The organism is Cellulomonas fulva, assembly GCF_018531375.1.
Taxonomy (GTDB): domain Bacteria; phylum Actinomycetota; class Actinomycetes; order Actinomycetales; family Cellulomonadaceae; genus Cellulomonas; species Cellulomonas fulva.
Genome location: NZ_JAHBOH010000002.1, coordinates 461,374 through 519,044, shown reverse-complemented (window position 1 = coordinate 519,044; position 57,671 = coordinate 461,374). Strand labels below are relative to the sequence as shown.

The 57,671-nt window shown below is 74.3% G+C and carries 53 protein-coding genes (2 of these 53 only partly in view); 7 read left to right on the top strand and 46 right to left on the bottom strand.

Features of this window, described 5'->3' with window-relative positions; all coding sequences use genetic code 11:
• Positions 1-1,786, top strand: the 3' portion of a protein-coding gene (locus KIN34_RS15875) for a S8 family serine peptidase (protein ID WP_214352908.1). Its footprint begins 1,364 nt before the window's first position; the window shows 1,786 of its 3,150 coding nt (coding positions 1,365-3,150); the start codon falls outside the window, past its left edge; it ends in the stop codon at positions 1,784-1,786.
• An 82-nt stretch (positions 1,787-1,868) separates the two neighbouring features.
• Here the strand turns inward: KIN34_RS15875 and KIN34_RS15870 are convergent, their stop codons facing one another.
• The 8 genes from KIN34_RS15870 to KIN34_RS15835 all read right to left on the bottom strand — a co-directional run bounded on the left by KIN34_RS15870 (position 1,869) and on the right by KIN34_RS15835 (position 13,935).
• Positions 1,869-3,212, bottom strand: coding sequence for a M16 family metallopeptidase (locus tag KIN34_RS15870; RefSeq protein ID WP_214352907.1), 1,344 nt, complete (start codon positions 3,210-3,212; stop codon positions 1,869-1,871).
• A gap of 1 nt (position 3,213) precedes the next feature.
• Positions 3,214-5,466, bottom strand: coding sequence for a polyribonucleotide nucleotidyltransferase (locus KIN34_RS15865; protein WP_214352906.1), 2,253 nt, complete (start codon positions 5,464-5,466; stop codon positions 3,214-3,216).
• 266 nt (positions 5,467-5,732) lie between these two features.
• The gene (gene rpsO, locus KIN34_RS15860; RefSeq protein ID WP_214352905.1) at positions 5,733-6,002 is read right to left on the bottom strand and encodes a 30S ribosomal protein S15; all 270 of its coding nucleotides are present in this window, start codon (positions 6,000-6,002) and stop codon (positions 5,733-5,735) included.
• Positions 6,003-6,143: 141 nt separating this feature from the next.
• Positions 6,144-7,235, bottom strand: a complete 1,092-nt coding sequence (locus KIN34_RS16945) for a CAP domain-containing protein (protein WP_214352904.1) — start codon at positions 7,233-7,235, stop codon at positions 6,144-6,146.
• A 167-nt stretch (positions 7,236-7,402) separates the two neighbouring features.
• Positions 7,403-8,425, bottom strand: coding sequence for a bifunctional riboflavin kinase/FAD synthetase (locus KIN34_RS15850; protein ID WP_214352902.1), 1,023 nt, complete (start codon positions 8,423-8,425; stop codon positions 7,403-7,405).
• Positions 8,426-8,553: 128 nt separating this feature from the next.
• On the bottom strand, positions 8,554-12,195 hold the full coding sequence (locus KIN34_RS15845) for a glycoside hydrolase family 9 protein (RefSeq protein WP_214352900.1): 3,642 nt from the start codon (positions 12,193-12,195) through the stop codon (positions 8,554-8,556).
• Positions 12,196-12,361: 166 nt separating this feature from the next.
• Positions 12,362-13,333, bottom strand: coding sequence for a tRNA pseudouridine(55) synthase TruB (truB, locus tag KIN34_RS15840; protein WP_214352898.1), 972 nt, complete (start codon positions 13,331-13,333; stop codon positions 12,362-12,364).
• Positions 13,330-13,935, bottom strand: coding sequence for a TetR/AcrR family transcriptional regulator (locus KIN34_RS15835; protein ID WP_237689898.1), 606 nt, complete (start codon positions 13,933-13,935; stop codon positions 13,330-13,332). The genes truB and KIN34_RS15835 overlap by 4 nt, the downstream gene beginning before the upstream one ends.
• Positions 13,936-14,022: 87 nt before the next feature.
• Between KIN34_RS15835 and KIN34_RS15830 the strand changes: the two genes are divergently transcribed.
• Positions 14,023-15,579, top strand: coding sequence for an MFS transporter (locus KIN34_RS15830; protein WP_214352896.1), 1,557 nt, complete (start codon positions 14,023-14,025; stop codon positions 15,577-15,579).
• Between the two features lie 77 nt (positions 15,580-15,656).
• On the opposite strand, the gene rbfA is transcribed toward KIN34_RS15830, so the two are convergent.
• From rbfA to rimP, 5 genes are all read right to left on the bottom strand, one after another.
• A complete protein-coding gene (rbfA, locus tag KIN34_RS15825) occupies positions 15,657-16,121 on the bottom strand; it encodes a 30S ribosome-binding factor RbfA (protein WP_214352894.1) in 465 nt (154 codons plus the stop codon).
• A gap of 171 nt (positions 16,122-16,292) precedes the next feature.
• Positions 16,293-19,154, bottom strand: coding sequence for a translation initiation factor IF-2 (infB, locus tag KIN34_RS15820; RefSeq protein WP_214352892.1), 2,862 nt, complete (start codon positions 19,152-19,154; stop codon positions 16,293-16,295).
• An 83-nt stretch (positions 19,155-19,237) separates the two neighbouring features.
• Positions 19,238-19,561, bottom strand: coding sequence for a YlxR family protein (locus KIN34_RS15815; protein WP_307858310.1), 324 nt, complete (start codon positions 19,559-19,561; stop codon positions 19,238-19,240).
• A 225-nt stretch (positions 19,562-19,786) separates the two neighbouring features.
• Positions 19,787-20,791 carry a transcription termination factor NusA gene (gene nusA, locus KIN34_RS15810; protein ID WP_214352891.1) on the bottom strand — a complete coding sequence of 335 codons (1,005 nt, stop codon included), beginning with the start codon at positions 20,789-20,791 and terminating at the stop codon, positions 19,787-19,789.
• Complete coding sequence (gene rimP / locus KIN34_RS15805; RefSeq protein WP_307858289.1) at positions 20,791-21,327, bottom strand: ribosome maturation factor RimP; 537 nt, start codon at positions 21,325-21,327, stop codon at positions 20,791-20,793. The genes nusA and rimP overlap by 1 nt, the downstream gene beginning before the upstream one ends.
• Before the next feature lie 127 nt (positions 21,328-21,454).
• Here rimP and KIN34_RS15800 point away from each other — a divergent pair, with 127 nt between their 5' ends.
• Positions 21,455-22,549 (top strand): DUF4439 domain-containing protein, encoded by a 1,095-nt coding sequence (locus tag KIN34_RS15800; protein WP_214352889.1) that lies wholly within the window; start codon positions 21,455-21,457, stop codon positions 22,547-22,549.
• A gap of 25 nt (positions 22,550-22,574) precedes the next feature.
• Here the strand turns inward: KIN34_RS15800 and KIN34_RS15795 are convergent, their stop codons facing one another.
• Positions 22,575-24,362 (bottom strand): proline--tRNA ligase, encoded by a 1,788-nt coding sequence (locus tag KIN34_RS15795; RefSeq protein ID WP_214352888.1) that lies wholly within the window; start codon positions 24,360-24,362, stop codon positions 22,575-22,577.
• 131 nt (positions 24,363-24,493) lie between these two features.
• Here KIN34_RS15795 and KIN34_RS15790 point away from each other — a divergent pair, with 131 nt between their 5' ends.
• Together KIN34_RS15790 and KIN34_RS15785 are read left to right on the top strand one after the other, a co-directional pair.
• Positions 24,494-25,384 (top strand): Fpg/Nei family DNA glycosylase, encoded by an 891-nt coding sequence (locus KIN34_RS15790; RefSeq protein WP_214352887.1) that lies wholly within the window; start codon positions 24,494-24,496, stop codon positions 25,382-25,384.
• Positions 25,381-25,935 carry a P-loop nucleotide/nucleoside kinase family protein gene (locus KIN34_RS15785; protein WP_214352886.1) on the top strand — a complete coding sequence of 185 codons (555 nt, stop codon included), beginning with the start codon at positions 25,381-25,383 and terminating at the stop codon, positions 25,933-25,935. Before KIN34_RS15790 ends, KIN34_RS15785 begins: the two co-directional genes overlap by 4 nt.
• 15 nt (positions 25,936-25,950) lie before the next feature.
• Here the strand turns inward: KIN34_RS15785 and KIN34_RS15780 are convergent, their stop codons facing one another.
• The 4 genes from KIN34_RS15780 to KIN34_RS15765 all read right to left on the bottom strand — a co-directional run bounded on the left by KIN34_RS15780 (position 25,951) and on the right by KIN34_RS15765 (position 29,983).
• Positions 25,951-26,943 carry a GNAT family N-acetyltransferase gene (locus KIN34_RS15780; protein ID WP_214352884.1) on the bottom strand — a complete coding sequence of 331 codons (993 nt, stop codon included), beginning with the start codon at positions 26,941-26,943 and terminating at the stop codon, positions 25,951-25,953.
• A 91-nt stretch (positions 26,944-27,034) separates the two neighbouring features.
• A complete protein-coding gene (gene ispG / locus KIN34_RS15775) occupies positions 27,035-28,171 on the bottom strand; it encodes a flavodoxin-dependent (E)-4-hydroxy-3-methylbut-2-enyl-diphosphate synthase (RefSeq protein ID WP_214353150.1) in 1,137 nt (378 codons plus the stop codon).
• A 127-nt stretch (positions 28,172-28,298) separates the two neighbouring features.
• Complete coding sequence (locus tag KIN34_RS15770; protein WP_214352882.1) at positions 28,299-28,643, bottom strand: iron chaperone; 345 nt, start codon at positions 28,641-28,643, stop codon at positions 28,299-28,301.
• A 20-nt stretch (positions 28,644-28,663) separates the two neighbouring features.
• Entirely contained in the window at positions 28,664-29,983 is a 1,320-nt protein-coding gene (locus KIN34_RS15765) for a M50 family metallopeptidase (RefSeq protein ID WP_214352880.1), read from the bottom strand.
• Positions 29,984-30,224: 241 nt separating this feature from the next.
• On the opposite strand from KIN34_RS15765, the gene KIN34_RS15760 reads away from it, so the two are divergent.
• On the top strand, positions 30,225-31,412 hold the full coding sequence (locus tag KIN34_RS15760) for an NAD(P)/FAD-dependent oxidoreductase (protein ID WP_214352878.1): 1,188 nt from the start codon (positions 30,225-30,227) through the stop codon (positions 31,410-31,412).
• A 108-nt stretch (positions 31,413-31,520) separates the two neighbouring features.
• On the opposite strand, the gene dxr is transcribed toward KIN34_RS15760, so the two are convergent.
• From dxr to rpsB, 8 genes are all read right to left on the bottom strand, one after another.
• On the bottom strand, positions 31,521-32,741 hold the full coding sequence (gene dxr / locus KIN34_RS15755; RefSeq protein ID WP_307858288.1) for a 1-deoxy-D-xylulose-5-phosphate reductoisomerase: 1,221 nt from the start codon (positions 32,739-32,741) through the stop codon (positions 31,521-31,523).
• The gene (locus tag KIN34_RS15750; protein ID WP_214352877.1) at positions 32,738-33,292 is read right to left on the bottom strand and encodes a DivIVA domain-containing protein; all 555 of its coding nucleotides are present in this window, start codon (positions 33,290-33,292) and stop codon (positions 32,738-32,740) included. The genes dxr and KIN34_RS15750 overlap by 4 nt, the downstream gene beginning before the upstream one ends.
• Entirely contained in the window at positions 33,289-34,416 is a 1,128-nt protein-coding gene (gene rlmN, locus KIN34_RS15745) for a dual-specificity RNA methyltransferase RlmN (protein ID WP_214352875.1), read from the bottom strand. Before rlmN ends, KIN34_RS15750 begins: the two co-directional genes overlap by 4 nt.
• Positions 34,417-34,439: 23 nt before the next feature.
• Positions 34,440-35,288 (bottom strand): phosphatidate cytidylyltransferase, encoded by an 849-nt coding sequence (locus KIN34_RS15740; RefSeq protein ID WP_214352873.1) that lies wholly within the window; start codon positions 35,286-35,288, stop codon positions 34,440-34,442.
• The gene (gene frr, locus KIN34_RS15735) at positions 35,288-35,845 is read right to left on the bottom strand and encodes a ribosome recycling factor (RefSeq protein ID WP_214352871.1); all 558 of its coding nucleotides are present in this window, start codon (positions 35,843-35,845) and stop codon (positions 35,288-35,290) included. Before frr ends, KIN34_RS15740 begins: the two co-directional genes overlap by 1 nt.
• Before the next feature lie 68 nt (positions 35,846-35,913).
• Positions 35,914-36,660 carry a UMP kinase gene (gene pyrH / locus KIN34_RS15730; RefSeq protein WP_214352869.1) on the bottom strand — a complete coding sequence of 249 codons (747 nt, stop codon included), beginning with the start codon at positions 36,658-36,660 and terminating at the stop codon, positions 35,914-35,916.
• A gap of 113 nt (positions 36,661-36,773) precedes the next feature.
• Positions 36,774-37,619: a translation elongation factor Ts gene (gene tsf, locus KIN34_RS15725; RefSeq protein WP_214352867.1), complete on the bottom strand. Its 846-nt coding sequence runs from the start codon at positions 37,617-37,619 to the stop codon at positions 36,774-36,776.
• Between the two features lie 64 nt (positions 37,620-37,683).
• Positions 37,684-38,661, bottom strand: coding sequence for a 30S ribosomal protein S2 (gene rpsB / locus KIN34_RS15720; protein WP_214352865.1), 978 nt, complete (start codon positions 38,659-38,661; stop codon positions 37,684-37,686).
• A gap of 366 nt (positions 38,662-39,027) precedes the next feature.
• Between rpsB and KIN34_RS15715 the strand changes: the two genes are divergently transcribed.
• Positions 39,028-39,651 (top strand): M23 family metallopeptidase, encoded by a 624-nt coding sequence (locus tag KIN34_RS15715; RefSeq protein WP_214352863.1) that lies wholly within the window; start codon positions 39,028-39,030, stop codon positions 39,649-39,651.
• Between the two features lie 88 nt (positions 39,652-39,739).
• On the opposite strand, the gene KIN34_RS15710 is transcribed toward KIN34_RS15715, so the two are convergent.
• The 20 genes from KIN34_RS15710 to ftsY form a co-directional block, all read right to left on the bottom strand.
• Positions 39,740-40,765 (bottom strand): FliA/WhiG family RNA polymerase sigma factor, encoded by a 1,026-nt coding sequence (locus KIN34_RS15710; RefSeq protein WP_237689897.1) that lies wholly within the window; start codon positions 40,763-40,765, stop codon positions 39,740-39,742.
• A gap of 13 nt (positions 40,766-40,778) precedes the next feature.
• Positions 40,779-41,696, bottom strand: a complete 918-nt coding sequence (locus tag KIN34_RS15705) for a tyrosine recombinase XerC (RefSeq protein ID WP_214352861.1) — start codon at positions 41,694-41,696, stop codon at positions 40,779-40,781.
• 148 nt (positions 41,697-41,844) lie between these two features.
• Complete coding sequence (gene dprA / locus KIN34_RS15700; RefSeq protein ID WP_214353145.1) at positions 41,845-43,236, bottom strand: DNA-processing protein DprA; 1,392 nt, start codon at positions 43,234-43,236, stop codon at positions 41,845-41,847.
• Positions 43,237-43,241: 5 nt separating this feature from the next.
• A complete protein-coding gene (locus tag KIN34_RS15695; RefSeq protein ID WP_214352860.1) occupies positions 43,242-44,762 on the bottom strand; it encodes a YifB family Mg chelatase-like AAA ATPase in 1,521 nt (506 codons plus the stop codon).
• A 1-nt stretch (position 44,763) separates the two neighbouring features.
• Positions 44,764-45,120, bottom strand: coding sequence for a YraN family protein (locus KIN34_RS15690; protein ID WP_214352859.1), 357 nt, complete (start codon positions 45,118-45,120; stop codon positions 44,764-44,766).
• A 139-nt stretch (positions 45,121-45,259) separates the two neighbouring features.
• Positions 45,260-45,583 carry a DUF2469 domain-containing protein gene (locus KIN34_RS15685; protein ID WP_214352858.1) on the bottom strand — a complete coding sequence of 108 codons (324 nt, stop codon included), beginning with the start codon at positions 45,581-45,583 and terminating at the stop codon, positions 45,260-45,262.
• 7 nt (positions 45,584-45,590) lie between these two features.
• A complete protein-coding gene (rnhB, locus tag KIN34_RS15680; protein WP_214352857.1) occupies positions 45,591-46,529 on the bottom strand; it encodes a ribonuclease HII in 939 nt (312 codons plus the stop codon).
• Positions 46,526-47,338 carry a signal peptidase I gene (lepB, locus tag KIN34_RS15675; protein WP_214353144.1) on the bottom strand — a complete coding sequence of 271 codons (813 nt, stop codon included), beginning with the start codon at positions 47,336-47,338 and terminating at the stop codon, positions 46,526-46,528. The genes rnhB and lepB overlap by 4 nt, the downstream gene beginning before the upstream one ends.
• Positions 47,339-47,621: 283 nt before the next feature.
• Positions 47,622-47,981 carry a 50S ribosomal protein L19 gene (rplS, locus tag KIN34_RS15670; RefSeq protein WP_214352856.1) on the bottom strand — a complete coding sequence of 120 codons (360 nt, stop codon included), beginning with the start codon at positions 47,979-47,981 and terminating at the stop codon, positions 47,622-47,624.
• Positions 47,982-48,230: 249 nt separating this feature from the next.
• Positions 48,231-48,989: a tRNA (guanosine(37)-N1)-methyltransferase TrmD gene (trmD, locus tag KIN34_RS15665; RefSeq protein ID WP_214353143.1), complete on the bottom strand. Its 759-nt coding sequence runs from the start codon at positions 48,987-48,989 to the stop codon at positions 48,231-48,233.
• Positions 48,990-48,994: 5 nt separating this feature from the next.
• On the bottom strand, positions 48,995-49,606 hold the full coding sequence (rimM, locus tag KIN34_RS15660; RefSeq protein ID WP_214352855.1) for a ribosome maturation factor RimM: 612 nt from the start codon (positions 49,604-49,606) through the stop codon (positions 48,995-48,997).
• 107 nt (positions 49,607-49,713) lie between these two features.
• Complete coding sequence (locus KIN34_RS15655; RefSeq protein ID WP_214352853.1) at positions 49,714-49,953, bottom strand: RNA-binding protein; 240 nt, start codon at positions 49,951-49,953, stop codon at positions 49,714-49,716.
• Entirely contained in the window at positions 49,953-50,390 is a 438-nt protein-coding gene (rpsP, locus tag KIN34_RS15650) for a 30S ribosomal protein S16 (protein ID WP_214352851.1), read from the bottom strand. Before rpsP ends, KIN34_RS15655 begins: the two co-directional genes overlap by 1 nt.
• Before the next feature lie 196 nt (positions 50,391-50,586).
• Positions 50,587-51,120, bottom strand: a complete 534-nt coding sequence (locus KIN34_RS15645; protein WP_214352849.1) for a hypothetical protein — start codon at positions 51,118-51,120, stop codon at positions 50,587-50,589.
• Positions 51,121-51,245: 125 nt separating this feature from the next.
• On the bottom strand, positions 51,246-52,340 hold the full coding sequence (locus KIN34_RS15640) for an amidohydrolase family protein (protein ID WP_214352848.1): 1,095 nt from the start codon (positions 52,338-52,340) through the stop codon (positions 51,246-51,248).
• Positions 52,341-52,368: 28 nt separating this feature from the next.
• Positions 52,369-53,976: a signal recognition particle protein gene (gene ffh / locus KIN34_RS15635; RefSeq protein WP_214352847.1), complete on the bottom strand. Its 1,608-nt coding sequence runs from the start codon at positions 53,974-53,976 to the stop codon at positions 52,369-52,371.
• Positions 53,977-53,999: 23 nt separating this feature from the next.
• Positions 54,000-55,805, bottom strand: a complete 1,806-nt coding sequence (locus KIN34_RS15630) for a [protein-PII] uridylyltransferase (RefSeq protein WP_214352846.1) — start codon at positions 55,803-55,805, stop codon at positions 54,000-54,002.
• 5 nt (positions 55,806-55,810) lie between these two features.
• Positions 55,811-56,152 (bottom strand): P-II family nitrogen regulator, encoded by a 342-nt coding sequence (locus tag KIN34_RS15625; protein WP_013884134.1) that lies wholly within the window; start codon positions 56,150-56,152, stop codon positions 55,811-55,813.
• Positions 56,152-57,453, bottom strand: a complete 1,302-nt coding sequence (locus tag KIN34_RS15620) for an ammonium transporter (RefSeq protein ID WP_214352845.1) — start codon at positions 57,451-57,453, stop codon at positions 56,152-56,154. Before KIN34_RS15620 ends, KIN34_RS15625 begins: the two co-directional genes overlap by 1 nt.
• 207 nt (positions 57,454-57,660) lie before the next feature.
• Positions 57,661-57,671 carry the end of a signal recognition particle-docking protein FtsY gene (gene ftsY / locus KIN34_RS15615; protein ID WP_214352844.1) on the bottom strand. Its footprint extends 1,255 nt past the window's final position, so only the last 11 of its 1,266 coding nucleotides appear in the window; its start codon lies beyond the right edge, outside the window — the gene reads right to left on this strand; its stop codon occupies positions 57,661-57,663.

Here is a 57,671-nt window from a genome sequence, read left to right as displayed (position 1 = left end):
GGCGTCCTTCACCAACTCCACCTCCGACCTGCGCTGGTGGGCCCCGGGCGTCTCGATCGACGCGCCGGTCCCGACCGGCGACAACCACGGGTTCAAGGACGGCACGTCGATGGCCGCGCCGCACGTGGCCGGGGCGTTCGCGCTCCTGCGTGAGTGCGTCGACGGCAACGGGGTGCCCATCACGAACGCGGCCGCCGCGGCGAACCTCGACGCGACCGGCGTGAACGTGACCCGGGCCGGGGTCACCCGCAAGCGGATCAACGTGCTCGACGCGGCGACCCGCACGGTCAACAACAACGACTTCGCGAGCGCCGAGGCCCTGTCCGGCAACGGTCCGTTCAACGACTTCGACTTCACCGTCTGCTCGGACACGGAGCCCGGTGAGCCGGGACCGTTCAGCCTCGACAACGGCGTGTGGTGGCGCTGGACCCCGGCGACGACGGGGACCGCGACGATCTCGACCGAGGACAACGGCACGAGCGTCACGACGTTCGACACCACGCTCGCCGTGTACACGGGCGGCTCGCTCGCCACCCTGACGCCGCTCGCCTGGGACGACGACTCCGGCACGGGCGCCCGCAGCCTGGTCACGTTCCCGGTCAACGGCGGCACGACCTACCGCATCAAGGTGGACGGGTTCGCCGCCGCGAACGGCCTGCTCAACCTGCACGTCGAGAACGGTCCGCCGCCCACCTGCCAGGGCGTCGCGGCCACGATGGTCGGGACTCCGGGCAACGACACGCTGACCGGCACCGCCGGCAACGACGTGATCGTGGCGGGCGCGGGCGACGACGTCATCCGCGGTCTGGCCGGCAACGACCGGATCTGCGGCGACGCGGGTGCGGACAGCATCCTCGGCGGCGAGGGCGACGACGTGGTATTCGGCGGCTCCGGCGCCGACACGATCGGCGGCGAGGCGGGCAACGACACGCTGCTCGGCAACCCCGGCGGCGGCTCGACGGACGACACCGGCGACTCGATCGACGGCGGCGCCGGCAACGACTGGCTCGACGGCTGGACCGGCGACGACACGCTCGTCGGCGGCACGGGCGACGACCAGATCCTGGGGGTCGACGGGACGGACACGGTGTCCTACGCGGCGTCGCTGACGGCGGTGCGGGTCAACCTCGCGACCGGCGCCGCGACCGGCGAGGGCACGGACACGCTCTCGCAGGTCGAGAACGCGGTCGGCTCGTCGAAGAGCGACACGCTGCAGGGCTCGTCGGGACCCAACGTCCTGCGGGCGGGCGCCGGCAACGACGCGGTCCTGGGCGGCGGCGGGGCGGACACCCTCACCGGTGACGACGGCAACGACACCATCGGCGGCGGTGCCGACAACGACGCGATCCAGGGCGGCGCCGGCGACGACACGCTCAACGGCGACGACGGTGCCGACACGATCCGGGGCGGCACGGGCGACGACCAGATCCGCGGCAGCCTCGGCGGCGACAAGCTGTACGGCGACGCGGGCAACGACCGGATCCTCGCCTACAACGGCAAGGACTCGGTCGACGCCGGCCCGGGTGCCGACTTCGTCGACGGCGGCGCCGACACCGACGTCGTGACGGGCGGTGCCGACAACGACACCGTGCGCGGGGGCACCGGCAACGACACCGTGCGCGGCGGCACCGGGAACGACAAGGCCTTCGGTGACGCGGGCGACGACAAGGTGTTCGGCGAGGCCGGGAACGACGCCCTCAACGGCGGCGGCGGCACCGACAGCTGCTCGGGCGGCACCGGGACCGACACGAGCACGCAGTGCGAGAGCAGGACGTCGATCCCGTGACCCGCACCCGGTGACGGGTGGGCACGCCGGAGCGCCCCGGTCCTCCTGGACCGGGGCGCTCTGCTGCGCGAGTGTGGGGTACTCAGTCCCCGAACGGGCCGACCCGGACGACCGAGCGCGGCCGCGACGCGAGCTCGGCCGCGAGCTCCTGGACGTCCTCGACGGTCACGGCGCGCACGCGCTCGAGCGACTCGTCGATGCTCAGCAGCTCGCCGTGCACCAGCTCGGCCTTGCCGAGGCGGCTCATCCGCGAGCCGGAGTCCTCCATGCCGAGCACCAGCCCGCCGGACAGCTGCCCGACGGAGCGGGCGAGCTCCGCGGACGTGATGGGGGCGTCCGCGAGGCGCTCCCACTCCGCGACCATGAGCGCGACGACCTCGTCGACCTTCGCGGGGGTGCACCCGGCGTACAGGCCGAAGACGCCCGTGTCCGAGTGCCCCGACGCGAACGAGTACGTGGAGTACGCCAGGCCGCGCTTCTCGCGCACCTCCTGGAACAGGCGCGACGACATGCCGCCGCCCAGCACCGCGTTCAGCACGGAGAGGGTGAACCGTCGGTCGTCGGTCGCGGTGAGCGACGTGCAGCCCACGACGACGTTGGCCTGCTCGGTGTGCCGGCGGACGGACCGCTCGGCCCCGACCGCGGGCAGGCCCTGCTCCCCCGCGTCGAGGCCGCGCGCCGGTGCGCGCCGTCCCCGCGGCGATCCCTCGCCGGACAGGTCCCAGCCGCCCGCGGCGAGCGCGTCGGACACCTGCGCGCAGAGCTGGTCGTGGTCGACCCCGCCCGCGGCGCTCACGACGAGCGTCTCGGGCCGGTAGTGCCAGCGGTAGTGCTCCCACACCGCGTCCCGCGGGACCGCACGGATCGTGTCCGGCGTGCCGCCGATGGGGCGGCCGAGCGGGTGCTCGCCGAGCACCGCGGTCGCGAACTGCTCGTGCACCACGTCGCTCGGGTCGTCGTCGTTCATCGCGAGCTCTTCGAGGATCACGCCGCGCTCGGTCTCGAGCTCGTCGGCGTCGAGGCGCGCGGAGGTCACCATGTCGGCGATCACGTCGACCGCCATGGGCAGGTCGGTGTCGAGCACGCGCGCGTAGTAGCACGTGTGCTCCTTGCCGGTGGCGGCGTTCGCCTCGCCCCCGACCTCGTCGAACGCCTCGGCGATGTCCATGGCGGTGCGCCGGGCGGTGCCCTTGAAGAGCAGGTGCTCGAGGAAGTGCGTGGAGCCGAAGTGGCCCGACTCCTCGTCACGCGAGCCGACGCCGACCCACGCGCCGACGGTCGCCGAGCGCAGACCGGGCATGTGCTCGGTCAGGACGCGGACCCCGCCGGGCAGGACCGAGCGACGCACGTGGGCGTCGCCGTCCTGCCCGGCGGCCTGCTCGGCGCCAGGGAGTCCCTGGCGCACGAGCGGGAGGTCGAGCGGCACGTCAGGCGTCGGCCGGAGCCGGCGCGTCGGACGAGTCGGCCGGCGCCGCCTCGCCTGCGTCGTCCACGACGGCGTGCAGCGACAGCTTGCCGCGCGGGTCGATCTCGCCGATCTCGACCTGGACCTTCTGGCCGATGGCCAGGACGTCCTCGACGTTCTCGACGCGCTTGCCGCCGACGAGCTTGCGGATCTGGCTGATGTGCAGCAGACCGTCCTTGCCCGGCGACAGCGAGACGAACGCACCGAAGGTGGTCGTCTTGACGACGGTCCCGACGAAGCGCTCGCCGACCTCGGGCATGTGCGGGTTCGCGATCGCGTTGATCGCGGCCCGCGCCGCCTCGGCCGACGGACCGTCGGTCGCGCCGATGTAGACCGTGCCGTCGTCCTCGATGGAGATGTCGGCGCCGGTCTCCTCCTGGATCTGGTTGATCATCTTGCCCTTCGGGCCGATGACCTCGCCGATCTTGTCGACCGGGACCTTCACCGTGATGACGCGCGGGGCGAACGGGCTCATCTCGTCGGGCACGTCGATCGCCTCGGCGATGACGTCGAGGATCGCGAGACGCGCCTCCTTGGCCTGCGTGAGCGCGCCACCGAGCACCGAGGCGGGGATGCCGTCGAGCTTGGTGTCGAGCTGGATCGCCGTGACGAACTCGCGCGTCCCGGCGACCTTGAAGTCCATGTCACCGAACGCGTCCTCGGCACCCAGGATGTCGGTGAGGGCGGCGTAGCGCGTCTCACCGTCCACGGTGTCGGAGACCAGGCCCATCGCGATGCCCGCGACCGGCGCGCGCAGCGGCACACCGGCGTTGAGCAGCGAGAGGGTCGAGGCGCAGACCGAGCCCATCGACGTCGAGCCGTTGGAGCCCAGCGCCTCGGAGACCTGACGGATCGCGTAGGGGAACTCCTCGCGGCTCGGCAGGACCGGCATGAGCGCCCGCTCGGCGAGCGCGCCGTGACCGATCTCGCGGCGCTTGGGCGAGCCCACGCGCCCCGTCTCACCGGTCGAGTAGGGCGGGAAGTTGTAGTTGTGCATGTAGCGCTTGCGCGTCTCCGGGGAGAGCGTGTCGAGCTGCTGCTCCATCCGGAGCATGTTCAGCGTGGTGACGCCCAGGATCTGGGTCTCGCCGCGCTCGAACAGCGCCGAGCCGTGCACGCGGGGCAGGACCTCGACCTCGGCCGAGAGCGTGCGGATGTCCCGCAGGCCACGGCCGTCGATGCGGAACCCGTCGGTGAGGATGCGCTGGCGGATGAGCTTCTTCTGCACCGAGCGGTACGCGGCGGAGAGCTCCTTCTCGCGGCCCGCGAACTGCTCGGCGAGCTCGCCGAGGACCTCGGCCTTGATCTCGTCCAGGCGGCCCTCGCGGGTCTGCTTGTCCGCGATGCTCAGCGCCTCGCCCAGACGGGCCGACGAGGCGGCCTCGACCGCGGCGTACGCGTCGTCCTGGTAGTCCGGGAACGTCGGGAAGACCTGGGTCTCCTTGGCGGCCTTCGCGGCGAGCTCGGCCTGCGCCTCGACCAGGACCTTGATGAACGGCTTCGCCGCCTCGAGGCCCTGCGCGACGATCTCCTCGGTCGGCGCCTGGCCGCCCTCGTTCTTGATGAGGTTCCACGACTTCTCGGGCGCCTCGGCCTCGATCATCGCGATCGCGACGTCGCTCTCGCCCGCGGCGTTCTCGACGACGCGGCCGGCGACGACCATGTCGAACGTCGCGCGCTCACGCTCGGAGTAGCGCGGGAACGCCACCCACTGGCCGTCGACCAGCGCGATGCGCACGCCGCCGACCGGGCCGGAGAACGGCAGGCCGGACAGCTGCGTCGAGATCGACGCGGCGTTGATGGCCAGAACGTCGTACGCGTCGTCCGGGTGGATCGCCAGGACGGTGATGACGACCTGGACCTCGTTGCGCAGGCCCTTGACGAACAGGGGGCGCAGCGGGCGGTCGACCAGGCGGCACGCCAGGATCGCCTCGGTCGAGGGGCGGCCCTCGCGACGGAAGAACGAGCCGGGGATCTTGCCCGCGGCGTACTGCCGCTCCTCGACGTCGATCGTCAGCGGGAAGAAGTCGAACTGCTCCTTGGGGTGCTTGCCGGCCGTGGTGGCCGACAGCAGCATCGTGTCGCCGTCCAGGTAGGCGGCGGCAGCGCCGGCGGCCTGCTTGGCCAGGCGGCCCGTCTCGAAGCGGACGGTGCGGGTGCCGAAGCGACCGTTGTCGATCACGGCCTCGGCGAACTGGATCTCGGGACCCTCCACGGGTGCCCTCCTTGCTCTCGAAGGCGCCGGCCGGGCCGGGCGGTCTTCGATCGAGGCTCACGGAGCGTGCTCCGGGGGCCACTACCGAGGACCGGACTGGCGGACCGACGCGGTGGATGGTGCTTCGTGGTGCTGGGGTGGTGCTGAGGTGGTGCTTGCGGCACCGGGAGGAATCCTGCCCGGTGCCGGCGGGCCGTGCACGCGACGCGCGGCCCGACAAGCGGACCAGCCCGGACCCCCGCAGGGATCCGGGCTGGTCCGGGAGGTCAGCGACGCAGACCGAGACGCTCGATCAGCGAGCGGTAGCGGTTGATGTCGATCTTCTGCAGGTAGCCGAGCAGGCGACGACGACGACCGACGAGCAGCAGCAGGCCGCGGCGGCTGTGGTGGTCGTGCTTGTGCTCCTTGAGGTGCTCGGTCAGGTCCTTGATGCGCTGCGTCAGGACAGCGATCTGGACCTCGGGGGAACCGGTGTCGCCCTCGTGGGTGGCGTACTCGGTCATGATGGCCTGCTTGGTGGCAGCGTCGAGGGACACGGCTCTCCTTGTGACTCGTTGCGCGGTGCTCCGGGGCTTGTCCACCCGGGCTCTCTGGTTCCGCGGCCGATCAGACGGCCCCACGACTCTACCAGCCCGGGCCGGGGCCCCGGTCACGGGGGTGCACGTCACAGGCGGAGGTCACGGGTGGAACAGGCGCACCGTGTAAGAGTACGACGAGGCAGCACCACCCGAGATGCCGCGCACGCTCACGCGGTAGGCCTTGACCGCCGACGCCTTCGGGATCGCCACGCGCCCGACCTGGAACACCACGGTGTTCGGGCCGTAGCCGCGGTCGTCCCGCGAGACGACCGTCACCGGGAGCTGCCGCACCAGCCGGCCCTTGCCGTCGACGAGCCGCACGCTGACCGACGCGCGTGCGAACGACACGTACCGGTTCGAGGCGGAGAGCGACCAGCGGCCGTCGGGCTCGAGCTCGGCGGGGAACCAGCCGCGCGCGGGCCACTCGAGGAACTGCGGCCGTGCCTGCGCGTCGGAGGTCCCGAGGCCGAAGACCGTCAGCGCGTTCGCGTCCTGGGTGGACCCGGTGGCCATGACGGTGGTCGTGGGGTTGAGGATCCAGCGCCGGTGCCCCGCGGCGGTGTTGTACTGCCCGGGGTCGGCCATGTAGAGCGCGATCGACCGCGCTCCGCCGATGCCGAGCGCCAGGTTGGACTGGCCGGCGGCCTTCTGGCCGTCGCTGGACCAGCAGGACATGCTCGACGACGGGCTGTGGGTCAGCGTGTCGTTCGCGCTCATGATCAGCGCCGCCTTGCGCGCCCGCACGTTCGCGTCGGCGTCGAACCGGACCGGGTCGAGCTGGACGAGCTTGCGCATCGCATTGATGGTGCGCAGCGTCGCGGCCCGCGACGCCGACGACTCCTGCCCCGCCGAGCAGGCCTGCTCGCTCCCGGTCCAGCCGACGGGCACGGCGAGCGAGGGCTCGAGCGTCTTGCGCCAGAGCGAGCTCACCCACGCCTTGCTCGGCACGCGGTCCGCCGTGCCCGCGGTGACGAGGTCGCCACCGGCCGCGGTCCCGGAGGACGTCGCCGTGCCGGGAGCCGCCGAGGCCGTCGGGGCCGTCGGTGCCGCACCCACCTGCGTGCCCGGCGCACCGGCGTCCTCCGCCTGCGCGGGGGCCTGGGCCAGCGCGACCACGGTGGCGACGGCGAGGGACGCGACGACGAGCGAGCGCACGGGACGGCGCAGCGAGGGGGCGGGACGGACGAGCACGGTCTGACCTCCGGGACGGGCGCGGACGAGCCTCTGCCGGGTTCATCGGCAGGGGGCCCCGGAGACCTGAGGGGTACGGATCGTCCGGTTTGCGGACGATCCGCGGGGCCGCCCCGGCGGGCGCGCACGGGGCGCCGCCCGAGCCGGCCGCGTCGGGACGCGGCACCCTACGCCGAGGCGGCGCCCTCGAGCACCTCGCGCACCCGCGCGACGTCCGCGTGCATCTGCGTGAGCAGCTCGTCCACCGAGTCGAAGCGCAGCGTCGGCCGCAGCCGCTCGACGAGGTCCAGCACGACCTCCTCGTCGTACAGGTCGAGGTCCGTGCGGTCGAGCACGTACGCCTCGACGCGCCGTTGCACGCCGTCGAACGTGGGGTTGGTGCCGATGGACACCGCGGCGGGCAGGACGGGGTCGTCGGTCGCGACGGGCGAGCCGTCGGCGTGCCGGGTGCGGCGCAGCCAGCCCGCGTACACGCCGTCCGCCGGGACCATGCCGGCCGCGTCCTGCGCGAGGTTCGCCGTGGGGAACCCGAGCTCCCTCCCCCGCGCGTCGCCGTGCACGACGAGACCGCGGATGCGGTGCGGGCGCCCGAGCACGCGGGCCGCCTGCCGCACGTCTCCGGCGGCGAGCGCCTCGCGCACCCACGTCGAGGACCAGCGCCGGCGCAGCGCGTCCGCCGCGGCGTCCTCCGCGCTGCCCTCGTCGGCCGTCGCCGACGGCGTGATGTCGTCGATCACCTCGACGTCGAACCCGTAGCGCTCGCCGAGCGCGACCATGGTCGACAGGTCCCCCGAGTTCTGCCACCCGAAGCGCACGTCCCGGCCGACGACGACGGTCCGCGCGTGCAGCGCCCCCACGAGGTACCGCTCGACGAACTCCTCGGGCGTCTGGCGGGCGAACTCGAGCGTGTAGGGCAGGAGCAGCACGGCGTCGAGCCCCGTGCCCTCCAGGAGGTCGAGCCGGTCGACGTCACCGGTCAGCAGCGGGGGCGCGTCGTCGGGCCGGTGCACCTGCAGGGGGTGCGGCGTGAACGTGACCGCGACCGAGGTGCACCCGGCCGCCTGCGCGTCGAGCGCCATGCGGCGCAGGACGCTCGCGTGCCCACGGTGCACGCCGTCGAAGTTGCCGATCGTGACGACCGAGGGACCGAGGTCGGGGGGCACGTCGGTGAGGTCGGACCAGCGCTGCACGGGCCTGATCATGCCACCGGGCGGCCACCGGCGTCGTGCGCGCACCCCGGGCGGACACGCCCGGGACGACGGCGGCCCGGTGCGCGCTGCGCACCGGGCCGCCGTTCACCACGTCGACGTGAGGAGCGTCACCGCACCGTCAGCGTCGCGACCTTGGACCACGCGCTCCCCGCCGAGCTGCGCGCGACCGCGCGGTACTGCGCGCCGTCGAGCGCCCGGGTCGCCGTGACCGAGAGGGTCGACCACCGGGCACCGGTGACCGCCTTCCAGCTCGCGCTGCCCTTGGTCCTGACGTACCAGGTCAACGTCGCCTTCGGGTACGCGGCGACCGTCACGGTGAACGTCGCCTTCTGACCCGCCCGGACCGTGGTGCTCGCCGGGTGGCTCGTGAACCGCGGGGCGGCCTGGGCGAGGCGCACGGTGGCTGCCCGTGACGTCGCGCTCCCCCCGCGGTTGGTGAACACCGCGCGGTACTGCGTGCCGGTGTTCGCGGTGCTCAGCCTGACCGTCAGCCAGGTCCTCGTCCCCCCGGCGACGTTCTTCCAGGACGACGAGCCCGGCTTGCGCAGCTGCCAGCGCACCGTCGGCGTCGGGTACCCGGACGCCGACGCCCGCAGCGTCACCGACCTGCCGACGGCGGCGGAGGCCGACGTGGGGTGCTTCGTGACCACCGGCCGCTGGGCCTTCACGACGAGCGTGGCGACCGAGCTCGTCGCGGTGCCGGCCGTGCTCGTGAGCACCGCGCGGTACTGCCGGCCGTCGGTGGCGGCCGACGCGACGACCGAGAGCGTCGTACCCGTCGCCCGCGGGATCGTCTGCCACGTGCCGGCACCCGTGCGCCACTGCCACGCGACCGTGGGCGTCGGCGTCCCCGTGACCTGCACCGTGAACGTCGCGGTGGCACCCAGCGCCACCGTGACGCCGTGCGGCTGCTGGGTGAACGCCGGCGCCTGCGGCGCGACGCCCTCACCCAGGTCGGCGAGGAACGAGGCGACCCAGGACAGCGGGGCGTTCCAGTTGATGGTCAGCTCGTTGACCGACCACGCCTCGATGTCGTCGACGTAGCACGCCTGGGGTGCGCACTCGTGACCCGCCGGGTAGAGCGTGTTCATGACCGGGTCCCACGTGCCCCGCCGCGAGTTGGGTCCGCCCGAGACCGTGCCGGGCATCGGCGGGACCAGCCACCGGCTGTGCTGGTGCGTCGAGTACTGCGTCCCGTAGCCCGTCACGTAGGAGTTGTTCAGGGCGTTGCGACCCAGCAGGTAGTCCATCGACTCCGCGACGGCGTCGGAGAACCGGGGGTCGTCCGTGAGGTCGTACGCCGTGGCGAGGACCACCTGGTTGTTGAGCACGCTCGAGCTCGAGCCCCACTCGTACTGGCCGTCGTCGCTGCCCGGGTAGGCGGTGCCGAACGCCTCCGCCTCCTGCCAGCCCAGGTACTTCTCCGCGCCCTCGACCACGGACGCCCGCACCTCGTCGCGGGTGGGCAGGTCGCTCGGCACGGTCGCGAGGTCGAGCCGGCCCAGCGCCGCGACGCTGCCCCAGCTGAACCCGCTGCGGCTCCAGATGTCGTCGTCGGAGTGCTCGCTGGCCAGCACGTCGGCCTCGTACTCGTCGTCGCCGGTGGTCAGGTAGAGCTCGGCGGCCGCCCAGTACATCTCGTCGGACACGTCGGTGTCGTCGTACGGACCGCCGCCGTTGCTGCCCGCGGACGCCGGTGCGTACAGGTCGGGCACGCGCTGGGCGGCGGCGTAGGCGGTCTGCGCCGCCTCGAGCAGCCGGTCGGCGAAGTCCGCGTCGTACTCGCGGAAGAGCCGCGCGCCCTGCGCCGCCGTGGCGGCGACGTTGAGCGTCGCGGCCGTCGAGGGCCGGTGCAGGCGCCGCTGCTGCGGGTCCGCCGAGGGCAGCAGCCCCAGGCCCGTCCAGCCGACGTCGTGGATCTTGTGGTGCACCAGGCCGTCGAGCGAGCGGTCGTCGTCGGCCGAGACCGTCATGCCGGAGCCCTGCGGGACCTGCATGGCGAGGAAGAACTCGAGCTCCCAGCGCGACTCGTCGAGCACGTCCGGCACGCCGTTGCCGCTCTCGTCGGCGGGCACGTCGAGCGTGCCGTCGGCGAGCGCGCCGTCGGTGGCGTGGTCGGTGTGCAGCGAGCGCTCGTACAGGCTCATGAGCTGGGCGACCGAGATGCCGCCGTTGACCACGTACTTGCCGTGGTCGCCCGCGTCGTACCAGCCGCCGACGACGTCGCGCGCGTAGCCCTCGGGGCACGTCCACGAGCCGTAGGACCACGACGCGCCGTCGTCCGCCGCGGTGAGGCACGCGACGTCCACGTCGCCCTTGTTGACCGCGCCGTCGGGGCCGTCGACGTGGCCGGCGGGACGGTCGTAGGTGTCGTCGGGCACGTCGACCGCGATGCCCGAGCGCACCGGGTAGTAGTAGTTCAGCGCGTCGTAGCGCAGCTGGTCGTACAGGTCCGCGCCGATCGCGAACGGGTCGCTGCGGTCGTCGCCGACGACGAGGGTGTAGCCCTCGCCGGGCGTCGTGAACTCGCGGAAGTCGATCGTCTGCACCGCGAGCTGGGAGGTCGGGTCGGTGCCGGCCGGCGTCGCGGTGCCCTCGGCGACCACGTGCTCGTCGGCGTCCTGCAGCTGCCAGGCCAGCGGGTCCGTCGCGTCGCTCACGACGGTCGCGCTCTTCGGCCCGTTCGTCAGGTACCCGACCTGGTTCACGCGCACCGGCCCCCGGGTGTCCGGCTCGTACGCCGGCGGCGGGGTCGCGACCTTCCGCAGCGACAGGCTCGTGATGCAGAACGTGAAGTCACCGCGGTCGCCCATCTGGAGCGCCACCTGCCCCACGCCCACCGCCGGGTCCGACGACTGCGCCGGGAACGTCACGCCCGAGGTGAACGGCAGGACGTGCTCCGTCAGCTCGGTGGACAGCTCCGTGCTGTCGACGAACGCGGTGCGCCACGGTGCGGCGTTCTCGCCCACCACGGTCCGGATCGTCGCGCCGTTGCTCGCGCTGGCGGTGTAGCGCAGCTCGTAGTTCCCGCCCTCCTCGATCGGCAGCCCGTTCAGCACCAGGCCGGAGTACGTGCCCGAGGTCCCGGGGACCTCGAAGCACAGCGGCTCGCCGTCTCCCGGCTCGGACGTGACCGTCCAGCCCTCGTTGGTCCAGCCCTCGGGCAGCACGCCGTCGAAGCTCGTGTCCGGGACCAGCTCCTGCGCCCCGCTGATCGAGAAGTCGTCGAGGCACAGCGTGTAGTCGGCGGACTTCCCGCCGAGCTGGAAGGACACGTTCCCGTCGCCGCTGAAGCCGGGCTCCCAGCTGAAGGCGAAGTCCTGCGCCACGGTCGTCACGGCGACCGTCGACGCGACGTCGTCCGGCCAGCCCGTGCCCGCGCGCAGGTTGACCGAGACGTCGGCCGTCGCGTGCGCGCGGAACGAGGCGGTGAGGTCCGTCCCGGCCTCGAACGTCAGGCCGTCGTGCTGGATCGCGATGTCCCAGGGGTTGGCGCTGCCGCCAGGGACGACCACGCAGTACTCGCCGTCGACCACCGAGGACGGGGCGGTGTCGGGGTAGCTGTACCAGCCCTGCGGGCCGTCGGAGAAGTCGTGCACCTGGTCGATCGGCGCCGCGGAGGCGAGAGGTGCCGCCAGGACGCCGACGACGAGCGCTCCCGCGGCGACGCCGCCGACGAGCACCGTGCGTGCGGGGTGAGGGCGGACGGCGCGCCCGGGGGCACGCCGATGGAGCTGGAAGGAAACCACGCTGTCTCCTCAGGAGGTGGTGCAGCACTCCCACGAGCGCGGACACGACGCCCGATCGTCGCTGCTGTGCGCAACGTAGTCGTCGTCGCGCGGGTCCGGAACCGGTTCCGAGCGACCAAAATCGTTTAAGCAATCCCTTTCGCCCCGGAGGTCGTCCGCCGCCCGGTCAGGCCGGCGCGAGCACCAGCACGGGGCGTGCCTTGCCGTCGCGGTCCTGCAGGAGGGCGACCAGCCCGCCGTCGGGCGCGATCGCCGCCACGACCTCGTCGGACGCCTCCCCGCGGATGCCGATCGCCTGCCCGTAGCCGAGCGCCCGCGCCTCGGGCTCGGTCAGCTCGCGGACCGCGAACGTGGCGCGCGCGGCGTCCGCGAGCGGGGTGACCGTCAGCGTGACGTCGTCCGGCGTCCGCCCGAGCTCCTCGAGCGTGCGCGCCCCGTCCACGCGGTACCCGCCGACCCGCGTGCGCCGCAGCGCCGTGAGGTGCCCGCCGACGCCGAGCGCGTCGCCGAGGTCGCGCGCGAGCGCGCGGACGTACGTGCCCGACGAGACGACGACGCGCAGGTCCACGTCGCGGACCGGCACGCCCTCCACCCGCGTGGTCCGGACGTCACGCACCTCGAGCTCGGCCACCGTCACGGGGCGCGCCGCGAGGGTCACGTCCTCCCCCGCCCGCACCCGGGCGTACGCCCGCCGGCCGTCCACCTTGATCGCCGAGACCGCGCTCGGCACCTGCATGAGGTCACCGGTGAGCGCCGCGGCCGCCGCGCGCAGGTCGTCGTCGGCGACGCCCGACGCGTCCGTGGTGGCGACGACCTCACCCTCCGCGTCCTCCGTGCTCGTGGCGACGCCGAGCCTGACGGTCGCGAGGTACTCCTTGTCCGCACCGACGACGTACGTGAGCAGCCTCGTGGCCCGGCCGATGCCGACGACCAGGACCCCGGTCGCCATCGGGTCCAGCGTGCCCGCGTGACCGACCTTCCGCGTCCCCGCCAGCCGGCGCATCCGCGCGACGACGTCGTGGCTCGTCAGGCCCTGGGGCTTGTCGACGACGACGAAACCGTCCGCCGCGGTGGGCCGGCGGGCCGCGGGTGCCCGGCCCTCCGCACGCGCTCCGTACGGGCCGGCCGCCGCGCTCACGCCTGGGCCTGGCGACGCGCGGTCAGGGCGACGCACTCGACGAGCCCGTCCATCCCGGCGTCCTCGCCCCGGTGCGCCTCGGCGTCCACCGCGATCAGGACGTTCAGGAGCATCCCGAACGCCACGAACTGCCGGGCCTCGTCGTCGCTCGCCCCGGTGCGCTCCACGTACAGCCGGTAGGACTCCCCCAGGCAGTGCCGCGCGACCCGCCCGACCTCGTCGTCCGCGCTCGCGATGAAGCCGTGCATCAGCAGGCGCAGCAGGTCGCGGTCCTCGATGAGCGCCAGGTAGGCCTGACCCATCGACTCCTTGGTCGCGCCCGGCACCGCGGCCGCCGCCGTCAGGGTGGAGACCACCGTGTCCGCCGCCTGGCGGTACACCTCGAGGAACAGGTCGCGCTTCGACCCGAAGAGCCGCACCACGTAGGGCTGCGAGACGTGGGCCGCGCGGGCGACCTCGTCGGTGGTCGCGGCGTAGCCACCCTCCGCGAAGACCCGGCGCGCCGCGGCGAGGATCTGCTCGCGCCGCTCGTCACCCGACATCCGGGCCGGCACGCGCCCACCCGTCGTCGTGCCCGCCGTCACCGCTGCTCCGGTCGCCATGGTTGACAGGTTATCAGCCGATGCCTACGGTCGCTGTTGTTAGTAATCACTCAATGCCAACTTGCCTCGACACCTGCAGGAGCCCTCATGACCGCGCCCCCACTCGACGCCCCACCGGCGTCCGGCCGCCGCCTGCGGCCCGTCCCGACCGCCGTCGCGCTCCTCGCGGCGTCGTTGCCGATGTTCATGGCCACGCTGGACAACCTCGTGATGACGACCGCGCTCCCGGTGCTGCACACCGAGCTCTCGGCGTCGCTGCAGGAGCTGCAGTGGATGGTCAACGCCTACACGCTGTCCTTCGCGTCGCTCATGATCGCCGCAGCCACCCTCGGCGACCGGCTCGGCCGCCGCCGCGTCTTCGTCGCCGGCATCGTGCTGTTCGCGCTCGCGTCGATCGCCTCGGCGCTGTCCACCACCCCGGAGATGCTGATCGCCGCGCGCACCGTCCAGGGCGCGGGTGCGGCGGCGATCATGCCGCTGTCGCTCACGCTGCTGGCCGCCGCCGTGCCGCCCGCACGGCGCGCCATGGCGATCGGCATCTGGGGCGCGGTCTCCGGAGTCGGCGTGGCGCTCGGACCCGTGATCGGCGGCGCCGTCGTCGAGGGGATCTCCTGGGAGGCGATCTTCTGGATCAACGTGCCCGTCGCGATCGTCGCCGTGCCGCTGGTCCTGCGCGCGCTGCCCGAGTCGTACGGCCGCCGGCAACGGATCGACGTCCCCGGGCTGCTCCTGGCGGGCGGCGGCGTGCTCGCGGTCGTGTGGGCCGTCGTCAACGGGAACGACGAGGGCTGGGGCTCGGCCCGCGTGGTCGGCGCCCTGGCGGCCGGTGTCCTGCTGCTCGTCGGCTTCCTGCGGCGCGAGTCCCGCACCGACCACCCGCTCGTCCCGCTGAAGATGTTCCGCATCCGCTCCTTCACCGTCGCCAACGGCAGCGCCTTCCTGTTCTCGGTCGGCGTGTTCGGCACGGTGTTCGTCCTGTCGCAGTACTTCCAGGTCGCCATGGGCTACAGCCCGCTCGAGGCCGGGCTGCGCACGCTGCCCTGGACCGCCGCGCCCATGCTCGTCGCGCCCGTCGCGGGCATGCTCGCCCCGCGCCTGGGCGTGCGGCCCCTGCTCACCGCCGGGCTCGCCCTGCAGGGCGCGGGTCTCGCGTGGATGGCCTCGGTCATCGGCGACGCCACGGTCTACGGCGACGTCGTGCCGGGTCTCGCCCTGGCGGGCATCGGCATGGGCCTGACCTTCGCGCCCTCCGCGACCGCCGTCCTGGCCGACGTGGTGCCCACCGACCACGGCACCGCGAGCTCGGTGAACTCCACGATCCGCGAGGTCGGCGGCGCGATCGGCGTGGCCGTCATCGTGGCCGTGTTCCAGGCCGCGGACGGCACGCTCACGCCCGACGGGTACGCCCAGGGCCTGCGGCCGGCGGCGTTCGTCGGAGCCGCGGTCGTCGGCCTCGGCGCGGTCGTGGCGGCCTTCATGCCGCGCGGCACCGGCCGCCTGGGGGGCGCCGGCACAGGTCCCGGCACAGGTCTCGGCACGGGTCTCGACACGGCGGTCGGCGGGGCCGACGAGGCCGGCACCGGGCCGGCCGCCGCGGCGGGCCCGAGCACGCGCGGCGACGAGGAGCTCGTGGCGACGCGCTGAGCCCGGACGACGTGAGGCGGCCCCGACCGTGTGGTCGGGGCCGCCCTACGTGCCGGTACCAGCCCGGCGCGGCACGCTCAGCGCTGGTCGTCGCCGCGCTGGTCGCTCTGCTCGTCCTGCTCGTCGTCCGGCCGACGGTACGGGTCGGCCTCGCCCGCGTAGGAGGCCTGGGCGGCGAGGCGCTGCACCTCCGCGTCCCGACGAGCCGCGAGCGCGAGCGCCTCCTCGAGGTGCGCCGCCGTCTCCGGCACGGCGTCGAGGTGGAAGGCGAGCGTCGGCGTGAGCCGGATGCCCGTCTGCCGCCCGACCTCGGAGCGGATGATGCCCTTGGCCGACTCGAGCGCCTTGGCGCTGTCCGCCCGGGCCTCGTCGTCGCCGAGGACCGTGTAGTACACGTCCGCGTGCTGCAGGTCGCCCGTGACGCGCACGTCGGTCACGGTCACGAACCCGAGGCGCGGGTCCTTGACCCGCGTGTCCAGCATCTGCGCGACCACCTGCTGAACCCGCTCAGCCAGCTTCCGCGCCCGTCCGGTGTCAGCCATGAACAGTGCTCCTCTCAGACCCACCACCGCGGGGATGACGGGACGACGATCCACGAGGGCGGCCGCAGAGAGGTGGCGGCGGGCCGTGGTGGGCCTGGCACGGGCCGCTAGGCCCGCGGTAGGCCCGCCGCCACCTCTCGGAGGCTGCCCGAAGGCAACCAATGACTGACGTCAGGACCGCGGCTTCTCCCGCATCTCGAACGTCTCGATGACGTCCTCGGTCTGCAGGTCGTTGTAGGAGCCGAGCCCGATACCGCACTCGTACCCCTCGCGGACCTCGGTCGCGTCGTCCTTGAACCGCTTGAGCGACTCGATCGTGAGGTTGTCGGCGATCACCTTGCCGCCGCGCAGGACGCGGGCCTTGGTGTTGCGCCGGATCTCGCCCGACCGGACGATGCAGCCCGCGATGTTGCCGAACTTCGAGGAACGGAAGATCTCGCGGACCTCGGCGGTGCCGAGCTGCGCCTCCTCGTACTCCGGCTTGAGCATGCCCTTGAGCGCGGCCTCGACGTCGTCGATCGCCTGGTAGATGACCGAGTAGAAGCGCACGTCGACGCCCTCGCGGTCGGCCAGCTCCTCGACGCGCTCGGCGAACTTCACGTTGAAGCCGATGATGATCGCCGAGTCGACGGTCGCCAGGTTCACGTCGTTCTGCGTGATGGCACCCACCCCGCGGTGGATGACGCGCAGCTCGACCTCGTCGCCCACGTCGATCTTGAGCAGCGCGTCCTCGAGTGCCTCGACGGCACCGGACACGTCACCCTTGATGACGAGGTTGAGGGTCTCGACCTTGCCCTGCGCGAGCGCCTGCGTGAAGTCCTCGAGGCTGATGCGCTTGCGGCGCTTGGCCAGGAGCGCGGCACGCTCGGCCGCCTCACGCTTCTCGGCGATCTGGCGGGCCGTGCGCTCCTCGGTGGCGACCAGCAGCGTGTCGCCCGCGGACGGGACGGACGCGAGGCCCAGGACCTGCACGGGACGGGACGGGCCCGCCTCGAGGACGGTCTCGCCGTGCTCGTCGAACATCGCGCGGACGCGGCCGTAGGCCGTCCCCGCGACGATCGCGTCGCCGACGCGCAGCGTGCCGGACTGGACCAGGACGGTCGCGACCGAGCCGCGGCCCTTGTCGAGGTTCGCCTCGATGGCGACACCACGCGCGTCCTTGTCGGGGTTCGCCCGCAGGTCGAGCGCCGCGTCGGCCGTGAGCAGCACGGCCTCGAGGAGCTGGTCGATGCCCATGCCCTGCTTGGCGGAGACGTCGACGAACATCGTGTCGCCGCCGTACTCCTCGGCCACCAGGTTGTACTCGGTGAGCTGCTGGCGGATCTTGGCGGGGTTCGACCCCTCCTTGTCCACCTTGTTGACCGCGACCACGATCGGCACGTTGGCCGCCTGGGCGTGGTTGAGCGCCTCGATCGTCTGGGGCATCACGCCGTCGTCGGCCGCGACCACGAGGATCGCGATGTCCGTGACCTGGGCACCACGGGCACGCATGGCGGTGAACGCCTCGTGACCCGGGGTGTCGATGAACGTGATGGGACGCTCGATGCCCTCGTGCTCCTTGGTGACCTGGTAGGCACCGATGTGCTGGGTGATCCCACCAGCCTCGCCGGCCACCACGTCCGTGGACCGGATGGCGTCGAGGAGCTTGGTCTTCCCGTGGTCGACGTGACCCATGACGGTGACCACGGGCGGACGCGCCTGCAGCTCGTCGTCGCCCTCCGCCTCGAGCTCGGCGTCCAGGTCGATGTCGAAGGCCCCGAGCAGCTCGCGGTCCTCCTCCTCGGCCGAGACCATCTCGATGACGTAGCCGAGCTCGGCCGCGAGCGTGCCGAACGTGTCCTCGTCCAGCGACTGCGTCGCGGTCGCCATCTCCCCGAGGTGGAACAGCACCGTGACGAGCGAGGCGGGGTTCGCGTCGATCTTGTCCGCGAAGTCGTTCAGCGACGAGCCGTGGCGCAGCCGGACGACCGTCTTGCCGTTGCCGCGCGGGACCTGCACGCCACCGAGGGACGGGGCCTGCATCGCCTCGAACTCCTGGCGCTTGGCCCGCTTCGACTTCCGCCCGCGGACCGGGCGCCCACCGGCGCGACCGAACGCGCCCTGCGTGGAGCCACGACCGGCACCGCCGGGACGACCGCCGCCGCCGGGACGGCCGGCGAAGCCGCCGCCGCCCGCACCGGGCGCTCCGCCGCCGCCACCGGGACGACCGCCGAAGCCACCGCGGCCGCCGCCGCCCGCACCACCGGGGCGCGCCGGACGCTCGCCGGGACGGCCGACGCCGCTCGACGTGCGCCCCGGCATCATGCCGGGGTTGGGACGCGGGCCGCCGGGACGCGGCGCGGGACGCGGACCGCCGGGACGGTCGCCGCCCGCGGCGGGAGCACCCTCGGTCCGGCGCTCACCGGGACGGGGCATGCCCTGCGAGGGCGCGAACGGGTTGTTGCCCGGGCGCGGGCCGCCGGGGCGGGGACCGCCCGAGCGCTCGCCGCCGGACCGCTCGCCACCGGCACGCTCGCCGCCGGGACGCTCGGCCGAGCGCTCGCCGGGACGGGGCATGCCCTGCGAGGGCGCGAACGGGTTGTTGCCGGGCCGCGCGGGACGCGCGGCACCGGGACGCGGCGCACCGCCACCCGCGGCGGGACGGGCCGCCGCGGCGGGCCGCGGGGCCTGGGGTGCCGGCGCGGGCGCGGCCGGGCTCGGCGCGGGCGCCGCCGGAGTCGACGTGGCCGCCGGTGCGGCCGGGGCGGCGGTCGCCGCCGGGGCCGGAGCAGCCGGTGCGGGCGCGGGAGCCGGCGCAGCGGCCGGAGCCGGTGCGGCGGGACGCGCGGGCGCGGGCCGGGCAGACGCAGGCTTGGCGGCGGGGGCGCTGCCGCCCGCTGCCGGGTACACGTCGCGCAGCTTGCGCACGACGGGCGGCTCGATCGTCGAAGACGCCGAGCGGACGAACTCACCCATCTCGGTGAGCTTCGTCATGATGGTCTTGCTGTCGACCCCGAGCTCCTTGGCGAGCTCGTAGACGCGAAGCTTGGCCACTTCTCTCCTGTCTCGGTCCGCCCGAGACAGGGTCGGACCGTCGTTAGTTCGTGATGCTCATCGGCGTGCTCATCGCTGGGCACTCATCGGAGCGTGCTCATCGGGTCGCCATCGGCTTCCAACCCGCTTCCCTCATCGACGGTCGGCACCGGTGCTCCCGGTGCCGTGGCCTGGCCCTCGAGGTGCTCCCGCACGGCGGACTCGTCGGGCCGGTCCTGCAGACGCAGGGCCCGGCCGAACGCGCGGCGACGTGACGCGAGCTCGAGGCACTCCAGGTCGGGGTGCAGCCACGCACCCCTGCCCGGCATCCGACGGCCGACGTCCACGACGAGCACGGGCGAACCCGACGTCGTGGCCGCGACCACCCTCAGCAGGGCAGATCTCGGGCCGGTGGCTCGGCAGCCCACGCACGTGCGCACCGGTCCTCGCGGCGCTCCGCTCGCCGGAGCGACGGTGCCGTGGGGATCGACGTCGGTGCACGTGCCAGTGCCCGTCTCGGCGCACAGGGGATGCCGGGCATCCGGCCCAGCCACGTCGAGTCTACCCCCGCGGCCACCCGAGCGGGTCACGTGAGCACCTCGAGCGGCGGTCGCACCCCGGCGGGCACGCGCGCTGGTCCGGCCATCCGGGGCTCAGCCCGCGTCGTCCGGGAGCGCCTCGGCGTCGGACCGGATGTCGATCCGCCAGCCGGTCAGCTTCGCCGCGAGGCGCGCGTTCTGGCCCTCCTTGCCGATCGCCAGCGAGAGCTGGTAGTCCGGCACGACGACGCGCGCGGCCCGTGCCGCCTCGTCCACGACCGTGACGGAGATCACCCGGGCGGGCGACAGCGCGTGCGCCACCATCTCCGCCGGGTCGTCCGCGTGGTCGACGATGTCGATCTTCTCGCCGTGCAGCTCGGCCATCACCGCGCGCACGCGGCCGCCCATCGGGCCGATGCAGGCGCCCTTGGCGTTGACGCCGGGGACGGTCGCGCGGACCGACATCTTGCTGCGGTGCCCGGCCTCGCGGGCCAGCGCGGTAATCTCGACGGTCCCGTCGGCGACCTCGGGGACCTCGAGCTCGAACAGCTTGCGGACCAGCCCGGGGTGGCTGCGCGAGAGCGTGACCTGCGGCCCGCGCGACCCGCGCGCGACCTCGAGCACGTAGCCGCGGATGCGCTCGCCGTGCACGTACTGCTCGCCGGGCACCTGCTCGTGCGCGGGCAGGACGGCCTCGGTGCCGCCGACGTCGACGAGGACCACGCGGGGGTCCGGCCCCTGCTGGATGACGCCGCCGAGGACCTCGCCCTCCTTGCCGCGGAACGTGCCGAGCACCTGGTCGTCCTCGGCGTCGCGCAGGCGCTGCACGATCACCTGGCGCGCGGTCGCGGTCGCGATGCGGCCGAACCCGGCGGGCGTGTCGTCGAACTCCGGCGGCTCGACGAGAGCGCCGCCCTCCTCGTCGGCGGCCGGCGTCTCGCGGGCCCAGACCGTGACGTGGCCGCTCTTGCGGTCGACCTCGACGCGCGCACGGGCGTGCGCGCCCGGCGTGCGGTGGTAGGCCGAGAGCAGCGCCTGCTCGATCGCGTCGACCAGCACCTCGAGGCTGAGCTCGCGCTCCCGCTCGAGCGCGCGCAGCGCCTGCATGTCGATGTCCATCAGCTCTCCTGTCCGGCGTCGTCGACGTCGGGGCCCAGCCCGGCGAGGTCGACCTCGACGCGTGCGTCGCGCACTGCCGCGAGTGCGATCGTCACGGGCGCGCCGACCTTCGGCGGTCGCCCCTTCACCCCGGGCGTCACGGGCACGACGACGACCGCGTCGTCCGTCAGCCCCTCCAGCCGACCCGTGGTGGTGGTGCCGTCCTGCGTGCGGACGCGGACCGACCGGCCCACGGCCCGCACGAAGTGCCGGCGCTCCGTCAGCGGCGCGTCCGCTCCCCGCGTGCCGACCTCGAGCGTGTACTCCCCGGGCACCGGGTCGGTGGCGTCCAGGGCGTCCGAGATCGCGGCCGTCACGGCGGCGACGCGGTCGAGGTCGAGCTCGGCCTCGTCGTCCTGCGTCTGGCCCACGGCGATCTCGACGACCTGCCGCCCGCCGGCGCGCCGGACGTGCACCTCCTCGAGCACCAGCCCGAGCCCTGCCACGACCGGCTCGACCACGTCCTTCACCCGCTGCGTCGGTGCGACCACGACCACGACCGCCTCCCTTCGCCTGTGCGGGGCCGACGTGCGCGACCCGTTTGTGGCGCCCAGCCTAACGAGTCCGCGGGCGCGCGCCCGCCCTGCCGGGGCCGCGCGCCCCCGCATGGCAGGATCGCCCGCGATGAGCACGCCTGACGACACCCCCGCGACCACGCGCGACGTGGCAGGGATCACCCCGCGCACCGGCAGCGGCACCGCCGGCGGCGCCCGTCGCCGCACGGTCCAGGCTGCGAGGCGTCGTGCGGGCCGCCGCACCGGCGCCGCGCTCGTCGCGACCGCCGTCGCGCTCGTCGTCGCCGGCTGCGGGCTGCGGCTCGAGACGCCGCCACCGGCGGAGCCGACACCGGACGCCGTCGAGCAGGTCCGGGCGCGCACGGTGGACGACGCGCTCGCGCTGACCGACGCCGCCACGTCCGCGGCGGCCACGGCCGACGGGTCGTCCGACGACGCGCTGCACACGCTGCTCGAGCAGGTCGCCACGATCTCGACGGAGCAGGCCGACGCCCTCGGCGGCGTCTACGAGTCGGGCCTCGAGCCGACGGCCTCCCCCGCGCCGACGTCCGCCGGCTCCGCCGTGGAGGCGACGCCGGACGAGGTGCTCGCGCTGCTCGGCAGCACGTCGACGACCGCGCTGGCCGACGCCGACGACGTCGCCGACGGACCGCTCGCGCGGCTCGTGGGGTCGGTCGCCGTCTCCCGCGCCGACCTCGCCGACCGCCTCGCGGCACGGCTCGGGGCGGACTCCCCGGCGCCGCCCGCGGCGGACGCGCAGGAGGTGCCGGACGAGGTCCCGACGCCGGTGGCCGCGCCGTTGGCACGCGCGCACGACGAGGCCGGCTTCACGTTCGAGCTCGTCGCCGCACGCCGGTCGGACGACGACCGGGACCGGTCCCTCACGGCGGCCGCGCGCGACCGGGTGCTCGGGGCCCGGTGGGCCGCGTCCGCCGCGCTGACCGACACCGCGCAGGACCCGCGGCTCGCCGCCTACGCGCTGCCCGCGGGGCTCGACGACGACGCGCTGCTCGAGCGCCTCGCGCTGTCGGTCCGCACCGGGCTCGCGGACGCCTACGCCGCCGCCGTCGCCGAGGTGCCCGCCGGCGGGCGCGCGCCGTACCTCGACGGCCTGCGCCGCTCCGTCGCCGACGCACGACCGTGGGGCGCCGCGCCGAGCGCGTTCCCCGGCCTGCCCGAGCAGGGCGAGGCCGCGGGCTCCTGACGGTCCGCGGCCCGCGGAGCCGGGGCTACAGCAGCGCCGCGACGCGGGCCGCGATGGCCTCGACGGCCTCGCCGACCGCGACCTGGTCGCCCTGGGCTCCCGCGCGCGGCCGGACCTCGACCACGCCCTCGGCCAGGCCGCGGCCCACGACCACGACCAGCGGGACACCGAGCAGCTCGGCGTCGGCGAACTTCACGCCGGGCGAGACCTTGGGTCGGTCGTCGTACAGCACCTCGACGCCCCGCCCGCTGAGCTCGACCGCGATCCGCTCCGCCGCCTCGAAGACCGCCGGGTCCTTGCCGGTCGCGACCACGTGCACGTGCGCGGGCGCGACGTGCGCGGGCCAGGCGAGGCCCTTCTCGTCGTGGTTGGCCTCGGCGAGCGCCGCGAGCACGCGCGTGACGCCGATGCCGTAGGAGCCCATCGTGACGACCTGCGCCTTGCCGTTCTGGTCCAGCACGGTCAGGCCGAGCGCCTGGGCGTACTTGCGGCCGAGCGCGAAGATGTGGCCGATCTCGATGCCGCGCGCGAGCTCGAGCGGGCCCGAGCCGTCCGGAGCGGGGTCGCCCGCGCGCACCTCGGCGGCCTCGACCGTGCCGTCGGCGGTGAAGTCCCGGCCCGCGACCAGGTCGAACACGTGGCGTCCGGTCTCGTTCGCCCCGGTGATCCAGCGCGATCCGGACACCACGCGCGGGTCGAGCAGGTAGCGCACCGCCGTGCGCTCGGCACCCTCGGCGACCGGCGCGTTCGGGCCGAGCGCGGAGGGTCCGATGTACCCGCGGACGAGCTCGGGGTGCGCGGCGAAGTCCGCCTCGCCCGCGGCCTCGACCTCGGCCGGGGACACCGCGGCCTCGAGCCGCTTGAGGTCGACCTCGCGGTCCCCGGGAAGGCCGACGACGAGCAGCTCGCGCTCCCCCGTGGGGTGCACGAGGGCGAGGACGACGTTCTTCAGCGTGTCGGCGGCCGTCCACGCACGGTCCGGCCGCGCGAAGCGCTCGTTCGCCAGCGCGACGAGCGAGTCGATCGTCGGCGTGTCCGGGGTGTCCTCCACGTGCGCGGCGGGCGCGTCGTCGAACGGCAGCGCCTCCGGGACCACGGTGGTGACGGCCTCCACGTTGGCCGCGTAGCCGCCCGCGGACCGCACGAAGGTGTCCTCGCCGATCGCCGTCGGCGTGAGGAACTCCTCCGACCGCGAGCCGCCCATCGCGCCCGACGTGGCCGCGACGATCACGTACTCGAGCCCGAGCCGGTCGAAGATGCGCTGGTAGGCCGCGCGCTGCACCAGGTAGGACGCCTCCAGGCCCGCGTCGTCGACGTCGAACGAGTACGCGTCCTTCATGACGAACTCGCGTCCGCGGATGAGGCCCGCGCGCGGGCGCGCCTCGTCGCGGTACTTCGTCTGGATCTGGAAGAGCGTCGCGGGCAGGTCCTTGTACGACGAGTAGAGGTCCTTGACCAGGAGCGTGAACAGCTCCTCGTGCGTCGGGGCCAGCAGGTAGTCGCCGCCCTTGCGGTCCTTGAGCCGGAAGATGTTCGGCCCGTACTCGGTCCAACGCCCCGTCGCCTCGTACGGCTCCTTGGGCAGCAGGGCCGGGAAGTGCACCTCCTGCGCGCCGGCGGCGGCCATCTCCTCGCGGACGACGGCCTCGACCTTCGCCAGCACGCGCAGGCCGAGCGGCAGCCACGTGTAGATCCCGGGCGCGGCACGGCGGATGTAGCCGGCGCGCACCAGGAGCCGGTGGCTTGCGACCTCGGCGTCGGCGGGGTCCTCGCGCAGCGTGCGCAGGAACAGCGTGGACATACGCAGGAGCATGAGCGGAAGCCTAGTTGTCCCGGCCGCGCGGACCGACCACGCCGAGCCCACCGACCACGCCCATCCGGCCGCGCCCATCCGGCCGCGCCCATCCGGCCGCGCCCGGGCCCGGCGTGCGCCACGATGGGCTCATGCCCGAGCTTCCCGAGGTCGAGGCGCTCGCCGGGTTCCTCCGCGAGCGCGCGGTGGGCCGCACCGTCACGCAGGTCGGCGTCGGCGACATCGCCGCGCTGAAGACCTTCCGACCGCCGCCCGACGCGCTCGTCGGCGGCACGGTGGTGGACGCGTCGCGGCACGGCAAGTGGCTCGACCTCCTGGTCGCGACGCCCACGGGCGAGCCGCTGCACCTCGTCTGGCACCTGTCCCGGGCCGGCTGGGTGCGATGGTCCGACCAGCTCGCGACGACGCCCGTGCGCCCCGGCCGCTCGCCGCTCGCGCTGCGCGTGCGGCTCGACGACGGGTCCGGGTTCGACCTCACCGAGCAGGGCACGCGCAAGCGGCTCGCCGTGCACGTGGTCGCCGACCCCCAGGAGGTCCCCCAGATCGCGACGCTCGGCGTCGAGCCGCTCTCGTCGGACCTCGACCGGGACGGGTTCGGCGAGCTGCTCGCGGCCCGCAACCAGCAGGTCAAGGGCCTGCTGCGGGACCAGGGCACGATCGCGGGCATCGGCAACGCGTACTCCGACGAGATCCTCCACGCCGCGCGGACGTCGCCGTTCGCGCTCACCCGCTCGCTGACCGAGGAGCAGGCGGACCGGCTCTACGCGGCGCTGCAGGACGTGCTCGAGCAGGCCGTCGCGGCGGCCGCGGGCAAGCCGGCCGCGCAGCTCAAGGACGCCAAGCGCGGGGGCATGCGGGTGCACGGCCGCACCGGCCAGCCGTGCCCCGGCTGGGACGGCGTGCCCTGCGGGGACACCGTGCACGAGGTGTCGTTCGCGGACTCGTCGTTGCAGTACTGCCCCACGTGCCAGACCGGCGGCAAGCCGCTCGCGGACCGGCGGCTCTCGAAGCTCCTGCGGTGACGGGCGCTCGTGCGGGCACCGCCGGCCGCGTCCTCGTGGTGACGGCCGGCCTGCCCGGTGCGGGCAAGTCCGCGGTGGCCGAGGGCGTCGCCCGCGCGCTGGGCTGCGCGGTCCTGTCGGTGGACCCGATCGAGGCGGCGCTGTGGCGCGCGGGCGTCGAGCGCGGGCAGCCGACCGGCCTCGCCGCCTACGTGGTGGCCGAGGACCTGGCGCACGAGCAGCTGCGGCTCGGCAACGACGTCGTGGTCGACGCCGTCAACGACGACCCCGCGGCACGCGAGCAGTGGCGCGCGCTCGCCGCCCGGCACGGGCTGCGGCCGACGTACCTGGAGGTCGTCTGCCCCGACGAGGAGCTGCACCGCGCGCGGCTCGCGCGGCGGGTGCGGTCGATCGCGGGCTTCCCCGAGCCGACCTGGGAGTCGGTCGTCCGGCGGCGCGCCGCCTTCCGCGACTGGGACGACGAGCGGATGAGCATCGACTCGACGCGGCCGCTCGCCCACGGCCTCGCGCTGGCGCTCGACCACGTCGAGCGGTCCCGCCGGGCGCCCTGACCCGGCGGCCGACGGTCAGAACAGGACCGTGGCGTACGAGCCGACCTGCCGGAACCCGACGGAGCGGTACGCCGCGACCGCGCGCACGTTGAAGTCGTTGACGTACAGCGAGACCACGGGGGCGTGGGCGCGCGCGAGCTCGACCACCGCGGCCATCCCGTGCACCGAGAGCCGCCGGCCCCGGCGCTCGGGGGTGACCCAGACGCCCTGCACCTGCGCGACGCCCCCCGCCACGGCCCCGAGCTCGGCCTTGAACGCGACGTGCGGCGGACCCTCCGGCCCCGGCTCCATCCGCACGAACGAGCGGCCCTGCGCGATGAGCGAGCGCACGCGCGTCTCGTAGGGGCCGTGCGGGCCGCTCGCGGGCGAGTAGCCGACCTCCTCGGTGAACATCCGCACGCACGCCGGCAGCACCTGGTCGTACTCCTGGGGCCGGGACACCCGGACGTCGGGGTCGGGCGCCACGACCGGCGCGTGGTCGATGACCATCGAGGGCTGGTCGTCGCGCACCTCGCGCACGCCGGGCCAGGCGCCGCGCAGCCGCTCCCAGAGCCCCAGGACGGTGGGCGCCGGACCGACGATCGACGAGCAGCGACGGCCCTGGCGCGCGGCCATGATCGCGAACGCGTCGAGCGCCGCGTCGGCGACGGCGGCGTCGACGACCACGTCCGCACCGGTGGCGGGCACGGCCGGCGCGGGGCCGCCGGGCGTGGGCAGCGCGCGGGCGGCCGGGGGGAGGTCGACGGTCCGGGGTACCACGGGGACCACGGGCACCATGTTGGCGCCGGCCCAGCACACCGCGACGAGCACGCCGCCGTGGTGGAAGCCCCAGAGGGCACCGCCCGCGGCGGCGAGGCCCACCCGCCGCGCCTGCTCCAGCCGGGCGGTGGCGAGGACCGAGCCCACGGGGTCGAGCGCGCACACCTCGAGAGCCGCCTCGAGGTCGACGTCCGCGAGGACGCGAGCCCCGGGTCGGCGGTCGAGCATCGTCGCGCGACGCGAGCCCATGGGGGGATTGTGCCTCAGGAGCCCGCGCGGCGCGGGACCAGACCGCGCCCGGCTCGTCGGCGCACGCCTGCGGCCGCCCGACCCGGCACCGTCAGCCGACCGTGACGACGGGGCTGCCCTCGCCGGCCTCGACGGGGTCCATGGACTCGGCGATGCGCATGGCCTCCTCGATCAACGTCTCGACGATCAGCGCCTCGGGCACCGTCTTGACGACCTCGCCCTTGACGAAGATCTGGCCCTTGCCGTTGCCGGAGGCGACCCCCAGGTCGGCCTCGCGCGCCTCGCCCGGCCCGTTCACCACGCAGCCCATGACGGCGACGCGCAGCGGCACCTCGAGGCCCTCGAGGCCTGCGGTGACCTTGTCCGCGAGCGTGTAGACGTCCACCTGCGCGCGACCGCACGACGGGCAGGAGACGATCTCCAGCTTGCGCGGCCGCAGGTTCAGGGACTGCAGGATCTGGATGCCGACCTTGACCTCCTCGACCGGAGGCGCGGAGAGCGACACCCGGATCGTGTCGCCGATGCCCTTGCTCAGCAGGGCGCCGAACGCGGTCGCCGACTTGATGGTCCCCTGGAAAGCGGGCCCCGCCTCGGTGACGCCGAGGTGCAGCGGCCAGTCGCCGCGCTCGGCGAGCAGCTCGTAGGCGCGCACCATGACGACCGGGTCGTTGTGCTTGACCGAGATCTTGAAGTCGTGGAAGTCGTGCTCCTCGAACAGCGACGCCTCCCAGACCGCGGACTCGACGAGCGCCTCGGGTGTCGCCTTGCCGTACTTCTCGAGCAGCCGGGGGTCGAGCGAGCCGGCGTTGACGCCGATGCGCAGGCTGACCCCGGCGTCCGCGGCGGCCCGGGCGATCGTGCCCACCTGGTCGTCGAACTTGCGGATGTTGCCCGGGTTCACGCGGACCGCCGCGCAGCCGGCGTCGATCGCGGCGAAGACGTACTTCGGCTGGAAGTGGATGTCCGCGATCACGGGGATCTGCGACTTGCGGGCGATCGCCGGCAGCGCGTCCGCGTCGTCCTGGCTCGGCACCGCGACGCGCACGATGTCGCAGCCGGAGGCGGTGAGGGCGGCGATCTGCTGCAGCGTCGCGTTGATGTCCGTCGTCGGCGTCGTCGTCATCGACTGGACGCTGATGGGTGCGTCTCCCCCGACCTCCACCTTGCCGACCCGGATCTTGCGGGACGGACGACGAGGGGCGAGGACAGGGACGGGGGCCGCCGGCATGCCGAGGCTGATCGGGACGCTCACGTGCTCATCATCCCATCACGGCGCGGCACATTCGCGGCCACGGCGCTGCGCGGCGGCAACGCGCACGCGATCTCCGCATCCACCACGCGGCCCGGGTCGGGCCTCAGCCCTCGATCTCGGCCCGACGAGCCTGGAGCAGCCGGTCCAGCACCTCGTCGGGCACGGGGGCCTGTGCGGAGAAGCGCACCGTCCCCTTGGACAGGGAGAAGCCCGCCAGCTCCTCGCGGACCGTGTCGAGCGCGCGGGGGCTGAAGGGGTAGAGCCCGATGTGGGCGCGCGCGACCATCACGGAGACCAGCGGCTTCCCTCGGTGCACGAGCGCCGGCATGCCGTAGCCGAGGCCCTCGGTCGCCTCCGGGACGATCGCCCGGGCCCGCGCGTAGACGCGCTCCACCGCCGCGCGCGCGGGCTCCGGGAGCGACTCGACGTACGCGGTGACCTCACCCATGCCCCCGAGGCTAGACCCGCTCAGGCGATGGTCACCGGGTTTACCAGGTCGGCGTACACCAGCAGCAGCCCCATGGCCCCGAGCACGACGAACACGCCGTACGCGAGCGGGACGAGCTTCGCCGTGTCGAACGGGCCCGGCCGGGGCAGCCCGCGCAGGCGAGCGACCTGGCGTCGGCCGCCCTCCCAGAGCGCGGCGGCCACGTGGCCGCCGTCCAGCGGCGGCAGCGGGATCAGGTTGAACACGAACAGCGCGAGGTTGAGGCTGGCGAGCATCTCGAGCAGCCCCGCGAGCTTGAGGCTCCAGTCGATGCCGTCGCCCTGCATCGAGGCGATCTCGCCCGCGAACCGGCCCACGCCGACGATGCCGACGATCGAGTCGGTGCCGCGCTCCTCGCCGCCGAAGGTCGTCTGCACCAGGTCGACGATCCGCGCGGGCAGCGTCACGACCACCGACATGGTGGCCCACGTCCGCTCCGCCACCACCTGCGGGACCTCGAGCACGGGGGTCGGCTCCCGCTCCTCGGCCGCCGTCACGCCCAGGAACCCGGCGGGCTCGGTGACGACCTGCCCGTCGTCGTCGAGCACCGCCGCGCCGTCCTCGTCGTACACCGGACGCTCGGCCACGACGGGGGTGACCGTCAGGTCGACCTCCTGGCCGTCACGGTCGACGACGATCGGGGTCGCCTCACCCCCCGACGCGCGGATCAGGTCCGTGAGCTGGTCCCACGAGTCGATGTCGGTGTCCCCGTAGCGGACGACCTCGTCGCCCGGCAGCAGGCCCGCGGCCGCACCCGGCGCCGGCTCGTCCGCGTCGGTGCAGGTGCGCGTCGGGTCGTCGCCCGCGGGAATCACGCACTGGGAGACGGTGTCGAGCGTGGTGGTCGCGGTCGGGATCCCGAACCCGAGCATGACGATCGCCATCAGGACGAACGCGATGAGCAGGTTCATCACCGGGCCGCCGAGCATCACGACGAGCTTCTTGGGCGTGGAGAGCCGGTAGAACGCGCGGCCGTCCTCGCCGGGGCGGATCTCCTCCGCGCTCGCCTCCCGGGCGTCCTGGGCGAGCCGGCCGACCCACGTGCGCGCGGGCGGGTCGCCCACGCTCGCGGCGGGCGGGTACATGCCGACCAGCCGGACGAACCCGCCGAGCGGGATGGCCTTGAGCCCGTACTCGGTCTCCCCGCGGGTGCGCGACCACAGCGTGGGCCCGAACCCGACGAAGTAGTGGCTGACGCGCACGCCGAACCGCTTGGCGGGCACCATGTGCCCCACCTCGTGGAGCGCGATCGAGGCCAGCAGCACGACGACCGCGACGACCACTCCGACCAGGTACGCCACCAGCTCCTCCTCGTCCCGACGCGACCGGTCCCGCCGACACCGTGCCCGCACGTGCCTGCACGTGCCTGCACGTGCCTGCACGATCCCGCACGGTCCGGGCGACGCCGATCGACGGCACCGCGCCCGCGCGTCCCGCGGGCGGCTCATCATCCCCCGGAATCCTGGGAGCCGGCTGCACGTCCGCCGGGCGGGCGGGGCGTGGCGAGTTGAAGCCCGGCGCTGGGGCGGCGACCATCGGCGGATGACCCCCGACGCGTGGGACCCGGCCGACCCCGCCCCCTGGGCCGACGAGTCCGTGGGCGCGCAGGCACCGCTCGACGGCGACACCACCGCGGACGTCGTCGTGGTCGGCGCCGGCCTGACCGGGCTGTGGGCCGCCTACTACCTGCTGGACGCCGACCCCTCGCTCGACGTGCTGCTGGTCGACCGCGGCCTCACGGGCCAGGACGAGCGCGGGCTGGGCGCGTGCTCGTCGCGCGTCGGCCTCGCCCCCGACGCGCTCGCGCGGCGGTTCGGCGACGCGGCGGCACGTGACGCGCGGGCGCTGCTGCGCGACGCGGTCGTCGAGGTCGGCGGCGTCGTCGCGGTCGAGGAGATCGACTGCGGCTTCGCGTTCGGCGGCGAGCTCCTGGTCGCCGCCGACGACGTCGCCCTGGGCCGGATGCTCGCGGCCGCGCACGACGCGGCGGCCTGGGGGGACGAGGTGCACGCGCTGGACGCGGCGGGGGTGCGCGAACGGTTCGGGTCCGACGACGTGCGGGGCGGCTCGTGGTCGCCGGACGCGGCGCGGCTCTCCCCCGGCCGGCTCGCGCGCGGGCTGCGCGACGTCGTGCTCGCGCGCGGCGGCCGCAGCGTCGACCACACGCCCGTCGTGCAGGCCGGCGCCGGCGCCGTCCTCACGACGCACGGCACGGTGCGTGCCGGGATCGTCGTGGACACGCGGCCCGGCGGCGCGCCCGCCGAGCAGGCCGCCACGATCGCCACGGCCCCCCTGCCCGCCGCGACCTGGGCGGCGATCGGTCTCGAGCGCGCCGAGCTCGTCGCGCACAGCGACGGCCTGCGCCTGGTGCGCACGCCGGACGACCGCCTCGTCGCCGGCCGCGCCCGGTCCGGCGGGTCGCGCGCGGCCCGGCTCCTGGACGCGCTGTCCCGCCGTCGCGCGTCGGCTCCCGCGCTGCACGAGGCGCTGGTCGACCTCCTGCCGGCGCTCGGCGAGGCACCCGTGACCCACGCGTGGCGGCGTCCGCTCGCCCACCCCGGCGCGCTGCCCCAGGTCACCGTGCTGGAGGAGGCCCCGTGGCGCGTCGCGCGCGCCCGCTCGGGCGGTACGGGACCGGCCGCGGCCAACGTGGCCGGCCGCGCGGTCGCCGAGCTGCTCACCGGCTCGTCGTCGGAGTGGACCGCGGCCCCCTGGGTCACGCACGCCTGACCGGGGAGCCGACGGGTGCCGGCGCACGGGTCGCAGCAGGGCGGATCGCAGCAGGGCGGATTGCAGCAGGGCGGGTCGCAGCAGGGCGGATCGCTCGCCGGCCGGTCCTCAGGAGCGCGCGAGGACCTCGTCGGCGCGCGCCCGCGCCCAGCGCTCGGCGTCCAGCACCGCGCCGAGCTCGAGCCCGTCGGCGGGCGTCCCGGCGTGCTCGCCCAGGACACGCTCGACCGTCGCGACGATGTCGAGGAAGCCGATCCGACCGGCCAGGAACGCCGCGACGCACTGCTCGTTGGCCGCGTTGTAGACCGCCGGGTGGGTCGCCGAGGCGCCGGCCGCCGCCCGTGCGAGCCGCACCGCGCCGAACAGCTCCTCGTCGAGCGGCTCGAACGTCCACGAGGTCGGGCTGCTCCAGTCGCACGCGGCCGCCACGTCCGGCACGCGCTGCGGCCACGACAGGCCGAGCGCGATCGGCAGCCGCATGTCCGGGGGCGACGCCTGCGCGATCGTCGAGCCGTCGACGAACGTGACCATCGAGTGCACCACCGACTGCGGGTGCACGACGACGTCGATCCGGTCGGTCGGCACGTCGAACAGCAGGTGCGCCTCGATGAGCTCGAGGCCCTTGTTCATGAGGGTCGCGGAGTTGATCGTCACGACCGGACCCATCACCCAGGTGGGGTGCGCGAGGGCCTGCTGCGGGGTCACCGCCTTGACGTCGTCGGCCGCCCAGCCGCGGAACGGCCCGCCGGACGCCGTGAGCACCAGGCGCGCGACCTCCTGCGGCGCCCCCGCGCGCAGCGCCTGCGCGATCGCCGAGTGCTCGGAGTCGACGGGGACCACCTGCCCGGGCCGGACCGCGGCGCGCCGTACCAGCGGACCGCCGACGACCAGGGACTCCTTGTTCGCGAGCGCGAGCGTGCTCCCGGCGCGCAGCGCGGCGAGCGTGGGCTGGAGCCCGACGGAGCCCGTGATGCCGTTCAGCACGACGTCGGCGGCACGCCCGGCGAGCTCGGTGGCCGCGTCGGGCCCGACGAGCACCTCGACCCGTCCGGCTCCGGCCGAGTCCAGCGCCTCGCGCACGGCTCCGGCCGCCGCCTCGTCGTGCACCGCGACCGTGGGGACACCGAACCGTGCGGCCTGGTCCGCGAGCAGCCCCGGGTCCGAGCCGCCCGCCGCGAGGCCGACCACCTGGAACCGCTCGGGGTTCCGCGCCACGACGTCGAGGGCTTGCGTGCCGATCGAGCCCGTGGAGCCCAGGAGCACGACACGCCGGGGCGGAGCCTCGTCGGGCACGGCACCGCCGCCCGTCGCCACCGGACCGTCGCTCACTCGACGCCGAGCAGGACCTCGACCGCGCGCGCGACGAACGCGTCCACGGCGGGCTCGCCGTAGCCGTGCTGCCCCTTGCGCCGCCGGAACGTCGCCGAGCGCACCTCGCCCGACGTCAGCGGCACGCCCTGGTCGAAGTACGCCACCAGGCGGTGGCAGAGCTCGTCGACGTCCGCGGGCTCGTACCCGGGCTCGCGGCCGACGGGCGGGGCGAACCGGTCGCCGTCAGGCCGGCCGAGCCGGCCGTAGAGCGTGCGCGCCTGCTCGCCGAGCTGCGCCATCCAGGCGTCCTGACCGTGCTGGGCGACGTGCTCGGCGCGGGCGCGGGCGACGAACGCCGACTCCAGCCGGTCGAGCGCCGCGTCGACGGCCGCCGTCGCGTAGCCGCGGCGCACCATCTCGAAGCCCACGCGGCGGACGTCCTTGGCGGACAGCGCGGCCGCGGGGCCCTGCTCGTACATCGCACGCGCGTGGTCGAAGAACTCGTCGACCTCGTCCGGGTCGTACCCCGAGCGGAACCCGGACACCGTCCGGAACATCCCGTCGCTCACTCGTCCTCCTCCGCCGCGAGCTGGCCGCAGGCGCCGTCGATGTCGCTGCCGCGGGTGTCCCGGATGGTCGTCGGGATCCCGTGCGCACGCAAGCGTGCCACGAACTCCTGCTCGACCCGGGGATCGCTCGCCGTCCACTTCGAGTTCGGCACCGGGTTGAGCGGGATCGGGTTGCAGTGCACCCAGCCCCGACCCCGCGCGTTGAGCTTCTCGCCCAGGAGGTCGGCGCGCCACGCGTGGTCGTTGATGTCGCGGATCAGCGCGTACTCGATCGAGACCCGGCGGCCCGTCACCTCGAAGTAGTGGTAGGCGGCGTCGAGGGCCTCGTCGACGTCCCACCGCGTGTTCACCGGCACCAGCTCGCTGCGCAGCTCGTCGTCCGGGGCGTGCAGGGACAGCGCCAGGGTGACCGGGATGCCCTCGTCGGCGAGCTTGCGCATCGCCGGCACCATCCCGACGGTCGAGACCGTCACGTTGCGCGCGGACATGCCCAGGCCGTCCGGCGCGGGCGCGACGAGCGTGCGGACGGTCGCCATGATCGCCTTGTAGTTGGCGAGCGGCTCCCCCATGCCCATGAACACGACGTTCGAGAGCCGGGTCGGGCCGCCGGGCACCTCCCCCGCCTGGAGCGCACGTGCGGCCTCGCGGACCTGCTCGACGATCTCGGCGGTGGACAGGTTGCGGGTCAGGCCCATCTGGCCGGTCGCGCAGAACGCGCAGGCGAGACCGCACCCGGCCTGGCTCGAGATGCACAGCGTGGTCCGGCTGGCGTAGCGCATCAGCACCGACTCGACCTTGGCCTGGTCGAACAGGTGCCACAGCGTCTTGACGGTCGTGCCACCGTCCGCGGTCTGCGTGCGCACGTTCGTCAGCAGGCGCGGGAACAGGTCCTCGACGAGCTTGTCACGGCTCGCGGCGGGCAGGTCCGTCATCGCCGCGGCGTCCGCCGTGAGGTGGGTGAAGTAGTGGGTCGCCAGCTGCTTGGCCCGGAACGGCTTCTCGCCGAGCGCGGTGACGGCGGCGACGCGCTCGTCGGGCGTGAGGTCGACGAAGTGGCGCGGCGGCTTGCCGCGCGGGCCGCGGGTCGGTGACGACAGGTCCAGCCGGACGGGGGTGGCGGGCACGGGGTACTCCGAGCAGTTGGGGATCAGAGCCCGACGGGGGCGGGCTGCAGCATCTCGAGGATGAGGTAGACGGCGGGCGCCGTGAGCAGCAGCGAGTCGAGCCGGTCGAGGACGCCGCCGTGGCCGGGGACCAGGCGGCCCATGTCCTTGAGCTCGAGGTCGCGCTTGAGCATCGACTCGGCGAGGTCGCCGAACGTCGCGGTCAGGACGGTGGCCAGGCCCAGGAAGACCCCGACGAGCGGCTCGCCGTCGAAGGCGACCTGGACGGACACGACCCCGACCACGCAGGCCAGCACGACGGAGCCCGCCAGGCCCTCCCACGACTTCTTGGGGCTGATCGTGGGCGCCATCGGGTGGCGGCCGAGCAGGACGCCCACGGCAAAGCCGCCGGTGTCGCTCGCGACGACCAGCAGGATGAACACGATGACGCGCGCCGGGCCGTCGGGCTCCGCGAGCATGAGCATCACGAACCCGGCGAGGAACGGCAGGTACGCCGCCGCGAACGCACCGCCGACCACGTCGCGCAGGGCGCGGTCCCCGCTCCCGTCCAGCACGCGCCAGACCATGACGCCGCCCACGGTGAGCATGAACGCGACGAACAGCGCCTCCGGCCCCGACGTGTACGCCGAGACCAGGATGCCGACGGCGCCGACCAGCAGCGGCAGCAGGGGCAGGTGGACCGCGCGGCGGGTGACCGCCTGCGCGAGCTCCCAGAGGCCGGCGCAGACCGCGAGCACCGCGAGGACGACGAACGCCTCCTTGCGGATGAACAGGGACGCGACGACGACGACGAGCAGGCCGACGCCGACCACGATCGCGACCGGGAGGTCTCGACCCGGTCGCGTCGTGCGGGGGGCGGCGAGCTCAGTCATCAGACCTCGAGGAGCTCGCTCTCCTTGGCCGTGAGCAGGTGGTCGATCGTGTCCACGTGCTTCTTGGTCAGGGCCTCGAGCTCCTTCTCGGCGCGCGCGACCTCGTCCTCGCCCGCCTCGCCGTCCTTGACGATGCGGTCGAGCTCCTCCTTGGCGCGGCGGCGCACGGCCCGCACGGACGTGCGCGCCTGCTCGGCCTTCTGCTTGGCGAGCTTGACGAAGTCCTTGCGCCGCTCCTCCGTGAGGGCCGGGAGCACCACCCGGATGACGTTGCCGTCGTTGTTCGGGTTCACGCCGAGGTCGGAGTCGCGCAGCGCCTTCTCGATCGCGGCCGTCGCCGACTTGTCGAACGGCGAGATGAGGATGGTGCGCGCCTCGGTCACGTTGAACGACGCGAGCTGCTGCAGCGGCGTCGGGGCGCCGTAGTAGTCGACGAAGATCTTCGAGAACATCGCGGCGTTCGCACGGCCCGTGCGGATCGTCGCGAAGTCGTCCTTGGCGACCTCGACGGCCTTGTCCATCTTCTCCTCGGCCTCGAAGAGGGTCTCGTCGATCACCGGATCTCCTAGTGCTCTGGTCGGTCCAGCCTGGGGTGCAGTCTGGTGTGCTCTGGTCGCGCCGCAGGTCAGTCCGCGGTGACGGACGTCCCGATCTTCTCACCCTGCAGCACGCGGGTGACGTTCCCGGGCTCCTCGAGCCCGAACACGCGCATCGCGACGCCGTTGTCCCGGCACAGCGACAGCGCGGTCGCGTCCATGACGGCGAGGTCGCCGACGAGCGCGTCGGTGTAGGTGAGGTGCTCGAGCAGCGTCGCGTCGGGGTCCTTGCGGGGGTCGGCGGTGTAGACGCCGTCGACGCCGTTCTTGCCCATGAGCACCTCCTGGCAGTGCGTCTCCAGGGCGCGCTGCGCGCTCACGGTGTCCGTCGAGAAGTACGGCATGCCGGCGCCCGCGCCGAAGATCACGACGCGCCCCTTCTCGAGGTGCCGGATCGCGCGCAGCGGGATGTACGGCTCCGCGACCTGGCCCATCGTGATGGCGGTCTGGACGCGCGTGCTCACCCCCGCCTGCTCGAGGAGGTCCTGCAGCGCCAGGCAGTTCATCACGGTGCCGAGCATGCCCATGTAGTCGGCCCGCGCCCGGTCCATGCCGCTCGCGGAGAGCTCGGCGCCGCGGAAGAAGTTGCCTCCGCCGACGACGATGGCGACCTGGACGCCGCCGCGCACGGCCACCGCGATCTCCTCGGCCACCCGTCGCACCACGCCGACGTCCAGGCCGACCCGGCCGCCGCCGAACGTCTCCCCCGACAGCTTGAGCAGCACCCGCCGGGCGGGGACGACGTGGGTCGGGTCGGTGGTCGGGTCCGGGCTCACGGCGCCTCCTGCGGGACGGGCTCTTTGCGGGTACCTGCGGTGCCTCACGGCGGTGCGTACGCCGGTGGCCCCGGCCCTCGTCGGACCAGGGCCACCGTACGTGCGTGGTGGGATCAGGCTCCCACGCGGAAGCGGGCGAAGCCCGTCACCGTGCCGCCGGCCTCGGCCAGCACCTGGCCGACCGACTTCTTGGCGTCCTTGGCGAACGCCTGGTCGAGCAGGACGTTCTCCTTGAAGAACCCGGTCAGACGACCCTCGACGATCTTCGCGAGCGCGGCCTCGGGCTTGCCCTCGTTGCGGGCCGTCTCCTCGGCGATCTTGCGCTCGTTCTCGACCGTCTCCGCCGGGACCTCGTCACGCGTGAGGTACAGCGGCGAGTACGCGGCGATGTGCGTCGCCACGTCGCGCGCCACGGACGCACCGGCCGCGTCGGTCGCGACGAGCACGCCGACCTGCGGGGGGAGGTCCTTGTTGACCTTGTGCAGGTAGACCTCGACGTGCTCGCCGGCCACACGGGCCAGACGACGCACGACGACGCGCTCACCGAGGGTGGCGGCCGTCTCGTCGACGATGTTCTGCACGGTCGAGCCCTCGTACTCGGCGGCCGTCAGGGCGTCCGCGTCGCGAGCACCCGTGGACACGGCGGCCGCGACGACGCGCTCGGCCAGCGAGATGAACGCCTGGCTCTTCGCGACGAAGTCGGTCTCCGAGTTGACCTCGACCAGCACGCCGGTCTGGCCCTCGCCGTCGGCCGTGGGGCCGACGTGCGCGCCGACGAGACCGTCGGAGGCCGCGCGACCCTCACGCTTGCCGACGCCCTTCAGACCCTTGACGCGGATGATCTCCAGCGCCTTGTCCGCGTCGCCCTCGGCCTCCTCGAGCGCCTTCTTGACGTCGAGCATGCCGGCGCCGGTCTTCTCGCGCAGGTCCTTGATGTCCTGGAGCGAGTAGTTCGCCATCAGTGGTTCCCGTTCTGTCGGTGGAGCGGTGCACAACGGACGGGCAGGGCCCGTCGAGGAGGACTCAGGCCTCGGTGGCGGTGCCCTCGGTGGCCTCGTCGGCAGCAGCCTCGTCGGCAGCGACCTCGGCGGGCGCGGCCTCGTCGGCGGCGGGCGCCTCGGTGGCCGTCTCCGCGGTCGCGGTCTCCTCGGTCGCGGTCTCCTCGGTGGCGGCCTCGGCCGGAGCCTCGGTGGCCGCAGCCGGCGCGGCGTCCGCGGCGGTCGCCTCGGCGCCTGCGAGCAGCTCGCGCTCCCACTCGGCCAGCGGCTCGGCCTCGGCGGCAGCGCCACCCTCGGCGGCGGCCTTGCCCGAGTGACGCTTCATCAGGCCGTCGGCCACCGCGTCCGCGATCACGCGGGTCAGCAGCTGCACGGCGCGGATCGCGTCGTCGTTGCCCGGGATCGGGTAGTCCACGACGTCGGGGTCGCAGTTGGTGTCGAGGATCGCGACGACCGGGATGCCCAGCTTGCGCGCCTCGTCGACCGCGAGGTGCTCCTTGTTGGTGTCGACGATCCACACGGCCGAGGGGACCTTGGCCATGTCGCGGATGCCGCCGAGCGTCTTCGCGAGCTTGTCCTTCTCGCGGCGCAGGACGAGCAGCTCCTTCTTCGTCAGGCCCGAGGCCGCGACGTCGTCGAAGTCGATCTGCTCGAGCTCCTTGAGGCGCTGCAGACGCTTGTGCATCGTCGAGAAGTTGGTGAGCATGCCACCCAGCCAGCGCTGGTTGACGTACGGCATGCCGACGCGAGCGGCCTGCTCGGCGACGGGCTCCTGCGCCTGCTTCTTGGTGCCGACGAACAGGATCGACCCACCGTGCGCGACGGTCTGCGACACGAAGTCGTAGGCGCGGTCGATGTAGGACAGCGACTGCTGCAGGTCGACGATGTAGATGCCGTTGCGCTCGGTGAAGATGAAGCGCTTCATCTTGGGGTTCCAGCGGCGCGTCTGGTGTCCGAAGTGGACACCGCTCTCGAGCAGCTGGCGCATGGTCACGACGGCCATGGCACGTCCTTCCGGTGCGGTCCGCCTGGCGGAGCGCACGTCGGGCGGCCCGCACGCACGCTGAGTGCCCGCAGACCGCTTCTCGGTTGTCGGCCCCGACGGGTGTCGGTGCCCCTGGCGCCATGGCTGCCCGCGCCGGACGAGGTCCGGACCGTTGCGGGCGTGGCCCCCGGTCGTCACCGCCGAAGCGGTACGGAACGGGTGGATGGCGCGCGAAGTCGACCGGCTCTCACCGGTCGCGCCTGAAGTCTACCCGACGGCCGCGGTCGGACGGACCAGCCGACCCCAGACCCCTGGCGCGCACCGTCGTCCCCAGCGGGCGGCTCACGCCGCCCGCGGCGAGGTCGGTCCGACGAGGATGCCCGCATGCACCCGTCGTCCCGCAGCCGCACCCGTCCGCCGATCGGCGGTCCGGCGGTCCCGCTGCTGCTCGCGGCCCTCCTGCTCGCCGTCCTCCTGCTCGCGGCGCTCCCGCTCGTCGGCATCCCGGCCGCCGGCGCGGCACCCGCCGCGGGAGCCACCCTGGAGACCACGGCAAGGGCCACCGCGGGACCGCTCCGCGCGGGGCCCGGGACCGCGGTCTCGTCGTACCGGCTCCCCGTGGCCGACGCGGCGGTGCTGCGCGCGTTCGAGGCGCCGCCGGAACCGTGGGCGGCGGGCCACCGGGGGGTGGACCTCGCGGCGGACGTCAGGACGCGCGTCGGCGCGCCGGCGGCCGGCGTCGTCACGTTCGCCGGCGCGGTCGCCGGCCGCGGCGTGGTCACGGTGCGGCACGACGACGGGCTGTGGTCGAGCCTGGAGCCGGTGGACGCCGCCGTGGCGGTCGGCGACCGCGTCGACCCGGGCCACGTGCTGGGCGCGCTGACCGCGGGTGGGCACTGCGCGGCGTCGCCGTGCCTGCACTGGGGCGTGCGGACGGGCCCCGACGCCTACGTCGACCCGATGTCGCTGGTCGACCCCTCGGGCCTCCTGGTGCTCCTGCCTCCGTGAGCCGCCGGACCAGCTCCGGCGTCCGGCCCTGTCGGGCGTCAGACCTGCCGGGCGTCAGCCTCTGGCGGGCGTCAGGCTCGGGCGGGCGTCAGACCCGCTCGGCCTCGACCAGGCGCGTCCGCAGTCGCGTCATCGCCGCCGTGTGCATCTGCGAGATCCGCGACTCGGTGACGCCCAGGACGCGGCCGATCTCGGCGAGCGTCATGCCCTCGTAGTAGTAGAGGACCACGACGATGCGCTCGCGCTCACCGAGCTGCTCGATCGCCCGCGACAGCAGGTGCATGGTCTCGGCGTCCGCGAGCGTGCCCGCCGGGTCGTCGATGCGGTCGTCGCACAGCGTGTCCCCGAGCGAGGCGCCGCCGGTGCGCTCGTCGCCCCCGAGCAGCTCGTCGAGCGCCGCCATGTTGGAGGTCGCGAGCTGCGAGCTCACGCTGCGCAGCTCGGCGAGCGGCACCCCGAGGTGCGCCGCGAGCTCGACCTCGGTCGGCGCGCGGTGCAGGCGCGCCTCGAGCTCCGCGTGGGCGCGGTCGATCGAGCGCGCCTTGGTGCGGACCGAGCGCGGGACCCAGTCCATGGCGCGCAGCTCGTCGATGATCGCGCCGCGGATGCGGGACGAGGCGTAGGACTCGAACTTGACCGAGCGGTCGAGCTGGTACTTCTCGATCGCGTCGATCAGGCCGAACATGCCGTAGGACACCAGGTCGGCCTGCTCGACCGTGGCCGGCAGCCGCATCCCGACGCGCCCCGCGACCGCGGTGACCAGCGGCGCGTAGTGCAGGATCAGGGCGTCCCGGTGCTGCCGGGCGCCGCTCGCCTTGTAGTCCGTCCAGAGCACGAGGACGTCGACGTCGGCGCCCGTGCGCTGCGTCGGGACCTCGGGCAACGCGACGACGGTGGCGAGCTCGCGGCCGTCCTCGGCGTCGTCCTCGACGACGAGGGTGGCGTGCGCAGCACCGTCGGCGGCACCGTCGTGGTCGACGCCCGCCTCGACGATGGCCGCGAGCGCGTCGTCGACGTCGACGACGAGCGCGGGCCGCTGCTGCGGGATGACGCCCAGGGGCGCCGTGCCCGCGACGGCGCGCGAGACCGCCGGGCTCTCCAGGTGCAGGGTCATGTCAGATCCGTCCTCAGGCCCGGGGGTGTGCCTGTGCATAGGCCGAGCGGAGTCGCTCGGCGGATACGTGGGTGTAACGCTGGGTGGTCGTGAGGCTCGCGTGGCCCAGGAGCTCCTGGACGCTGCGCAGGTCGGACCCGCCCTCGAGCAGGTGCGTGGCGGCGGAGTGGCGCATCCCGTGCGGGGCGAGGTCGGTGCCGGTGGTGGCGCGGTGCACCACGGTGCGCACCTGGCGCGCGTCGATGCGGCCGCCGCGGGCACCGACGAAGAGCGCCTCGGTGGTCTCGCCCGCGAGGCGTCCGCGCACCGCGAGCCACGCCTCCAGGGACCGGGCAGCCGGGGCGCCGAACGGCACGACGCGCTCCTTGTCGCCCTTGCCGACGACGTGCAGGGTGCGCGCCGCCAGGTCGACGTCGCCGACGCCGGCCCCGCACAGCTCGCCGACGCGGACTCCCGTCGCGTAGAGCGTCTCCAGGACGCACCAGTCGCGCACCGCGACCGGGTCGCCGTCGCCGGCCAGGGTCGCGAGCATGTCCAGCGCCGCACGGGCCTGCGCCTGGGTCAGGACGTCGGGCAGCGGGCTCCCGGCCTTGGCGGTGGCGAGCCGCGCGGCCGGGTCGGTGCCGACGCGGCCGGTGTGCTGGGCCCAGGCGAAGAACGTGCGCGCGGCAGCACCGCGACGCGCGAGCGTCGACCGGCTGCGGTGGTTCATCGCCATCGACGCGAGCCACGCCCGCAGGACCGCGAGATCCACGTCACCGAGCGCGCGCGCCCCGTGCCGTGCCGCGTAGCCCAGGAGGGCGTCGACGTCGCCGCGATAGGCGCGCACCGTGTGCTCGGACAACCCACGCTGCGCCCGGAGGTGGTCCGAGAAGTCCGCGAGCAGGCGCGCGCGATCCGGCGCCTGTGCGGTGATCTCTGCCACGTCCATGCCCATAAGGTGACGGCATTCGACGCGCCGGACAAGACCCCAGATTCACCTGTCCGGCCTAACCCTGGGCGAATGCTTCTTGAATGTCCGATTCGCGTCCAGGAAATGGCAGGTGGGGTGAGTTTTTTCACCCGCACGGGTTCTCAGGTCAACCGGCGGTACGCCATCCGGACGCGTCCCGACGGGCGAGTCCGGCCAGCTCCAGGAGCCCGAGCGCGGACCGGGCCTCGCCGACCGTGACACCGGCCGACCGCGCCACCGCGTCGACCTCGCGGGGGGTCCGCGTGCTCAACGCGTCGTGCACCCGGCGCCCCGTCGGGTCGATCCCGTCGAGCCGGTGCGCGACCGCGGTCGGGGTCGGCGCCGCATCGGTGCCGAGCTCGCCCGCGAGCTCGATCACCTCCGCCGCGTCGGTCACGCACACCGCGACGCCGTCCCGCAGCAGGCGGTGGCAGCCCGCGGACGCCATCGAGGTCACCGGTCCCGGGACGGCGCCCACCGGCCGCGCGAGGCGCGCGGCGTGGTGCGCCGTGCTCAGCGCGCCCGAGCGCCACGCCGCCTCCACGACCACGGTCGCCGCGGAGAGCGCCGCGATGAGCCGGTTCCGCTGCAGGAACCGGCTGCGGGTCGGCAGCGACGAGGGTGGGACCTCCGCGACCACCGCTCCCCCGCACGCCACGGACTCCTCGACGAGCCGGGCGTTCCCCGCCGGGTAGGCGCGGTCCACGCCGCCGGCGGTGACGACCACGGTCCGGCCGGCCCGCGCGCACACGCCGCGGTGCGCGGCCGCGTCGATGCCGTACGCGCCACCCGAGACGACCACGAAGCCCGCGTCGACGAGCCCGCCGGCCAGGTCGATCGCGACCCGCTCGCCGTACGCCGTGGCCGCGCGGGCGCCCACCAGCGCGACCGAGCGACCCCCGGGCACGAGCGCGGCGGCGTCACCACGCACCCACAGGCAGTGCGGCGCCGCCGGCCCGAGCGCGTCGAGGCCGGGCGGCCACTCCGCGTCGCCGGGCACGACGACGCGCACGCCGCCGGGTGCCGCGCCCGTAGCGGCCCCCACGTGCGGAGCGGGCCCGTCGATCGACCAGCCCTGGGCGCGCAGCGCCCGGGCGCGCGGCGTCCATCGCTCGACCGCGCGCGCGAGCCGGTCCGCGCCCGCCGACCCACCGGCCGCCGCGCCCGAGGAGCCGCCCGCCGCGAGAGCCCCGGGCACGGCCCCGGTCAGAGCGCCCGGCAGCAGACCGCCGTCCTCGACGACCCACCGCCACGCCTCGGCCGCGCCCAGGGAGGCCACGAGCACGCCCGCGAGGACGTCGCCTGGCTCGGCGAGCCCGCTCCAGGCGGCGCGGGCCCACCGCTCCCGCTCGTCGTCGAGGCGCGAGTGCGCGACGTCCCGCGCCGCAGCCGCTCGCGGCTCGGCGGACCGGGACGGTCCGGCGGGCGGGAGCGGCCCGGCCGACGGGAGCGGCCCGGCCGACGGGAACGGCCCGGCGGACGGGCGCTCGTCGGCCCTGGTCGGCCGGGCCCCCGGCATGGCGCTCACGCGTGCCCCAGGGTCCGCATGGCGATCGCGCTGCCGATGTCACCGGCGTTCGGGGCGTCGCGCCCGTCGAGGTCGGCGATGGTCCACGCGACGCGCAGCACGCGGTCGGCGCCGCGCAGGCTGAGCGTGCCCCGGTCGACCGCACCGTCGAGCAGGGCGCGCATCGCTCGGTCGGCGCCGAGCCGGTCGCGCAGCCACGACGCGGGCGCCTCCGCGCACGTGCGCCACGGCAGTCCGGCGAACCGCTCGGCCTGAGCGGCGCGCGCCGCGGCGACGCGGGCCGCGACGACGTGCGTCGCGTCGCCACACTCGTCGGTCGCGCGCGAGGGCTGGAGCTCGACCTGCAGGTCCACGCGGTCCAGCAACGGGCCGGACAGCCGCCCGAAGTACCGGCGCCGCTGCTCGGGCCGGCACGTGCAGTCCAACCCCTTGCCGACGGCCTTGCCGCACGGGCACGGGTTGGCGGCGAGGACCAGCTGGAACCGTGCCGGGTACCGAGCCGCCCCGTGCGCCCGGTGCAGCACCAGCTCGCCGTGCTCGAGCGGCTGCCGGAGCGTCTGCAGCACGGAGGTCGCGAACTCGGGCGCCTCGTCCAGGAACAGGATCCCGCGGTGCGCGCGCGACGCCGCACCCGGCCGGGGCACGCCCGAGCCGCCTCCGATCACGCTGGCCGCGGTCGCGGTGTGGTGCGGGTCCTCGAACGGGGGGCGCCGGACCAGGCCGTCGCCCGGGTCGAACGTGCCCGCGATCGAGTGGATCGCGGTGACCTCGACCGCCTGCGCGTCCGCGAGGTCCGGCAGGAGCCCGGGCAGCCGGGACGCGAGCATCGTCTTGCCCGTGCCGGGCGGACCGACCATGAGCAGGTGGTGGCCACCGGCGGCAGCCACCTCGAGGCACGCCCGCGCCTCCTGCTGCCCCACGACGTCGGCAAGGTCGAGCGCGTGCGGCGGCACCGCGACGGGCGGAGCCTCCGGCCGGACCGGCTCGGTGTCCGGCACCTCGAGGTCCGCCCCGTGCCAGGACAGCACCTCGGCGAGCGTGCGGGCACCACGGACCTCGGCCCCCGGCACCAGCCGCGCCTCGGCCACGTTGCCGGCGGGCACGACGAGGCGCGGCCGTCCGGCGGCGACCGCGGCGGCCACCGCAGGCAGCACGCCCCGGACGGGCCGCAGCCGCCCGTCGAGCCCCAGCTCGCCGAGGTGGACGACGTCCTGGACGCGCTCCGGCGGCACGACCTCGGCCCCCGCGAGCGCCGCCACCGCGATTGCCAGGTCGAACCCGGAGCCGGACTTCGGCAGCGTCGCCGGCGACAGGTTGACGGTGATCCGACGGTTGGGCCACGCCAGACCCGTGGAGGTCACCGCGGCGCGCACGCGGTCGCGCGACTCCGCGAGCGCCGCATCGGGCAGCCCGACGAGCGTGAACGCCGGCAGCGCGGGCGCCAGGTGCGCCTCGACGTCCACGACGTGCCCGGTCAGCCCCACGAGCGCGACCGCGAGCGTGCGTCCCAGCACCACGTCAGCACACCCCCTCGAGGTGCTCGACGACCGCGCGCCCCGCCCCGGGCAGGAGCACGGCGATCACGTCGACGCGCACCGAGGCCGGGCGCACGTCGTGCGACGCGAGCCAGTGCGCGGCCAGCCGGCGCACGCGCGCCAGCTTGAGCGCCGTCACCGCCTCCGCGGGCTGGCCGTACCGCGTCGAGCGCCGGGTCTTGACCTCGACCACGACGAGCTCGCGGCCGTCCAGCGCGACGAGGTCCAGTTCGCCCTCGCGGCAGCGCCAGTTGCGATCGAGCACCTGCCAGCCGCGCTCCACGACGTGGGCTGCCGCCACGTCCTCCCCGTACCGCCCGACCGCGTCCTTCGCACGCACGCGCACCACCTCCGCGACACAGGGTGGCGGCGCGGGAGCCGGGCCGACGGGCCGTCGCCCCGGTCTGTGGAGGGGGCGTCGGGTCCGGGGGCTGGGGTCGGGTCGCGTCGGTACGTGCCGACAGGCGATCGACCTCAGGTCAGCGCGGGAAGCCGGCCCCGCCGCCGAGGTCGAGCTCCGCCTTGGCGAGCTCCTCGACGTTCACGTCCTTGAAGGTCACGACGCGCACGGACTTCACGAACCGCGCGGAGCGGTACACGTCCCACACCCACGCGTCCGCGAGCGTGAGCTCGAAGTAGACCTCGCCGGCCGCCGAGCGGACCTGCAGGTCCACGTGGTTGGCGAGGTAGAACCGCCGCTCGGTCTCGACGACGTACGAGAACAGGCTCACGACGTCCCGGTACTCGCGGTAGAGCGCGAGCTCCATGTCGGTCTCGTAGTTCTCCAGGTCCTCGGCGCTCACGGGCCCATCATCCCCCACGCGGCGGCCGGGCCGCACCGCCGCCACCCGGCACGACGAGCGTGTCGAGCAGCCCGCCCGCGGGACCGCCCGGCGACGCGTCGAGCGGGTCGACCTGCTCGGCCGGGTCGACCTGCTCGGCCGGGTCGACCTGCTCGGCCGGGTCGACCTGCTCGACCTCGTCGACGAGGTCGCCGAGCAGCGGGTCGCCCAGAGGGAGGCGCCATGACCGCCGGTGCAGCACGGACGGTCCGAGCGCACGCAGCGCCGTGAGGTGGTCCGGGCTCGCGTAGCCCTTGTTCTCGTCCCAGCGGTAGTCGGGGTGCGCACGCGCGAGGTCGGTCATGAGCGCGTCCCGCTCGCACTTGGCGATGACGCTCGCCGCGGCCACGCTCGCGCACGTGCGGTCCGCCTTGACCCGCAGGTGCACCGTGGGTGCCGGCGCGCCGCCCGCCTCGTCGAGCACGCGCGTGTCGAGCGGGCCTCCCGCGAGCTCGTCCGACGAGAACAGCTCGCCCTGGGCGGGCGGCGTGAGCCAGTCGTGCTTGCCGTCGAGCAGGACGACATCCACCGGCCCCGTCAGCGCACAGGCGGCGGCGAGGGCACGGTTCCCGGCCAGCCGGAGCGCCGCGATGATGCCGACCTCGTCGATCTCGGCGGCGCTGGCGTGCCCGACGGCGCGCGCGACGCCCCAGCGCCCGAGCGCGGGCAGGAGCGCGACGCGCGCGGCGGGCGTGAGCAGCTTGGAGTCGGCGACGCCCTTCGGCGCGGACCTCGTCGAGACGTCCACGACGACGACGCCGACGGACACGGGCCCCGCGAGCGACCCGCGCCCGACCTCGTCCATGCCCGCGACCAGGCGCGCTCCCGCACGCAGCAGCCCGCGCTCGTGGCGCAGGTGCGGACCCGGCCTCGCGGCGCGCGGAGCGACGACGGACGACGTGCTCATGACGGGTCGGGGACGTCCTCGAACGTCTCGCCGGGGTTGTGCAGGACGGTCGCGCGGTCGAGCGGCCAGACGGTGACGAACGCCTTGCCGACCACGTTGTCGATCGGGATCGAGCCGCCGCCCGGCTCGCCCTGGTGGAACCGCGAGTCCGACGACTGCTGCCGGTTGTCGCCCATGACCCACAGGCTGTCCGCGGGCACGGTGATGTCGAAGGCCATCTGGGACGGGATCGCGCCGGCGGCGAGGTAGGGCTCGTCGAGCTCGACCCCGTTGACCGTGATCGGCTCACCGGCCCCGGCGCAGGCGACCCGGTCCCCCGGCAGCCCGATGACCCGCTTGACCAGGTGCTCGCCGGCGTCCTGCGGGTACAGCCCGACGAACGTCAGCACGTCGTTCACCGCGCGGTGCCACGCCGTGGGGTCGGGCACGGTCTCCTCGGTGAGCCAGTTGCCCGGGTCCTTGAAGACGACGATGTCCCCGCGCTCGAGGTCGAACGGCCCCGGCGTGAGCTTGCTGACCATGATCCGGTCGTCCTCGATCAGCGTGTCGTGCATCGACGCGCTGGGGATGAAGAACGCCTGGACCAGGAAGGTCTTGATGAGCCAGGACAGCACGAGCGCGCTGACGAGGATGATCGCCGTCTCCTTGAGCAGCGACGTCGCGGTGCCGCCCCGCCGCGGCTCGCGGCGGCCGGCCCGCGTCGCGGAGACGTCCGGCTCCGCGGGGTCGACCTGCGGACCGGGGCTCGGCTCGGTGGGCTCGGCGGGCGTGCTCGGAGCCGTGGCGGCACCGTCCGCGCGGGAGGCCACGTGCCCGGCCGGGTCGTCCGGGCGGTGGGGCCAGGCCAGGGGCCGCGTCCCGGCGGGGGCGGTCTCGTCGTCGGCGCTCGAGGTCACCGGGACACTCTCGCACGGCGAACCGTGGACGGCGCACACGCCCACGTCACGGACGCCACCGCGGCCGAGTGCGCGCCGGGCGCGCAGCCGTGGGCGTGCCATGGCCGGCGCAGGTGGGAGCACGGGACGACGAAGGGGGCGGTCACCGCTCGGGTGACCGCCCCCTTCGACAGGGCCCTGGTGAGGGCGCGCCGGCTCAGCCGCGAGCCGTGTTGTCGCGCTTCTCCTTGATCTTCGCCTTCTTGCCGCGCAGGCCGCGCAGGTAGTACAGCTTCGCGCGACGGACGTCACCGCGCGTGATGAGCTCGATGGACTCGAGCGACGGCGCGTGCACGGGGAACGTGCGCTCGACGCCGACCTGGAAGCTGACCTTGCGGACGGTGAACGTCTCGCGGACGCCGCTGCCCTGGCGGGCGATGACGACGCCCTGGAACGCCTGGACGCGAGAGCGGTTGCCCTCGACGACCTTGACGTTGACCTTGACGGTGTCGCCGGGGCGGAACTCCGGGACGTCGGTCCGCAGCGCGGCGGCGTCGATCTCGTCGAGCTTGTGCATGTTTCTCTCCCCGCCCTGCCACAGGTCAGGTACGCGTTCCGTGGGCGCGTCCGCACGCGGACGGCGTCCCGATGGTCTGGTTCGTGATGCGTTCCGCTCCCCGAGCTCGAGGCTCCGCGGGACCGGTGGGTCGGTGTCCGTCTCCCCTGTGGCAGAGACGCGACCGCTCGCGCACCAGCGCACGATTCTGCCACAGGAGCCGTCGCAGCAGGTAATCGCCTGCCGCGAGGGTGCGCGAGCGGGCGCGGCTCAGTCGTCGGACCGGTCGGCCTCGAGCTCGCCGAGCACCTCGCGGTCGCGTGCGTCGAGCGCGGCGGGTCCCAGGGCGTCGATCATGTCCGGCCGTCTCCTCGCGGTACGCCGCAGCGCCTGGTCGCGCCGCCAGCGCTCGATCCGCGCGTGGTGCCCGGACAGCAGCACCTCCGGGACCGCGAGCTCACGCCACGCGGGCGGCTTGGTGTAGACGGGGTACTCGAGCAGACCGGCCTCCCCGTGCGACTCCTCGACCAGCGAGGCGGGGTTCCCGACGACGCCGGGCAGCAGCCGCGCGACGGCCTCGACGACGACGAGCGCGGCCACCTCGCCGCCGTTGAGGACGTAGTCCCCGATCGAGTACTCGGCCACCCGCACCCCGGCGCCGCGGTAGTGCTCGGCCACGCGGGCGTCGATCCCCTCGTACCGGCCGCAGGCGACGACGAGGTGGGCCTCCTCGGCCCAGGAGTGCGCGGTGGCCTGCGTGAAGACGTCGCCCGAGGGCGTCGGCAGGAGCAGCAGCGCCTCCGGCGTGAGCACCTCGTCGAGCGCCCGGCCCCAGACGTCCGGCCGCATGACCATGCCGGCGCCGCCGCCGAAGGGCGTGTCGTCGACCGTCCGGTGGCGGTCGTCGGTCCAGTCGCGCAGGTCGTGCACGCGCAGGTCCACGAGGCCGGCGGTGCGCGCCTTGCCGACCAGCGAGAGCTCGAGCGGGGCGAGGTAGTCCGGGAAGATCGTCAGGACGTCGATGCGCACGCCGCTCACGCGTCCCGCGTCTCGTCGCGCTTGCCGTCGGTCTCGCCGCCGGAGTCCCCGTGCGTCTCCTCCGAGACGACGAGGTTCGCGGCGTCGGACGCCAGCAGCCCGCCCGGGGGGTCCACCACGACGCGGCCACCGGGGACGTCGACCACGGGGACGATCGCGCGCACGAACGGGACGAGGGTCCGCGCCGTGGTGCCACCGGGGCCGTCCGACGGCAGGAGCTCCTTCACGACGAGCACGTCCTGGGCCGGCAGGTGCTCGAGCCCGAGCACCTCGCCGATCACCCGACCGTCCACGTGCTCGACCCGCAGCCCGACGAGCTCGTGGGGGTACCACGCGTCGTCCTCGTCGGACGCGTCCTCCTCCACGACGAGCGCGACCCCGCGCAGCGCCTCCGCCGCCGTCCGGTCGCCGACCTCGGCGAACGTGACGACCCAGCGTCCCTGCTGCACGCGCGTGCGCGTGACGGTGAACGGCCCCACACCGGGGCGGTCGGTGCCGAGCACCGCGCCGACGGCGAACCGCTGGTCGGGGTCGTCCGTGCGCAGGTCGAGCGCGAGCTCGCCGCGCAGGCCGTGGGCGCGGCCGAGACGGGCGACGGTCAGCTGCATGGGGGTTCCTCGGGGTCGGTGACGGAGCGCGGTCAGGTGGTGCCGGGGACGACGAAGGCCCGGCCCCAGAGTAGGGCCGGGCCTTCGTCGAGTGGTCCGCGGGCGGCTCAGCGGCGGTCGACGTCCACGACGTCGACCCGCACCGAACCGTCCGTCGACAGCGCTCCGACGACGGTCCGCAACGCCTTGGCGGTGCGTCCGTTGCGACCGATCACGCGCCCGAGGTCCTCGGGGTGCACCCGGACCTCGAGCAGCTCGCCACGGCGCAGCGCCACGGCGTTCACGCGCACGTCGTCCGGGTGGTCGACGATGCCGCGCACCAGGTGCTCGAGCGCGTCGGCGAGCATCAGGCCTGCTCGTCCTCGGTGGCGGCGGCCTCCTCGGCCGGGGCCTCGGACGCGGGCTGCTCGGCCTTCTTCTCCGACGCCTTCGCCTTGACCTTCTCGGCGTCCGCGGCGGCGGCGTCGACGGCGGCCTTCGGGTCGGCCTTGCCGGCCTTGACCTTCAGCGTGCCCTCGGCGCCCGGGAGGCCCTTGAACTTCTGCCAGTCACCCGTGATCTTGAGGAGCGCGAGGACCTGCTCGGTCGGCTGCGCACCGACGCCGAGCCAGTACTGCGCACGCTCGGTGCTGATCTCGATGAGCGAGGGCTCCTCGGTGGGGTGGTACTTGCCGATCTCCTCGATCACGCGACCGTCACGCTTGGTACGCGAGTCCGCGACGACGACGCGGTAGTACGGCGCCCGGATCTTGCCGAGACGCTTGAGACGGATCTTGGTGGCCACGGTGTGGTCTTCTCCTGGGGTTCATTCGGGGTGCCGGACCGCGTCTGCCCGTGGGGTTGGGCCGTGCCGATCCAGCGAAGGACGCGTCGGGCGCGGGTAGAGGGGCCGCGCACCACGAGTACAGCCGACCATCATGCCAGACGACGAGCGTGCTCCCCAACCCGCCGGCCGGTCAGTCCGCCGCTCGGTCGGCGAGTCAGACCGCACCGCCTGCGGCACGCACCGCGCGCCGGGCCCGGGTGCGCTCGACGAGGTAGAGCACGATCGCGGCAGCGGCCGCGCCGACCCCGACCGCCCAGACCGGGAAGACCGCCGCCTGGACCCAGTCGGGGGTGGCCGAGCCGCCGCTGAGGAACATCAGCAGCGAGTGCTCGTCGCCCTCGACGTCCCCGCCGTCGACGACGCACGCGTAGGCGAGGAAGACGCCGGTCCCCGTCGCCCAGCCGAACGCGCGGTACCACGGACGGGTCCGGTCGCTGATGCGTCGCTGGCCGGTGCCGAGCAGCGCGCGCTGCACGACGTAGGCACCGACGAGCGGGAGGACGATCGTGAGCAGGAAGAACACGAAGATCACCACCAGGACCCAGCCCGCGAAGGCGAGCTTCGCCACCAGCCCGAGCCCGACGCCTGCCCACGCCACCACGACGGCGGCCAGGTCGGCTCGGTCGAGCCGACGTCGCGGCATCGGCTCGACGGTGCTCATCGAGACCATCCGGTCGCTCGTGGTCATGCGTGCTCCCCCTGGTTCGGCCGCGTCGGCTGTCGCGTCACGGTGGGACCCGAGACAACCACACCCCACCGGCACGGGGGTAGGTATCGGTCCGCGGGGGCGTCGAGCTCACCCGATAGGGCGCGTCAGCGGTAGCGCGTGCCGCGGAGCACGACGGCCGTCGGCGCGCGCAGGGCGTCGACATCGCGGCGCGGGTCGCGGTCGTACACCACGACGTCCGCGCTCGCGCCCTCCGCGATCGCGTCGACGCCGAGCCACGCGCGCGTGCGCCAGCTCGCGGCGGCGACCACGTCCGGGGCCGGGACGCCCGCCGAGACCATCTCGGCCGCCTCCTCGGCGATCCGGCCGTGCCCGATCGTGCCTCCCGCGTCGGTGCCGACGAGGATCGGCACCCCCGCGTCGTACAGGTCCCGCACGTGCCGGTACCGACGTTCGCCCATGGCGCGCATCCGGGCCGCGAACCGGGGGAACCGCGGCTCGCCCTGCGCGGCGATCGCCTCGAACTGCGCGACCTGCAGGAGGGTCGCGGTCACGGGCACGCCCAGGAGCGCGATCCGGTCGATCTGCGCGGGCGTCGCGCCCGTGGCGTGCTCGAGGCAGTCGATGCCGGCGTCGAGCAGCGGGTCGACCGACTCGGTGGCGAACGTGTGCGCGGTGACGCGGGCGCCCGCGTCGTGCGCCGCGGCGACCGCGGCCGCCAGGACGTCGGCGGGCCACAACGGTGCCAGGTCGGCGCGGCTGCCCAGGTCGCGGTCGATCCAGTCGGCGACGATCTTGACCCAGCCGTCGCCGCGGACCGCCTCCTGGTGCACGGCGTCGGGCAGGTCGGCCGGGTTCGCGAGCTCGCGGCCGTAGTGGCGCAGGTAGCGCTTGGGCCGGGCGAGGTGGTGCCCGGCCCGCAGCAGCCGCGGCAGGTCCGGGCGCGCGTGGACCCAGGACGTGTCGGCCGGGGAGCCCGCGTCGCGCACGAGCAGCACGCCCGCGTCGCGGTCCGCGAGCGCCTGCCGCGTCGCGGTCTCCTCGTCCACCGGCCCCTCGGCGGCGAGCCCGATGTGGCAGTGCACGTCGACGAGGCCGGGCAGCACCCAGCCGTCCACCCTCGTCGTCGACGCCGTCCGGGGCCGCTCGAACGTGAGGCGCCCGCCGAGCACCCACACGTCGCCGGTCTCTCGCTCGTCGTCGAGGACGACCGTCCCGGACAGGTGCAGCGCGTCCGTCATGGCGTGCCGTCCGTCCGGCGCCGCGCGGTCAGCGGCCGAGGAGCTTGTCGAAGCCCGCGGGCAGCTGGAGGTCGGCCGGGTCCACGTCGCGCGGCTGCGCGCCACCGAGCCCGAACGCCGAGCCGGACGGTGCACCCGGCGCCGGGCGACCCTCGAGGGCGGCCTTCTCCTGCGCGGCCCGCTTGGCCGGGTTGCCCGACTTCCCGCGCACCTTGCGCGCGGGCGCGGTCTTGCCGCGGGCCTTCTTGCCCATGCCAGGCAGGCTGCCCATCCCGGGCATCCCGCCGGGCATGCCGCCCGGCATGCCGCCGGACTTGGCCATCTGCCGCATCATCTTCTGCGCGCCGTCGAACCGCTCGAGCAGCTGGTTCACGTCGGTCGGCGTGGTGCCGGAGCCCTTGGCGATCCGGGCGCGGCGCGACCCGTTGATGATCTTCGGGTTGTCGCGCTCCGCCGGGGTCATCGAGTGGATGATCGCCTCGATGCGGTCGACCTCGCGCTCGTCGAAGCTGTCCAGCGCGTCGCGCATCTGCGCCATGCCCGGGAGCATCCCGAACATCTTCTTGAGCGAGCCCATCTTGCGCAGCTGCTGCATCTGCTGCAGGAAGTCCGCGAGCGTGAAGCCCTCGCCGCTCGCGAGCTTGCCCGCCATCTGCTCGGCCTGCTCGGCGTCGAACGCGCGCTCCGCCTGCTCGATGAGCGTCAGCACGTCGCCCATGTCGAGGATGCGCGAGGCCATGCGGTCGGGGTGGAACACCTCGAAGTCCGTGAGCTTCTCGCCCGTGGACGCGTACATGATCGGGCGTCCGGTGACGGACGCGACCGAGAGCGCCGCGCCACCGCGCGCGTCGCCGTCGAGCTTGGACAGCACCACACCCGTGAACCCGACGCCGTCGGCGAAGGCCTGTGCGGTGGTCACCGCGTCCTGGCCGATCATCGCGTCGATCACGAACAGGATCTCGTCGGGCTGCACGGCGTCGCGGATGTCCGACGCCTGCTGCATGAGGTCCGCGTCCACACCGAGACGGCCCGCCGTGTCGACGATCAGGACGTCGTGCTGGCGCGAGCGCGCGGCCTCGAGGCCCGCCCGCGCGACCGCGACCGGGTCCGCGCCGGCCGGCAGCACGTCGTCGGCGCCCTGGTTGCCCGGGTGCGGGGCGAACACGGGCACGCCGGCCCGCTCGCCCACCACCTGGAGCTGGGTGACGGCGTTGGGGCGCTGCAGGTCCGCCGCGACGAGCAGCGGCGTGCGCCCCTCGCCCTTGAGCTGGAGCGCGAGCTTGCCGGCCAGGGTCGTCTTGCCCGCACCCTGCAGGCCCGCGAGCAGGATGACCGTCGGCGGGTTCTTGGCGAACCGGAGCGTGCGCGTCTCGCCGCCCAGGATCCCGACGAGCTCGTCGTTGACGATCTTGACGACCTGCTGCGCCGGGTTGAGCGCCTGCGAGACCTCGGCGGACAGGGCGCGCTCGCGCACCGCACCCGTGAACTGCCGGACCACCGGCACCGCCACGTCCGCGTCGAGGAGGGCGCGACGGATCTCGCGCACCGTGGCGTCGACGTCCGCCTCGGACAGACGACCCTTGGTGCGCAGGTTCTTGAACGTCGACGTCAGGCGGTCGGACAGAGTGGCGAACACGTGCGCGTCCTCGCGGGTGGGGATCAGGGACGTCCCAGCGTACCCGGGCCGTCCGCTCCGGCCCGCGCCACCAGGTCGTCGACGAGCGTGCCGCGCCACTGGCTCCACGCGGCCGGGCCGGCGGCCACCGCGTCCGCCTCGGTCAGGACGCGCAGCGCGGCGAGCAGGTCCGGGCGGCCGTCGACCGCCGTCCGGAGCCGCGCGACCGTCTCGGGGTCGTCGGGATCGGCCGTGGTCGCCAGGTCGACGAGCGTCAGGTGCTCGCGCACGAGCCGCGCCACGTCCGCCGCCATCCCCTCGTCGAACCCCATGCGCTCGACGATCGGGCCGGCGAGCCGCGCGCCCTCGACCGAGTGGTCGCCCGCGCCCGCGCGCTTGCCGATGTCGTGCAGCAGCGCGGCCACCAGGAGGGTCTCGCTCGGCGTCGTGCCCTGCGCCGCGCTCACCGTGGACACGTTCGCGGCCGTCTCGACGAGGTGGCGGTCGACCGTGTGCCGGTGCACGGGCGAGCGCTGCGGGCGGTTGCGCACGCCCGCCCACTCCGGGATCCACGTCGTGACGACGCCCGCGAGGTCGAGCGCCTCCCAGATCGGCACCTGCGCGTGCCCGGACGCCAGCAGCTGCAGCAGGTAGGTCCGCGCCTGCCGCGGCCACGGCGTCGGCAGCGGCGGCGTCACCGTCAGGTGCTGCACGGAGACGGGCGACAGCTGCAGGCCGGTGCGTGCCGCCGTCGCCGCCGCCCGCAGCGCGAGCAGCGGGTCGTTCTCGGGCTGGGCGTCCACGGCGAGGACGATCTCGTCGCCGTGCTGGACCAGCCCCTCCGCGATCGGCCGCAGCCGGGGTGGCGTGCGGCGGCCGCGGACGAGCATCGGCCCGCGCGCGGGGCGCTGGAGGGCCTGGCGCGCGTTCCGGACGGTGGTGTCGAGCGAGTAGGAGATGATCCGCGCCGCCTCCGCGACGCTGGCCAGGAGGTCGTCGCGGTCGTCGAACCCGACGATCGCCGCGACCTCGTCCTGGTCCGCCAGGAGCAGCCGGTTGGTGTGGCGGCGGGTGGCGACCTGGACGGCGTCCCGCACGTCGAGCAGGTGCGTGTAGGCGTGGTCGACCGCACCGTGCGGGCGGTCCGTGAGCCACGTCGCCGCGAGGGCCGAGAGCACCACGGCGTCCCGGATCCCGCCGCGGGCCTCCTTGAGCTCGGGCTCGATGAGGTAGGCGAGCTCGCCGTGACGGTCCGCGCGCTGCTTCGTCGACGCGAGCAGCTCCGGCAGCCGGCGCCGCGCCGCGGCCCGCCAGTCCTCCAGCAGGGCCGACGTGGCGCGCGCGACGACCACCGGGTCCCCCGCGACGTGCTGCAGGTCGAGCAGGCCGACCGCGGCCGGCAGGTCCTTGGACGCGACCTGGCGGCACTGCGCGAGCGAGCGGACCGAGTGGTCGAGGTCGAGCCCCGCGTCCCAGACCGGGTACCACAGCCGCTGCGCCAGGGCCTGCAGGTCCTCGGCCGAGCGGCCCCGTCCCTCGTGGACCAGGAGCAGGTCGAGGTCGGAGACCGGGCTGGCGTCGCCGCGGCCCACCGAGCCGACCGCGCCCAGCGCGACGCCCGTCATGTCCTGCCCCGCCGTGGCCTCCTGCCACAGCTCGGCGAGCCGTCGCCGCACCAGCGCGGAGATCTCCCGGCGACGGGCCACGCCGTCGCTCGTCGGCCCGGACATCGAGGCGGCGAGGTCGAGCCGTTCGACACGCAGGTCCCGCACCCCGGGGGCGGGGTGCGGGACCTGCGTGGCGTTCTCGTCCCCGGCCGCGCCCCCCACGGGCGACCGTTCGTCGGACATCCGGTCTACAGCGCGTCGTCGCCGTGCTCACCGGTGCGGACGCGAGCCACGTCCTCCACCGGCACGACCCAGACCTTGCCGTCGCCGATCTTGCCGGTCTGCGCCGCGCGCACGACCACCTCGACGACCCCGGCCACGTCCTCGTCGGCGACCAGGACGTCGATCTTCACCTTCGGCACCAGGTCGACCGTGTACTCGGCGCCGCGGTAGACCTCGGTGTGACCGCGCTGACGGCCGTAGCCGCTCGCCTCGCTCACCGTCAGGCCCCGCACACCGGCCGCCTCGAGCGCCGACTTCACGTCGTCCAGCCGGTGCGGCTGGATGACCGCCGTCACGAGCTTCGTCATCACTTCACCTCCGTCACGACGCGGGCCCCGCCCAGCGTCTCGTATGCCGTCTCACCGTGCACGGCCAGGTCGATCCCGCCGACCTCGACGTCCTCGGAGACGCGGAGCCCGATCGTCGCCTTGAGCGCCAGCGCGATGACCGCGGTCACGACGCCGCTGAAGAGCACGGCGCACAGCGCGACGACCACCTGGGTGCCGAGCTGGTCGAGGCCTCCACCGTAGAACAGGCCGTTGGCGGCGCCGTCCGGGTACCAGGTCGAGTTCTCGTTCGTCGCGAAGAAGCCGATGAGGATCGTCCCGACCAGACCACCGACCAGGTGGACGCCGACCACGTCGAGCGAGTCGTCGTAGCCGAACTTGTACTTCAGGCCGACGGCCAGCGCGCACAGCACGCCGGCGACGGCGCCGATCGCGAGCGCGCCCCACGTGTCCACCGCGGCAGCGGCCGGGGTGATGGCGACCAGACCGGCGACCACACCCGATGCCGCACCGAGCGACGTCGCGTGCCCGTCGCGGACCTTCTCCGTCGCGAGCCAGGCGAGCATCGCCAGGGCGGTCGCGATCGTCGTGTTGAGCCACGCGCGCCCCGCCACGCCGTCGGCCCCGAACTCCGAGCCCGCGTTGAAGCCGAACCAGCCGAACCACAGGAGCGCGGCACCCAGCATCACGAAGGGCAGGTTGTGCGGACGCATCGGCTCCTTGCCGAAGCCGCGACGCTTGCCCGCGACGAGCGCGAGGACCAGGCCGGCGATACCGGCGTTGATGTGCACGACCGTCCCACCGGCGAAGTCGATCGGGAGCGGGAGCGAGTCCTTGAGGAAGAAGTCGCCGCCGAGCAGGCCGCCGCCCCAGACCATGTGCGCCATGGGCAGGTAGACCAGCGTCACCCAGATGCCGGCGAAGACCATCCAGGCGTTGAACTTGAGGCGATCCGCGACGGCGCCCGAGATGAGTGCCACGGTGATCACCGCGAAGGTCAGCTGGAAGCCCGCGGCGACCAGGAACGGCACGCCCGACAGAACCATCAGGCTGTCGTCGTCGGACACGCCCTGCAGCCCGATCATGTCGAACGGGTTGCCGATGAAGCCGCCGATGTCCGAGCCGAACGCGGCCGAGTAGCCGTAGATCACCCAGATGACCGAGATGAGCCCGAGCGCGCCGAAGCTCATCATCATCATGTTGAGCACGCTCTTGCCGCGCACCATGCCGCCGTAGAAGAACGCCAGCGCGGGCGTCATCAGCAGCACGAGCGACGCAGCGAGGATCATGAACGCTGTGTTGCCGGTGTCGAGTTCGAACATCGAGTGTGCCTCTCCCCTCGCCAGCCCGGGGTGGCTGGACGCGGACAACGTTCGGGGAGCGCGGTTTCGGCGAGGCGCGGCGCGTGTTACCGCGAGGTGACAAGGCTCACGCGCGTGTAAACGTTCGGTTTCGAGGTGGGCGTGTGTCCGACTCGTCCACCCGTCCGGGGGACGGTCGTCCGCTGCTCACGTGCTGGGCAGCGAGTCCTACTGGAGCA

Bases quoted from the DNA above. Each gene is read 5' to 3' on its own strand.
- KIN34_RS15835 (WP_237689898.1), bottom strand. From the start codon at position 13,935: ATGGCGACCGGAGCAGCGGTGACGGCGGGCACGACGACGGGTGGGCGC.
- KIN34_RS15830 (WP_214352896.1), top strand. From the start codon at position 14,023: ATGACCGCGCCCCCACTCGACGCCCCACCGGCGTCCGGCCGCCGCCTG.
- rbfA (WP_214352894.1), bottom strand. From the start codon at position 16,121: ATGGCTGACACCGGACGGGCGCGGAAGCTGGCTGAGCGGGTTCAGCAG.
- nusA (WP_214352891.1), bottom strand. From the start codon at position 20,791: ATGGACATCGACATGCAGGCGCTGCGCGCGCTCGAGCGGGAGCGCGAG.
- KIN34_RS15800 (WP_214352889.1), top strand. From the start codon at position 21,455: ATGAGCACGCCTGACGACACCCCCGCGACCACGCGCGACGTGGCAGGG.
- KIN34_RS15795 (WP_214352888.1), bottom strand. From the start codon at position 24,362: ATGCTCCTGCGTATGTCCACGCTGTTCCTGCGCACGCTGCGCGAGGAC.
- KIN34_RS15790 (WP_214352887.1), top strand. From the start codon at position 24,494: ATGCCCGAGCTTCCCGAGGTCGAGGCGCTCGCCGGGTTCCTCCGCGAG.
- KIN34_RS15780 (WP_214352884.1), bottom strand. From the start codon at position 26,943: ATGGGCTCGCGTCGCGCGACGATGCTCGACCGCCGACCCGGGGCTCGC.
- ispG (WP_214353150.1), bottom strand. From the start codon at position 28,171: ATGCCGGCGGCCCCCGTCCCTGTCCTCGCCCCTCGTCGTCCGTCCCGC.
- KIN34_RS15770 (WP_214352882.1), bottom strand. From the start codon at position 28,643: ATGGGTGAGGTCACCGCGTACGTCGAGTCGCTCCCGGAGCCCGCGCGC.
- KIN34_RS15760 (WP_214352878.1), top strand. From the start codon at position 30,225: ATGACCCCCGACGCGTGGGACCCGGCCGACCCCGCCCCCTGGGCCGAC.
- KIN34_RS15740 (WP_214352873.1), bottom strand. From the start codon at position 35,288: ATGACTGAGCTCGCCGCCCCCCGCACGACGCGACCGGGTCGAGACCTC.
- tsf (WP_214352867.1), bottom strand. From the start codon at position 37,619: ATGGCGAACTACTCGCTCCAGGACATCAAGGACCTGCGCGAGAAGACC.
- rpsB (WP_214352865.1), bottom strand. From the start codon at position 38,661: ATGGCCGTCGTGACCATGCGCCAGCTGCTCGAGAGCGGTGTCCACTTC.
- KIN34_RS15715 (WP_214352863.1), top strand. From the start codon at position 39,028: ATGCACCCGTCGTCCCGCAGCCGCACCCGTCCGCCGATCGGCGGTCCG.
- KIN34_RS15710 (WP_237689897.1), bottom strand. From the start codon at position 40,765: ATGACCCTGCACCTGGAGAGCCCGGCGGTCTCGCGCGCCGTCGCGGGC.
- KIN34_RS15705 (WP_214352861.1), bottom strand. From the start codon at position 41,696: ATGGACGTGGCAGAGATCACCGCACAGGCGCCGGATCGCGCGCGCCTG.
- dprA (WP_214353145.1), bottom strand. From the start codon at position 43,236: ATGCCGGGGGCCCGGCCGACCAGGGCCGACGAGCGCCCGTCCGCCGGG.
- rnhB (WP_214352857.1), bottom strand. From the start codon at position 46,529: ATGAGCACGTCGTCCGTCGTCGCTCCGCGCGCCGCGAGGCCGGGTCCG.
- rplS (WP_214352856.1), bottom strand. From the start codon at position 47,981: ATGCACAAGCTCGACGAGATCGACGCCGCCGCGCTGCGGACCGACGTC.
- rimM (WP_214352855.1), bottom strand. From the start codon at position 49,606: ATGCAGCTGACCGTCGCCCGTCTCGGCCGCGCCCACGGCCTGCGCGGC.
- KIN34_RS15655 (WP_214352853.1), bottom strand. From the start codon at position 49,953: ATGCTCGCCGACGCGCTCGAGCACCTGGTGCGCGGCATCGTCGACCAC.
- KIN34_RS15645 (WP_214352849.1), bottom strand. From the start codon at position 51,120: ATGACCACGAGCGACCGGATGGTCTCGATGAGCACCGTCGAGCCGATG.
- KIN34_RS15640 (WP_214352848.1), bottom strand. From the start codon at position 52,340: ATGACGGACGCGCTGCACCTGTCCGGGACGGTCGTCCTCGACGACGAG.
- KIN34_RS15630 (WP_214352846.1), bottom strand. From the start codon at position 55,805: ATGTCCGACGAACGGTCGCCCGTGGGGGGCGCGGCCGGGGACGAGAAC.
- KIN34_RS15625 (WP_013884134.1), bottom strand. From the start codon at position 56,152: ATGACGAAGCTCGTGACGGCGGTCATCCAGCCGCACCGGCTGGACGAC.
- KIN34_RS15620 (WP_214352845.1), bottom strand. From the start codon at position 57,453: ATGTTCGAACTCGACACCGGCAACACAGCGTTCATGATCCTCGCTGCG.